Origin of the sequence: Desulforamulus aeronauticus DSM 10349 (genome assembly GCF_900142375.1) — a bacterium.
Classification (GTDB): domain Bacteria; phylum Bacillota; class Desulfotomaculia; order Desulfotomaculales; family Desulfotomaculaceae; genus Desulfotomaculum; species Desulfotomaculum aeronauticum.
Genome location: NZ_FRAR01000005.1, coordinates 1 through 57,671, shown reverse-complemented (window position 1 = coordinate 57,671; position 57,671 = coordinate 1). Strand labels below are relative to the sequence as shown.

Sequence of the window (57,671 nt, the reverse complement as noted above, 5' to 3'; positions counted from 1 at the left end):
ATTTGAATTTTTCGTAAGCCTCCTCGGTGTAACCCTCGAACCCGTCGGCCAGCCCTAGGAAATCGTCGTAATTTGCCGGATTAACGGAAAAACCATAGACATAGTGAGCTTCATCCGTGATAATCTTGCTTCCCATTGAAGAAGCCAGCTTGTTTTCGCTCTTTGGGTTAGAATTACGAAAAGGGGAGAGGATGTCCTGGGTCAGCACACGGGTCTGGGCAAAGCGGTTGTGCCCCTGATTGATCTGCACCACCCCGGTAATGCTGATATTCTGCTTTTTCTCGGCAAAGGTGGCACCAAAATTCATCACATCAATGGCTGAAAACAGCTTGCACAGCACTTCGTTAGAGGAAGTTTTCTCATTCAAATCTCCAAAGAGGTGGGTATACCGCTGATTCAGATCCCTGGGCTGGATTTTCTCGCCCTCTTCTTTATCTTTCATGCTTTGAAAACTTTTAATGTAAAGCACCTTTTCTCCCTCAGCCTGCCACATACGCTTCATGGGATATTTCAAAGCCTTGTCGCTGCCAAATATTTTGTTGCCAGCGGTGGTTTTAGGGTAACCAGACAGATCCGCATTGAAATTGGCCATATAGGCACCCACTGCTAGAACGCCATAGACACGATTGGTTTTTTTCATAGCAAGCAGCCTCCTTCGCTTTATTCTTTAGCTGGGGTTTCCTTTTCTTCCTTGTAATAAATAATGTTGCTGACGGCAAAGCCGTAGAACAGTGCATCTAAATTGATTGGTTCCTCTTCTACCGGTTCATAGGAGGTAACCACGCAGAGGAGATGATTAAAGCGTGGATTGCTGAGGTCAATTTCGTGACCGTATTTTTTGAAGTGTTTGAAATTCTCTCGCTTGACTTCCTCCACATTGCTAGCAGCAACAACAGCTCGCCACAACACATCGTAGTGCAGCTTTTGTGCCGCGCTTTTGCTAAAATAGTAATAAAACAGTTGCCCCACCGCCAGATAAAACTCTACCGAGCTTTGGCAGACAATATGCTCCTTCCTATTTTCAGTATGAAGTACCCGCTCTTTTAACTGTTCGTAGGTGCTTACGATGGTTTCCGCCATGTCGTTATCCCCCTCATTAAAATATTGCAAAAGTGCCAAACGGACATTCAGGGCTTGGGCCAATGCAGGAATATACTTCAGATTTTGCAGACGGGCCAGGAGTACGCCCATGGTAATGCGATCCACAGCACCTTTGCTTTTCAGGGGAAACTCATTCCCCTTCCGCAGCCAAGCGTGCATAGCAGTTCGTGACATCATCACCTGAGTGGCTAGGGCATGGGAAAGGTAATCGCTCACCTTGAGTCTGTCCTCATCATAATTGCGCACCAACTGCCCCCCATAGAGGTAAGTATTGATATGGGCTTCCACAACACTCCGTTTGTTCAGCCGATTCCCCGGATAATCGGACACATCCAGATAGTTTCTAAAGTCAATCGGTTTATCCATTTGATCCCGGAAATTGGGCAAAAAATCATAGTCATCAATGGTGAGTCCCATACCTCGGACAAAGTGAACATAGGCCGCTGGTTTGCGGGCCTGCATCTCGGTGGCGGTGTTGAGTAGTCCCGGAAGATGTTTTCCCACCGGGATATAACCGGCATACAGGGACTTCCCTTCCCGTTCCTGCCCATCCAGCCACAAAAAAAGTTTGCGCAGCAAAACCCCTTCTTCCGCGGTAATCCGATATGACACCTTGAAGGCCGTTGTCTTGTGCTCTAGGTAAGGCTTCTTAGCATTCAGACCCATATTGGCATTGGACAATCCCAAAACCTGATCGCCGCTTTCCAAATTATAACTGTTGCTGTTAAATATTTTAGGCAATAGATAGCGTCCGCTCTCGTAGGAATAAGCGTCCAGCGGTGCTGCCAAATAAAGCTTGATATAGCAGTTATCGTTTTCCTTGAGCTCCTTCTTCTCCTCTTTCTGTCGCAGCCGTTCCCTTATTTCGGGCAGAGCAGCCAAAAAGCACTCTTTACTTTGCATCACTGCTTCTGCCGACAGCGGTTCGTACTGGCTAGCCCGCAGAATATCAGCACTCTTTTGATCTGGGCTGCTTAACAGTGCCTCAAAGTAGCGGTTAATGTGCCCTACTAGTTGAGGATGAAGTTCACCTTGCTGAAAAAAAGTTTCCCGTTTGAGGAACAGGGTAAAATAATTATTGCTATGAATCTGCTTCTTTGGATCGACCGGCTTGTTCATCTCAATTAGGCTGCTGGCGAAATCGGCTTGTTTAAACCAATCCAGCAGGGGATCATTTTCCGGCAAGATGGTTTTTTTGGTAAGGTGGAGTTCATCCATAGTACCGTCCTCATGCAAGCGGAAATAAATCCCTGGTTTAAGACGGTAGTTATGCACCACCAGTGTATCGGGATCAAACTCTGGATACTGTAGCTGATGACTAATAAACTCGTTCAACATATCTTTCAGCATGTTCTCACCTCCCTATACTCCCAGCAATGCAGTAGCCAAATCCTAATGTGTTTTTTTCCAGAAGACCTTCTCCCAGCACAGTAAAGGCTAGCTGCTGTGCCCAGGGATGGGGCTTTATGCTTAAATGAAGCTTGTGTCCCAGTAGGGTTGTCCCCTTGCGCTTGTAATCAATTTTGATTGGTTTGTGATTCTTCATTTGAATATGCTCAAAAAAGAAGTCCTCTCCCTTCGGCATGGCAAAGGCAAGATCAAGTTTTTTGCACTTTTTCAAGGCATTACCCTGCAAACGCTCTGCTAACAGGGGCAACCCGTTTTCCGGTAGCCAACAGCGATTGTCCACTGTACATACCACTGGCGTTAGGGTGGTTAGTTCACTTATCAATCTTTTTTCATAATTTTTTAATTCTACGCTCACTACCTTAGCCAAACCCTTGGCCTGCGGTAAACACTGCCGGAAGGCCAGTGCCAGTTTCAAGTTGGTGGTACGCAGATGGAAGCAGTACAATCTGCCCCTACGGTAAAGCCGATCTGGCTCCAAAGGATACGGCAAGCAAAAGGTATATTGCTTAAATTCGTTCCGATGGTGTAGTTCTTTGAGTTCAGCATTAAAAAGCATACTGCTGTTAACTAGTTCTGATAGAGCCGATTGCACTTCGACTACAGGGATATCCTCGTGCAATTGTAGAGTGACTAGAATTTCGTAGTAGCAATTCATGTAGATTCACCCCCTTTTTATTCATCATTGTTTATATATGTATCATATTTTTGTTTTTAATCCTACTACCCCTCAAATCCATTGTCAACTCCAAATATACTATCAAAAATAAAAAAGCCAGAAATATTTGTAACCAAATCAAGTATTGCCTTTTGACTGTTTTGGAGATATTATCAGTGAGTACCCTACATTACCAAGTCGTTTAAATAAACTAATGTATTGAAATTTGTTTATATATGGTTATATTCCAAATTTTTGCAACCGTCACATGTCATGTTGTTCTTCCTAATTCTAAAAACCGATAACATAGCTTTGTTTAAACGACAAAACAGCACTTGTCCTTAACTTGGATAAGTGCTGTCCCATATGTAAGCATTTTTCCTAAAAAAATCCTTGACTTTGCAACAATGGACAAGTATCCTTAATTAAATTACATACGACAAGCTGATAAATATGATCGTAATTTGGGCCTGCCTCCCTCTGTTTTGCTTAGTCTTTTTTTAGGACATTTATTAATTTCTCGTTGTTATATATGGTTAAATAAATAATTGCCCTTTGGTGGCGAGGAGACGTAACTCTCACACAAGGGATGTTTAGATAGATCTGTCGGTTATTTTTAATCAATTGACTCAGGTATATTGTAACCGCTAGACCTCAAAATACTCAGAAAAGGGGGGTGTTATTATCGGCATTTTTAAAAAACTGACTGGCTGGCAAATAATTATAGTCTGCGTTGCAATTGTCGGGTTAGCTTGTTTTGCGATCCGAGAGGGAGCGAAAATAACTGTCCACGGCGGTTTTTCAATCGAAAGTCACGATGGAAAAATTAGTAATAATTAAGTTGCTACTGCCGCCCTTTGAGCATTCCAGGTTTTAGAGCCACTTCAATAGTGCCCCTAAAACCTGGAATATTTATCCCTTATTTTTTACTTTTCTGCAGATGAGCAAAACTCGTTCCCTAAAGAACCTCTGCCATTTTGTCATTCGGACGAATTCGTAGCGTGTAGCCGGAATTGGGCTGGGACTCGGCAAGCATTTCAATACATCATATGTTTTGGTTTCACGACGTTAGGGTTATTAAAAGCAATCAGGACATTCGAATTTCAATACATCATATGTTTTGGTTTCACCGTGCTGGCAGGGTTGGTCACCAAGACGGAGGCGAGATTTCAATACATCATATGTTTTGGTTTCACAGCGGGAGTCTGCTGGGTAAAAGAATCCATGAGCAGATTTCAATACATCATATGTTTTGGTTTCACCCACCAAAAATAGTGACCTGAACCCTTGGAATTGTATTTCAATACATCATATGTTTTGGTTTCACACAATCAACAATCTTGTGTTGATTATAGTCTAACGTTATTTCAATACATCATATGTTTTGGTTTCACCTGCTACCGCGTTGGCTAACCAGTAATCAGTACTGCATTTCAATACATCATATGTTTTGGTTTCACATATTTACTGGTACATCACCATACACATATTTACTCATTTCAATACATCATATGTTTTGGTTTCACAGGTATTGATATTTTCCTGCCAATCTTCAAAGGCAGATTTCAATACATCATATGTTTTGGTTTCACTAGTGGAAGTAGAACTGAATATATCAAATTTAAAATATTTCAATACATCATATGTTTTGGTTTCACCTTGCTCCAGATGGACGTAAACAGGCGTTTACTAAATTTCAATACATCATATGTTTTGGTTTCACATCAATATTTATTGCACATTAATACCAATCATAGAGATTTCAATACATCATATGTTTTGGTTTCACCCTTATAAATATTATATTTTTAATCTAATTATTTCTATTTCAATACATCATATGTTTTGGTTTCACGATGTATTTGCCATAGATAACACCATCCTTAGATTTATTTCAATACATCATATGTTTTGGTTTCACATGTTTTTTGAATTAGAAATGGCTAGACTACACTCTATTTCAATACATCATATGTTTTGGTTTCACATTTGCTAATGATGCGGTTGCCCCCGCAAGAGATAAATTTCAATACATCATATGTTTTGGTTTCACAGTAGTTATGGTGGAGTTTATGAGTTTATTGGATATTATTTCAATACATCATATGTTTTGGTTTCACCTAGAAAAATAGCGGCTTTTTTTCTTGCAAAAGTTTCCCAATGGTAGGCTAATTCAAGGTTCTAAGGTTATTTTTCCAGGCGAACGCCTTTTTTAAAACTGCGCTTTCAAAACCTCCTTCTTCTCTTTATTTTCAAGCGTTCGACGCCCTAATTTGAAAAACCTGCTTGGAAAAATCAAATAGTCATTGATATTATCAAAGCCCTAATTTGATCCCTCCTTTCAATGATTTGTTCAAACAACAAAACAGCACCTATCAGTGATAAGTGCTGTGCTGTTTTGTTTAGTGTAAGCATAATGATCAATCTGTTCATCTCTAAAAAACTTCTGCCCATTTTATCAATGGCAGTTCAAAGCAATTGGCAAAATCCTGGGCATTGGGGCGAATGCGCAGGGTATAGCCGGAAGTGCCTTGCATTAAATATATTTTGGTACCATACTGATACCTATTATCACCGCTCTCCTGGACAAGCTCCAGCGGCATCAACATCTTTCGAGCCAGACCGTGGTCACTCACTTTACCGTACACAATTTCGAGAATAATATCCTGTGGTTTAACAGCGCCCAAGAATACTTCTGCCCGAACTAACAGTTCTGAACCAACCTTGAGTGATTGGGGTTGTTCCACCTGAATGGAACAAAACTGAATCTGATGCCAATGTTCCGTCAGGAATTTTTTGTATTGTTCAACCTCGGTGGCCAATTGGCATTGCTGGGTGGTGAATTTATCGCCCCGCAAGGCAGCGTTTATGTAAAATCTTTGGGTATACTCTTTGACCATTCGCTCGGTACTGAACTGCCAGGGTATGGTAGCAAGGCAATCCTTCATGTAGCGAACCCATTCCCGCGGACTCCCATCCACTCTACGGTAGTAATAAGGAATGATAATTTGCTCTAGTAAATCAAATAACGAACTAGCATCTTCCTGATCCTGCAGTTCATCATTTTGATAATCCTTTTCCGTACCAATGGCAAAACCATTCTCCCCATCATAGGCTTCGGGCCACCAACCATCCAAAACACTACAGTTAATCACACCATTGACGGCTGCTTTCTGACCACTGGTGCCACTGGCCTCCAACGGTCGGCGAGGGGTATTTAACCATACATCTACACCCTGCAGCAAGTGGCGAGATACATTAATATCATAGTCCTCCACAAAGACGATTTTGCTGCGAAATTCTTCTTCCTTGCTTAGATCATTAATCATTTTGATAAGCTCTTGTCCAGGGTGGTCCGCCGGGTGCGCCTTACCGGCAAAAATAATTTGTACCGGTCTTTCCGGGTCATTAATAAGTCGAGACAACCTCTCTTTATCCTGTAAAAGCAGGTTGGCTCTTTTATACGTGGCAAAGCGCCGGGCAAAACCAATGGTTAGTACATTTTTACTGAGATAACCGGCACATTCCCGAATTAATTCTAACGGTTGGAAATTACGTTCCATGCGTCGGTAAATGTTATTCTGCACAAAGGTAATCATACGTTCCTTTAGTATTTGGTGCGTTTTCCACAGTTCTTCATCTGGAATTTGATAAACTCGCCGCCACTTTTTTTGATCAGAAATATTTTCTGTCCAATCGAGCCCGATATATTTTTCAAAGAGGTTTCTCATCTCCGGAGCCACCCAGGTTTCGGTATGAACTCCATTGGTCACATAATCAATGGGCATTTCCTCCAGGGGAATGCCTGGATACAAGTGCTGAAACATTTTTTTACTGACCTCACCGTGCAGCTTACTCACCCCGTTGGTAAAAGCTGCATGATTAAGGGCCAGCCGAGTCATATTAAAGCCCTGCCGCTCCTGATCCCAGCCCAGTGCCATCAGGGGCTCACGGCCTGTTTGCATTTCCTCATATAAATAGCCCAGGTAATGGTCAATCATTTCACCACTAAAAACATCATGCCCGGCGGGCACCGGTGTATGGGTGGTGAAAATCGTGTTAGCTCGCACTGCTTCCCTGGCGGTGTTAAAGGGTACGCCCTGGTGGATCAATTCTCTGACACGCTCCAGAATAATAAAGGCGGCATGCCCTTCATTAATGTGCCAGGCAGTGGGGGAAATTCCCAGCTCCCGCAAAGCCTTGGTCCCGCCAATGCCTAAAATAATCTCCTGACTGATACGATTGTTTTGAGCCCCACCATACAGTTTAGAGGTAAGGAGGCGATCTTCCCTGCTGTTCCGATTTAAATCCGTATCTAAAAAGTAGATAATAATCCGACCCACCTGCAGTTCCCAAACCTTAACAAAAACATCCCGACCAGGTAAGCGAACGGTAACTATCACTTCTCCCCCGTCTGACCGGTGGGCCGGAGTTACCGTCATTTCGTTAAAGTCCATAAAGTTATAATGGGCTTCCTGCCAACCATCCTTATTAATTCGCTGACAAAAATATCCCTGTTTATACAGAATACCAACACCCACAAAGGGTACCCCTAAGTCGCTGGCTGATTTGCAATGATCTCCGGCCAGTAAGCCCAGACCACCGCTATAGACCGGATTAGATTCATGGACACCGAATTCAGCTGAAAAATAAGCAACTAATTGATTAGCACTATTCGGATAGGTTCTCTGAAACCAGGTCTCCCCGCCCAGATAGTGATCCAGATCAGCCATTACTTGGTGGTACATTTCAAGATACTGGGGGTCTGCCGCAGCCTGATTCAATTTGTCGTTATCCACATAAAGTAATTGTTTAATCGGATTATGGTTAACCTCTTCCCACAGCAAGGAATCTAGCTTGCTATATAGCAGTTGGGCCTGGGGATGCCAGCTAAACCAGAGGTTTCTGGCCAGCTCACTTAACCGATTGATGGACTCCGGCAATTCAGGAATAACGGATATGGTACGGTACGGATACATCTTGCCCCTCCTTTAAATCTAAAAATCAACGCTGCGGAATATTGTTTGAATTTGCCTACGATTCTAACACTTTTCGACAAATAATGGAAGATAAGCCTCATAAGAATAAAAACTTCTGACTCCCCTTTACCTCCCGGCAGCTTTTGTAAGTGCTGCCAGCCTATTCTCTATTTCCGGTGTCAAGGCACCTGAACGAAAACGCCACTGCCAGTTGTTGTCCCCAACAGTACCAGGGTAATTCATGCGGGCCTCGCTTCCTAGTTCGAGCACATCCTGCAGCGGAATAATGGCTGTGTTGGAGTTGCTATGACTGGCCACCTTAATCAGCTGCCAACAGATGTCCTTTTCCACTCTTGCTGGTTCCAACTGCAAATAGGTCGCTAAAAACTCCTTATCTGCCGACATAAGTTTCTGATACCAGCCCAAGGTGGTATCGTTATCGTGAGTGCCGGTATAGACTACCGAATTAGGCTCATAATGTTCCGGCAAGAATTTCTCTTTTTCTCCCTGATGCAAGTTAAAGTGGAGAATTTTCATCCCGGGGAATTGAAACTGTTCTTTTAAAGCCACTACTTCAGGTGTAATAACGCCTAAATCCTCTGCTATCACCGGGATATTGCCCAGGTATTGAATGATCGTGGAAAAAAACTTTTCTCCCGGGCCCTTAACCCAGCGACCGTTAATGGCTGTTGTTTCTCCGGCAGGGATCTCCCAGTAGGCTGCAAAGCCTCGGAAATGGTCAATCCGAACGATATCTACTGTTTGCAGCAAAAGCTGGAATCGTTCTCTCCACCAACGATAGTGATCCTTTTCCATCTCCCGCCACTTGTAATGGGGGTTGCCCCAAAGCTGCCCTGTTGGGCTAAAGTAATCTGGTGGCACACCCGCCACTTTAATTGGCTTACCTCTTTCGTCTAATTCAAATAACTGCGGGTTGACCCAGGCATCACTGCTGTCGTAAGAAACAAAAATTGGCAGATCACCAATGATGCGGATGCCACGGTTATTCGCATAACCTTTCAGTGCCATCCACTGGTTAAAGAAGGTGAACTGCAAAAAACTTTGGTATTGAATTTCTTCCTCAAACAGCCTGCGGCTCTCCGCCATGGACTTACTCTGGCGAAGAGCCAAGGGGGCATCCCACTCATTCCAGGGGAGGCCATGAAAATGCTGCTTGAGAGCCATAAACAAAGCATAATCCGCCAGCCAATGACTAGCTTTTAGAAAGGCTTGGTACGCTGCACTGGGTTGACACTTCTTAAACCTACGATAGGCCTGCCGAAAAAGTCTTTCTTTATACTGCCTAACCTTTGCAAACTCCACCCTATCTTGGTTAAAGGAAGGTATTGCCGCCAGTTCTTCCTGGGTTAAGAGTCCTTGTTCCTGGAGCTGGTCCAGGCTTATAAGTAAGGGATTACCTGCAAAGGCGGAATAACACTGAAAGGGAGATTCTCCGTAACCGGGTAGGTTCAGAGGCAGTATTTGCCAAAGTTTTTGCCCACTTCTGGTAAGGAAATCCACAAACTTATAGGCTTCCTGTCCCAAATCTCCGCTACCGAAACGGGAAGGTAATGAGGTAGGGTGAAGAAGTATGCCACTTTTCCTGTTGAAAATCATTTTATCCCTCTTCTAGTAACAATTTTCCGGTCAGCGGCCCGAGGGAGAGTTGCAGCAAACCATCCTCAACCCGCCAGCGCTCACCTTCCTCTAATAGGTTTACCAAAGTACCACTACACCACTGCCCAACATTGATGGACAAGGTGACTTCCTTCCTTACATCAGCATTAATGACGATAAGCAAAGTACCACTTTTTTTGTTCCTGCCAAAGACATCTTTTCCTTTTTCTATCTTTCTACCGTATCCATATACTTGCCCTCGCACAAGCAAAGGGCGCCATTGTCCTGTCTTGAGGGCATCATGTCGGTGTCTTAGCGCAATAATCTTTTTATACCAGGCTAGCAGATCTTGATTTTCCTCTCCCCAGGGGTAGGCTCTACGATTTAAAGGGTCTTTATAGCCTTGCAGCCCCACCTCGTCACCATAGTAAATACAAGGAACCCCTGGGAAGGTCATCTGGATTAGGGACAGTAGTTTAAGTCTGGCAATGCCGAGTTTTGTTTGTTCCGGCGTTAGCTGATAACCTTCTTGTTCTTCTCGACTTAGGGTTTCTGTCGACGGCGCACCACTAAGCAGGGTAAGTGCCCGCTCCACATCGTGGGTGCCAATGATATTCATAGTGGAGTAGAAATGCTCCAACGGATAATTTTCATAGAGTTTCATTAACTGGCGGTGGATCTCCTGGGCACCTTGGCGACCAGTCAAAAAGTCCAGCCAAAGACTGCGGAAGGGGTAATTCATCACCGAATCTAGTTCTTCTCCCAGCAGGTATTCCCGCTGTTCACTATAGCTTACCTTATTGGAGGCATCCTCCCACACCTCCCCAATAAGCACCGACTCTGGGTCTGCTTGTTTCATAGCAGTACGAATCTTCTTAATAAATGTTCCTGGTAACTCATCTGCCACATCCAAACGCCAACCTTTGGCCCCCAGCTTCATCCAATAGTTGATGACACTATCTTCTCCGGTGATAATAAATTCCTGATAGGAAGGATCTTCCTCATTAACATTGGGCAGTGTTTCAACATCCCACCAACAATCATATTGTTGTGGCCAATCTGCAAAACGGTACCACGGGTAATAAGGAGAATCCTTGGCTTGATAGGCCCCTATAGAGGGATAATGATTCTCCCGATTAAAATACACACTATCACTGCCGGTATGGCTGAACACACCATCCAAAATAATGGAGATACCCGCTGCCTTAGCTTGGCTACAAAGCTCCTTGAACAATTCGTTATCGCCAAACATCGGGTCTATCTTTTTATAGTCACCCGTATCATACTTGTGATTACTGGCGGCCTCAAAAATCGGGTTAAAATAAATAACCGTTACACCCAGTTCTTTTAAGTAGGGCAGCTTTTTTAACACACCGTATAAATTACCGCCAAAAACATCGTAGCAAACTGTCTTGCCGGTTACCGGATCATGACCGTAACGGGGCGTGGCTTGCCAATTCGGATACACCACACAGTGTGGTTTGAGATTGAGAATTTTTCCCTCTTCATAACCATTACAAAAGCGATCTACGAAGATCTGATACATTACCGCATCCTTAAACCAGTGAGGAGTAGCCGCCGTGGGCTGATATACCGTCACTTGGTAGGATGGCGGTTCCTGCTTGTAAACCTGGCCAATACCAGCCCATTGCTCGGAATTATTGCCATAGTAAAGGGTTTCCCCCCCTTGGATCACCAGGAAATAATACCACAGCAACCCCGGCCTCTCCGGTGCCTCAAATCTGACACGATACAGCCGCCGATTCCCACTGCTTTCTGCTGCCACCATCGGTATTTTTTCTTCCTGGCTACCATATTTCCAAAGACGCAGAAAAACACGCTCCGGCTGAATTAGGCTGTTTATGGCCAAAACCAACTCGATCCTTTTGCCGCAGGGGATCGCCCCGAAGGGGTTACGAAAAAACTGATCCTGTGAATCATGAAAAAGCACTGTCTGGTTCAAACTAATCATCCTTTTTTAATCCCAGTTCCCTATATAAGTCTTGATATTTTTGAGCAGATTTATACCAACTGAAATCAGCTTTCATAGCATTCTTTACCAGCTTTGACCAGGTAGTCCTCTGCTGATAAAGGGAAACCGCTTCTTTTAGAACATGTAAAAGATCATGGGCATTGTAGTTGGTGAAGGTAAAGCCATTGCCTTCACCGGTATGTTCATTATAGGGCTGAACCGTATCCCTTAAGCCACCGGTTTCTCTGACCACAGGTAAAGAACCATAGCGCAAGGCGATCAGTTGCCCCAAACCGCAGGGTTCGTAAAGGGAGGGCATTAAAAAGAGATCGGACCCGGCATAAATATGGTGCGCCAGCCGGTTATCAAAGAACAGGTTGGCCGATACTTTATCCGGATATTTGTCGGCAACATAACGGAAAAGCTCTTCATAACGAGGTTCACCGGTACCCAACACCACCAACTGCACATCCAAGCTCAGGAGTTCTTCCCAAATATGGGCAATTAAATCCAATCCCTTTTGGCTAGCCAGCCTGGAGACCAAGCCGATTAACGGCACATCCTTTCTTACTGGCAAGGACAATTTTCTTTGCAATTCCTCTTTATTCAACCGCTTACGAGCCGGTTTTTTCCAATTATAAGGCTCACAAATATGGGGATCCTCAGCAGGATTATAAATTTTCATATCAATGCCGTTTAAAATTCCCTGTAGTACATCTTTACGCTGCCGTAACAGTCCGTCTAACCTGGCGCCGAAGAAAGGATACTGAATTTCCTGGGCATAACTCTCACTAACCGTGGTCAACAGATCGGCAAAATTGATGCCACCCTTGATAAAGCTAACCTGCCCATTAAATTCTACCCCATCCCAGGTAAAGTAACGTTCTGGTAAGCCTAGCACATCCTCTAAGAATTCAGGGGGAAATAATCCCTGGTACTCCAAATTATGAATGGTAAAGACCGTGTGTATCCCTTGATAGGTAGGGTGTGCGCCATAGAAGGCTTTGAGAAACACACTAATCATACCGGTATGCCAATCGTGGCAATGAATAATCCGTGGGCTAAAATCCAAGTGAGGCAGGGCTTCTAATACTGCCCGACAAAAAAAGGCAAAACGTTCCCCTTCATCTGGAAAGCCATAAATACCCGGTCTTTTAAAATAGTATTCGTTATCGATAAAATAAAAGGGTACCCCTTCATACTCTAAACACTGCACACCCCCGTACAGCTGACGCCAACTCAGGGGAACAGTAAAATCACAGCAGTGGGTCATCTCTATTTTAAAATGTTCGGGTATGTCACCATATTTAGGCAGCATGACCCGGACGTCCAAACCCAATTTTTTCAATTCCTGGGGCAACGAACCAATCACATCTGCTAAACCACCGGTTTTTACAAAGGGCACCCCTTCGGCAGCCACCAACAAAATGGTCATACCTTTCCACCTCGCTCTTTGCTAAATTATTGATCTTCTCTGAATCACTAAAGGGTATTGGCCATCTCCTTTGAGTTGCTTCCCCTTGGTGATAAGTATCCGTTTGTCTGCAATAACGTGTTCTAAAAGCGTATCTTCCTCAATGGTACCCCGCTGCATAATAACACTGTTTTTAACCACCGCTCCCTTGCCCACCTTAACACTGCGAAAGATGATGCTGTTCTCCACCTGTCCCTCAATAACGCAACCATTAGCAATGAGAGAGTTTTGTACCTTAGAGGATTCTGTGTATTTGGTGGGTGGACCGTCCTTCACCTTGGTATAGATCAAACCCTTAGCAAAAAACAGCTCCTGTGAGATACTAGGCTTGAGCAAATCCATGCTATGTCGGTAGTAGCTCCGGACACAATCAATCTTGGCCAGATAACCCTGATGGTGGTATCCGTAAATGCGCAGTCGATTTAAGTTCCTGATAAAACCGTCCCTCACTAAATTACATTCCCCACGAGAATGACAACGGCCAATCAAATCCATCAGCAACGCTTTCTCCATGATACACATTTCCATGGAAATTTTAGCACCCTTGGTATAGCCTTGGGTAATTTCTATATCCGTGATACGCCCATCCTGGGAAGTTTCTAGAACATGACACTGGGTCAGACCTTCCTGCAGCTGCTCGGCTTCTTTATAGATGATGGTAATATCTGCATTCATTTTTTTATGAAAAAGAAAAGCCTCTTTAAAATCAATATTACAAAGCATGTTATATCCAGCAAGCAGTACGTATCTTTGTCGACTATAATCTATAAAATCCAGATGAGAATGAAAATGCCGAAAGTCCCACTTGCTGGTGGCGGATGAAGATAAATGAACCGGCGGTAAAAAGAACAAGCCGTCTCTTTTGCGGTCCAGATCCCAGTCCTTGCCTCTGCCTAAATGGTCCATTAAAGCCCGATACTTTTGTTGAACAACCAGACTCACGTTTCTAATGCCAGAGTTCACCATATTGGAGAGTATGAAATCAACCATCCGGTAGCGACCCCCAAAGGGGATCGCTGCCGCAGGACGATGAAAACTAATTTCCTTCAGAAAATCATTATGCTCCATCAAATTGACAATTCCCATGACATCCTTCATACACTCACCCCATTACAGTTCTTTTTAATGATCGTGCCTTTTTCTAGTATTGTTTGTCCCTCAATCACGGTGATCCCTGAACAAGAATTCTGACATGTCAGACATTCTTCAGTTGGGCTACCGATTTGGCAATGGTCTTCGATAATTGCCTCTACGCCAATAATGGCTTTCTCAATTTTTACTTGTCTGCCTATTTTGACATTGGGCATGATCACCGAGTCTTTAACCTCAGCATCCTTGGCAATGGTGACCCCGGAAAAGATGATGGAATGATCCACCTTGCCATAAACAAAACAACCTTCATTAATCAGAGCCTTATGGATATTGGCAGTGGGGGCAATATAGTGGGGCGGGTGGTTAGGATTCACGGAATAGATGCGCCAATTGGGATCATTTAGATGTAAATCGGGGTTTTCCACCAACAGATCCATGTTAGCCTGCCAGAGGCTTTCTATGGTTCCCACATCCCGCCAGTAACCCTTAAAGGGGTAAGCATACAACCGCTGTTCCGCCCCTAGCATCATGGGAATAATATTTTTACCAAAGTCATTGCTGGAACGAGGGTTTTGCTCATCCTCTTCTAGATAGTTTTTTAATAACTCCCAGTTAAAAATATATACCCCCATGGAGGCAAGATTGCTTTTCGGCATGGCAGGTTTTTCTTCAAACTCTATGATTTTAGCGTCTGGTGCTGTATTCATAATGCCAAAACCATGGGCCTCCTCCCAGGGAACCTGGATCACCGCAATGGTGGCATCAGCCTGCTTTTCCTTATGGAAATCCAGCATTAGAGAGTAATCCATCTTATAAATGTGATCCCCGGAAAGCACCAACAGATACTTCGGATTGTACTGGTCAACAAATTCGATATTTTGATAAATCGCATTGGCAGTTCCTTTATACCACTCTCCACCCAATTCCTTAACAAAGGGAGGTAAAACAGTCACTCCGCCAGCTTTTCGATCTAAGTCCCAGTGACTGCCAATGCCAATATATGAGTTGAGAGCCAGGGGTTGGTATTGGGTCAGTACCCCTACCGTATCAAAGCCTGAGTTATTGCAATTACTTAACGTAAAATCAATAATCCGATACTTCCCCCCAAAGGGAACAGCCGGTTTGGCCAGCTTTTTGGTTAGTACCCCAAGTCTGGTACCCTGTCCACCGGCCAGCAACATAGCCACACATTCTTTATTCATGGTCTCCCTCCCCTGTAAAAGAATTCGTTAGATAGGTTGTATTGACTGCCTTTAAAAAGACTACTGCCAAGGGTGGCAGCCGCAGCTCAAGCAAATAAGGCTGATTATGCCAAGACCTTGCTTGAGTTACCAGATGGCCATTGGTTTGGCCAGAACCACCATAGATCTGGTTGTCACTGTTAAAAACCTCATAATATTCGCCCGGGCAAGGTACACCAAGGCAATAATTTTCCCTCACCACCGGAGTAAAATTAGCAATACAAATAATAAAATCCTGATTATTGGCTTGGCGCATAAAGCTAACAACGCTTTGGCTGTAATCATGGGGATCAATCCACTGAAAGCCAATCTCCTGGTGATCCAGTTCCCAGAGACAATTCTCAGCCTGATAAAAATGGTTCAAATCCTTCACATATCCCTGCAACCTCTGATGCATTTCATAATCCAACAGGTGCCAATCCAAGCCTTGTTGCTCGTTCCACTCAATAAACTGACCAAATTCTCCACCCATAAAGAGCAGTTTCTTACCCGGGTGAGCCATCATATAACCGTAAAGAGCACGCAGATTAGCAAACTTTTGCCAGTAATCTCCAGGCATCTTATTTAATAGAGATTTTTTCCCATGTACCACCTCATCGTGGGATAAGGGCAAAACATAGTTCTCTGAGAAAGCATACATAAAAGAAAAGGTCAACAAATGATGATGCCATTTACGGTGTATCGGGTCCATGGCTAAGTAGCGTAGCAAATCATTCATCCAACCCATATTCCATTTAAAGTTATAACCCAACCCTCCCAAATAAGTGGGTTTCGTGACCAAGGGCCAGGCAGTGGATTCTTCAGCCATCATTAAAGCGGCAGGAAAATATTGAAAGACAGTTTCATTTAACTTCTTCATAAAAGCCACCGCTGCCAAATTTTCTCTGCCCCCGTATTGATTGGGCTGCCACTGCCCCGGTTGTTTACCATAATCCAAATAAAGCATGAAGGCAACAGCATCTATTCTCAAACCGTCCACATGAAAGTAATCAAACCAAAATAGAGCGTTGGAAATGAGAAAGCTTTGCACCTCGGGCTTACTGTAATCAAAATTGACGGTACCCCATTGCCAGTTCTCGGACAAGAGTGGGTTAGCCGCTTCATAAAGGGGGCTGCCATCAAACTGCCTTAACCCGTGACTGTCGCGACAAAAATGAGCCGGTACCCAATCTAAAATTACCCCAACATTCCTTTGGTGAAAACGATCCACCAGATACATCAAGTCCTGGGGTGTTCCATAGCGGCTGGTTACCGAATAATAGCCGGTTATTTGATAACCCCAGGAGCCATCCAAGGGATGTTCCATAACTGGCAGGAACTCCACATGGGTATAGCCCATCTCTGCTACATAATCCACCAGTTGATCAGCTAACTCCCGGTAGGTTAGAAAACCACCCCCTTTGGTACGCCAGGAACCTAGATGCACCTCATAGATTACCATCGGACAACCATAGGCAGACTGTCTCTGCCTGGCTTCCTGATATGCCTGATCCTGCCACTGATAACCTGACAAGTCATACACCCGAGAGGCTGTGCGGGGTCTTTTTTCAGAATAAAAGGCATAGGGATCTGATTTATGGAATACCTCACCATGTTGGGTGTGGATCTCGTATTTGTATAAAGCCAGTTCCTTTAGTTCTGGAATAAAAAGTACCCAGAGACCGGACTGGTTAATTTTTTCCATGACATGCCCTTCACCCTGCCAGTGGTTAAAATCCCCTACCACCCGAACCTCTTTCGCCTTTGGCGCCCAGACACAAAACCGTACCCCCGCTGCTACTAGATGTGCTCCCAGCATTCGGTAGCTTTGAAAATGGGTGCCTTCGTGAAATAAATAAGCTTCCTCTTGCTTAATGAAATTTGTCATAGAAAACTCACTTTCACTTTTGAAATAAAATGTTAAATTTTTCCTTTTATGCATTCGCCACTTAAGGTTAATTGTCCTCTATTTACCATTGTATTTCTTATACAATTACTTAACATATATTTTATATCTATACAATAAAAAACCCACAGTTTGTGGTAAACTGTAGGTTTTTTATTGTTTAAGTCAGAGTTAAAAGGGTTTAAAAATAAAGATAAAGACAAGCAGAAGTCCTATCCCCAGGATTAATGAATAACGAATTAGCTTTTTTTCAATAGGCTGTAATTCAAACCACTCCTCTTCAGGACTGGCTAGTTGAGCTTGCCTTGCCAGCTGATCGGCTTCTCTAATCTTTACTTCCGCCATAATTTCAACCTCCCTTACTGCTCTTTAACAACGTAGTACTTAACCCCCAACAATGGGTGGCATGATGCCATGGTAGAAGAGCCAGGATATAAAGAGACCTACCCAGATAATAAAAGCAAACAGACAGACGGTATATACCGCTACAATGCGGCCCATACCTGCATTCCATAACTTACGAACATTGGTAATCAGACCAATGGAGAAAAAGCACAGAGCAAATAAAATAGTTCTTAAACCATTGGCTTCATCGGTACCCACTTTAGCACCTTTAATAATTTCCGGGTCGGCAATACCCCAAAGCAATAACAATAGAAAGGTAAAAGCAAAGCCAATCACAAATTTAGGAAATCTATCCCATATTTCCCGGGCAGATACTTCCCCTTTCGTAGAGGAACCACCGCCTCCCTTTTGATTTAGGTTAAACATGGACCAAAGGATGGCTAAAATAAAGGCCCATACACCAATGAATACATCAATAAATACCTTCGTTGTCGTGGCAGCCATTAGCATCCAACCCTCTTCATATTGAATGCCAGCTTCTTTCAGCGCTTTCGCCCGAATCATGGAGTCAGTAATAGCACCACTAGCTACGGCTCCACCGTCACTTTTTACCGCCAATCCCATCCAAGCACCGGCTACCATCGGTTCTTGGTACAGAAAAGTCTGAGCAAACCAAGGTAATATCAGCATTTCAACGGCCACAAAAACAATAATCACAGCGGAAAGAATCACCGGTACAATGGGACGAGAACGAATAGCACCTCCGGTGGCTATGGCAGCAGAGACACCACAAATAGAAATACCGGATGCCAGGGGAGCAGCCCATTCAGGAGTAAATTTAAAGTATTTTCGAGAGATAAAGTAAACCACAGGCCAATAAATTAAATAGGCTTCCACTACAGCACAAAGTCCCCGGATAATCACTGTGGTGGCTAAACCCATAGCCCCCAGAGTTTTAATTCCTACCGCAGCACCCAAAATAACAATACCGGTCTTGATAAACCATTCCGGTTTGGCCGCTTCTTCTAAGTATTTAGCTACCCCGGGCATGAAATTACCAATGACTAACCCAACAATCATCGCTAAAATAAAGCCCATTTCACCAAGTCCTAAGGACCAGACAATACCCAGATTGGCCTGTTTGTCTGGGGTTGCAGCTATATAAGCATTGTCACCCAGGACAACACAAAGATAGGTAATAGCAAAAATAATACTAAAGCCCACAGCAAATCTCTTGGCATTGGCTCCCATAACTCTGGCACCAATGGTGGTTATCAGTAATAAAAATAAATAAGTCAAAAATAAGGATGTAAATCCTGACATTCCCTGGTAACCCTTAGAAATTGGGGCTATTGCTTTGGAAATATCGGTCCAGGTGGCAGATTTAACCACCCAACCAAGTAGGTCGACACCAAAAATAGGACCGAGGCCCAATACGAAGATAAATAAACCTAACCAGACGGCCCACCAATCTTCGTTTTTCAACATGGGTACCTTACCGGCTACAGAGGCATTGGTATCCGAATGAATCATACTATCCCTCCTGAGAACTTGTTTGTGACCCTACTTAATTAAAGAATCCCAACTTCACCACCCCCTCAATTATATTAATTGAATATTCAGCCTTATAATACTAGGAATTTCTTAGGTAATTGTAACGATGTGTTTACTTTAGGTATATTGCTCCACCTGCCAAAATATTTCTCAAACCTCAAAAAGCTATTAACATTACTTTTATATTACTTTAATATTACCTTTTGGACACAACCATCATTGTTTAGCCAAATTAGAAAGGATTTTTTAGATGATCATGGAAATTTGAACGTAGTAATTCTGGCTTATTGGAGGTTTTGCTGTTGCGCGAGATCAAAGTATCGTTATTACAACCTGGGATGGTCGTGGGCGATACCGTTTATAGTAGCATGGGAGAAGTCTTCCTGAAAAAAGGTGTGGTTCTTACCAATAGATATATCCAGAGGCTATTAAAGACGGGGATTCCTATGATCTCTGTTGAGGATGATACCTTAACCGAAATCGATGTAGATGAGACCATTAGTGCTGAGACCAGAACGGCTGCCATTCAGCAGGTAAAAAATATTTTATTGCAAACGAAGGAATCCGGAAAACTGGTAATTGATCCCTCTGCTTTATATGGTACCGTGGGTGGCTTTACAGATAGTCTTTTAGGCAACAAATCCCTCATGGTAAATCTAGTGGATCTTCGAACGCAAGATGATTATACCTTTGCCCATTCCGTTAATGTTTGCGTATTATCCCTAATGACAGGCATTACCCTGGGCTATTCTAGAGAACACCTACAATTACTCGGCGTCGGGGCTTTACTACACGATTTAGGCAAGGTAAAAATACCAGAAACCATTTTAAATAAGCCCGCCGGCCTTACCCCAGATGAATATGTCATCATGCAAAAACATACCATTTACGGCTTTGAGCTAATTATCCAGTCCAAAGATTTAGCTAATGAACATGCTTTAATTGCTCTGCAACATCACGAAAGTTATGATGGCACAGGTTATCCCTTGGGCGTCAGTGGCAAAAATTTTCATGAACTGGCACAGATTGTCGCCATAGCTGATAAGTTTGATGCGTTAACAGCAAACCGCATTTACCGTAAAGCATACCCGCCCCATGAAGCTTATGAAATGTGTGCAGCCACTGGTAACTATCTATTCAAAGACCCTATCGTAAAAGCTTTTTTACATAATATTGCCGCCTATCCCACCGGTACACTGGTGGAACTTAATAACAATCAAGTTGGCGTGGTAGTGAACACACCGAAGGGCTTTTCACGTTTTCCCAAGATTCGAGTATTATTTGATCATCACCATAGACCCTTGCCTTTACAAAAGGAAATATCTTTAAAGGACGAAATAGGTCTATCTGTGGTGCGTGTACTGGGGGAATCAGATATTCAAAAACTTCTTCAAAGCTACTAAGGAATAAAGCCCCAAAGCTCCCGTTGACTAAGTTCTTCGCACAGTTAGTCTGCCGGAAGTATATTTTTTACTGTTACTGCAAATATTACCTTATGTGTACTTATTTGACTCTTGAGGTGAGCCATGTCAGTAAAATATAAACGTCTTCCCAAACATATAGGCATTATTCCAGATGGCAATCGCAGATGGGCGCAACAACAAGGGCTTGCTAAGGAAGCAGGCTACAACCACGGCATAGATCCCGGCTTTGCTCTGTACGAGCTGTGTTTAGAATTAGGGATACCAGAAGTAACATTTTATGGGTTTACACAGGATAATACCAAGAGACCCGCACCCCAAAAGGCAGCCTTTCAAATGGCCTGTGTGAATGCAGTCAACAAGCTGGCTAACCGTGATGCTTCACTCTTGGTTGTTGGCAACGATAAGTCACCTCAATTCCCGGAGGAATTGAAACCTTTTACCACCAGACAGGTCTTTGGCAAAGATCTTATCAAAATAAACTTTCTGGTTAATTACGGGTGGAAATGGGATATTCAACACGGTCTCCATTCGATTGCCTCTCAGGATATCTCGCGAATTGATTTAATCATTCGTTGGGGGGGCCGCAGAAGACTAAGCGGGTTTTTACCTGTGCAATCCATTTATGCTGATTTTTATATAGTGGATGAATTATGGCCTGATTTTCATGCACAGCACTTTTACGATGCCCTTACATGGTATGAAGAACAGGATATTACCTTAGGTGGTTAGATTTATGCAACAAAATTATGCCAACTAAAATATTAGCCGAATATTTGTAATATTTTTATTGAAATTTAGGCTGGCACATGTTACCATTACTTTAAATTATAGCGAAATTAATAAATAGTCGGTTCCAGTTTATGGTCATCAATTAATTTTTTACAAGAATTTTCAAAATGTATTTAATTGACATAATAATGTGTCAACATTTGGTAATGAGTTAATTAATTGATCTATAAAGCGACCCGTTTTGAGGTGGCTAGTAGCTTTGATTGAGGAGGTAGTAACCCATGATCGATTCTGTGAGCTCTTTCGCGAAAAAGACGAATCGTATTTCCTCCAACCATATCGCTCACAAAAAGCTAGAAGAATTAATTCTTAATCACTTCTGTCAGTCCTATCAGAATCTAAACAAAAGAATCAATACGCTTCTTAATTCTCCCGAGGAAATGGAACATAGCCTAAAACTCGAAGCCACCAGAACCTATCGTAAAGAATCCCAGTTATCACCGTCTCAGTCACGTTGCTCATCGAATGCCACTTCTTCTTGCACCTCTTGTCAAAGCACAGACCCCTTTGATGAACTAACACAGCAGGCCAATCAACATATCCAAGCTAGCATAGAATACGCTCAATCCCTAAAAATATTAGATACAAAGGAAAATAGAATTGCCTATTATAAGATAGCCCAAGCCCTAAATCAATATGGATCCCGTGCTTATGCAGGTGTTCGTTATAATGCAACTGGTGAAATGATATTTTATGATTACCTACTCTATTTCTTACAAGCTTTTACGGTGATAGACAATAAAACTCTGGCTATGAACCCTACTGAGGATCACCAACGCTATTTAAAAGCTGTCGACGAATTAACCGAAACCATTATAATTGCTTTGGACGACGGTGAATTAATTGCTAGCAGCATGTTAATGATCCGCTTAGCAGATACTTTTCTCTTTGCTACCCCTTACATCATGCGATCCTTTGGACAGGAAGCAGCAGCACCATTGATGGATTTCGCCCAATCTCTGTTGATTCTTTCACACGACATGGCTTCCTTGGTTGAAACTCCTGGACAGGTACTTCAATAAAGAAAAAATCCCGGCCATTTAGACCGGGATGTAGTATAACTAATTAATTTATTTGTTAACGTGTTCAGCGATCCACTCTTCTTCGTCAAGGAATTCCAAGAAGGGTTTGTCGAACTGCACCATAGCATTAACCACTAGTTCAACTAAGCCACCATAATGAACATTGAATTTAGCAGTGGCTTGATAGTACTCCAGAATATCCCGAATGGCACCCTTGCAGTTGGAGCAAGGCGCACATACATATTTCGGAGCATCATCTTCCATAACACCCTGGAAGGCCTCTAGGATTTGCTTGAATTTCATCCGGCTGGATACTTTATTTCTAAAATCAGGGAAATTAAAGGAGTTCATGATGGCAAATCCACTACCACCACCACAGCAGAAGTTTTTAGCACCGTGGGGGTACATTTCCCTAAATTGTGGAGCAACCATTTTAATAATCTCACGTTGGGGTTGAATAACACCCATCATTCTAACGATGTTACAGGGATCGTGCAAGGTAACCGGGAAGTTGTTTCTCTTAGGATCTAGTTTATAGACACCCTTCTTCATAACATCTAACAGCAAGGGCAAGAAGCTTTCCCGAGGAATGTTATCTTCCCCTACCAGGGCCCGGTCGATGGAAACCATAGCTGCCTTGTGGGCGTGTCCACACTCAGCAACAACGATTCTTCTTACGCCTAGGTCCTTAGCAGCCTTTACTTGCTGCAGTCCAATTTTTCTGGTTTGAGCGTCATCATAAAATAAGCCGTAGTTTACGTTGTCATAACCAATCATCTCGCTGCTTAAGGTCCAATTTAAGCCAGCTTCTTCAAAAAGAATGGTAAAGGCTGCAGGGTTTTCAGGCCAAGCCATAAATTCACCAGCGTTGTGAGTTAACAGAATATCTGCGCCCTTTTTATCGATGGGAACCTTATATTTTTTGCCGGTTCTTTCATAGAGATCTTCTTCCATGAATTCCATCATATCCAAGAAAGCTTCTCTTGTAATACCGGTACTGGAACCAGTTTTTAATTGCAGCATTGATCCCTTTTCATGCAGCGGTTTGGGAGCAATGCCTAGCTCCATACTGAATATCTTTCTGATTTCCCTTGCCAACAGGCCATTGTCTAAGCCTAGAGGACAGGTTTGGGCACAGCGACGGCAAAGATTACAGCGGTAGGCTAATTCACCCAGACGCAGAATGGTTTCAACATTGATATCAATATCGCCACCGTTAAATCTGGTCCAGAAGCCATCTCCTTTCATGTGCTTCTTAGCAATTTTCCGCAGTACTTCAGAGCGGAAAATGGGTCTGTAAATCTCTTGCTCACCGCTAGCCTTATAAACGTGACAGGCCTCGGAACAGGTGTTGCATTTTGCACAGTATTCAAAACTAAGAAGGAAAGGTTGTAAATAGTTTCTGTTGGTTTCATTGGAGAATAATTTCTCTAGACCCCGCAAAAAGCCTTGTACAAAAGCTTCTTCCTCTTCTTTGGTTTTCGGTCTTTGTAAGGCTTCATTACCCACAAAGCCATCCAGGGTTGTGCAATAATCATCTTTCCAGGAATCTTTAAGGGGTTTAAAACCCGGTTCCATACCCGGCTTGTCATAGGGAGCCGGTAATGACATTAAGTTTTCTATCTTAGATAATTGTTCAGACGGTTTGCCTATATCTTGAGGTCTGATATCAGCCATTTGTAGTTACCTCCTATCCTTATCATCTTTTTACTTCTTGTCCTGTTGCCCTGCAGCAGGATTAATGTGCGGTGCAGACCAGGAGGCTTTGGGTTTATAGCTAATGGCCTGTTTAATAACACCTTCCATTTGGGAATTTCTAATGTTGGGGTCGTTATCCCACAAAACCTTGTGGAATGCAAAGTATTTACCTACATAGTGACTCATCTTCGTTTGGGGGATATAAATCATAACAGCTCCCAACAATAAGATGTGAATCGTTAAAGCAGCATCTGCAGCAACAGGTGAAAAAGTAAATAATGCTTTAAAGATTTCTCTGCCATAGTTAAAGCCGGGATCACCGCTCCAAACGACCAAACCAGATGCTACAACCGCAAACAAAAAGAATAAGTTGAAATACTCTTGCGGAGTGGTATATTTAGCAAAAGAATTGTTCAAAGATCTTTTAAAGAACAGGGCGATAGAACCGAAACCCAGTAAAATAGCACCAACTCCACCAGAAATAAGGGTAACATAGTAAATCAAAGAAGCCAAACCATTACTGCTAACACCCTCAGCAGTGGTTATAGGCAGCCCTGATAGTTCCATAATGGCTCCAACAGCCAATAAAACGGTCCATAAGCCTAGGAAATAAATACCCAAATGCAGTGCATAGGATAGCCACCACTGGCGTTTCTGATTGACAAAAAGATTCTTAATAAAGAGCATTTCCTTTAACATGTCAATAATCTCTCCGGAATGAGAGACTTCTCTGGGCTTGTTCCAGTACTCTAAATCTTCATAATAGGAACCGCCGTAATGTCCTCTTTCACCTGGTTCCTTAGGAACCGGATAGAGCTCCCAGCGACCATGCATTGGCATGTTGGCAAACTGGTAAGCCTTGTACAATGAGAGACCAATGAATGCCACGATGGATAAATAAATAAAGACCGTCAGTAACAAGTAGCATACCTCCTTGATAATATAATTTTTAGTATCTCTTCCCAGAGCATTCCAGCAAGGGCTACTATGTTTGCTTATTTTTTTTGCATATCCCCATTTGAACTCGCAGAAAAGATACAAAAATCCTTTCTAACTGCTTGCAATTCTGCTAACCATAGTGCTTGCTATAAAAAAGTGAAATTACTTGATAATGCTTATCCCAAAACAAGAATTTTGCAGACTTAACCATTGTACAAGGGTAATTATAGTCAATTATTGTCAACTAATCAATATATAATAGTCGGCCAATAATAACATATTTTACCATGACATTTGTTTGAATTGGCGCATTAATAGCTTAATTGACAAAATTATACCATGTTTTGCTTTGGAGTTTCTACACGAACTTATTCGCCGGTAAATAAAATATTATATTTTTAGAGTAATCCTCTTTAGAGTAACCCTCAAGGACTGGTATGTCAAATCGGCAATATTTTACTTAACGTCTTATTTCTTTGTACTAATAGCAATTCCATCCCCCAGGGGAAGAACCACTGTCTCCAATTTGGGGTGTTCCATCACCATTTGCAAATAGGTCCTCAATCGGGCCACTGCGGTTTTATTTCTTCTTTTGTCTATTTCTCCGGAAATAACCATCCCCTTCATAAAAACATCTTCTGCCACTAAAATCCCACCTGGCTCTAACATTTCAATACACTTATCCAAAAACTCTACATATTTTCCCTTTGCTGCATCCAAAAAAATAAAATCGTATGGTCCTGTTAAATCGTAAAGCAGTTCTCTGGCATCACCAAAAATTAACTCTATTTGATCGATTATGCCAGCTTTCTTAAAATATTTTCTGGCAGCCTCTGCCCGGGGAGCATTTATTTCCATAGTGGTAATGTTGCCCTCTCTTGGAAGCACTGCCTTGGCCAGCCACAAGGTAGAATAACCAATGGCGGTACCAACTTCTAAAATGCGAGAGCTGTTTTTAGTGAGTGCTAACCAATAAAGAAGATGTCCCACTTCCGGCTCAACAATGGGAATAATTTTTTCACGGGCCTCCCGTTCCATCTCCAAAAAAACAGCATCTCGGGGTGGTAGCAACTCCCGAATGTATGCACGGACATCTTCATTAATCATATCTAGTTTTCACGCTTCCTTCCTCTGCAGGCTAGAAAAAACCCCTTTGACTCAAGATATACTTTCATTATATACTGAATTCTCCTGCCTGACGTAGCTTTTTGGCATAACGGAAGTATAAAAATTTTGCTAGGCATTAGGACAAACTGGAGCAGACATCAAGATTCTCCTGCCCTTTTAGGGTATAGCGTCAACCAAGTTTTCTTAAGGATCATGTCAGCAACCAGGCAGAAAAATATATATTTTCTGACTATAATAGGACATATTAATATCTAAATAATAAAATGGGGATTATATATGAACTTAATGCACCTAAAAGTTTTTAAAACTCTGGCAGAGACCGAAAATCTCTCTAAAACTTCAAAACTATTGGATCTCTCACAACCCTCTATTAACCATAATATTTACATTTTAGAAGAGCATTACAAGGCAAAACTTTTTGACCGCTCTAACAAAAAACTCAAACTTACTCGTTTTGGGGAAGTGCTCCTGCACTATGTAACGGATATTCTGCAGTTAATCGAAAAGTCGGAACAACATATTCAAACCATGATTAGTGAAGTCAAGGGGCATCTTTCCCTCGGGGCCAGCCACACTATCGCCGAGAACGTGATACCCAAAATTATGGGCATGTTTAACCACGATTATCCTGAGGTAGAGATTCAATTAGAGGTCACCAATACCCAACACATTGTAGACCACATTATGGAAAAAAAATTAGATATTGGACTTATTGAAGGTCCTGTCCAAGAGGAAAACATTATTTCCCAATCCTTTATGCAAGACGAACTGCTAGTGGTATTGCCCTTTAACCATCCCTTAGCTGTTAAAAAGAACCTTACCCTAAAGGAATTAGCCTCTCTTCCTTTTGTCTTAAGGGAAAAGGGCTCCGGTACTCGGGAAGTCATGGAATCGGCATTAACAAGGGCGGGCTTGGATTTAAGGACATTGAAAACCGTCATGGAATTGGGAAACACCCAAGCCGTAATTGGTGCCGTAGAAGCAGGTCTTGGTGCAACCATCTTATCGGGATTAGCTGTCAGCAAAGAAATTCAATTAAAGACAGTTAAAACCTGTAAAATCAGTAATGTTAGCATTGTTCGTAATTTCTCTTTGATATATCATAAGCTTCACCCCCTGTCTTCTATTTGTGAAACTTTTCTTTCCTTTATATCTTCAAAAGATACCCTGAAAATTTTTAAAGACAATTAACTTTTAGGCTGCTAAATAGTGGCCTATTTTTATTTTGTCGGAAAATCACAGATCCGAAAAAATTTTCTTACTATTTTATTAATTGCAGGAATTTATAATATTTCGAAGAATAATAGTTAGGCATAGGATTGTTCTTCTTTTCTCAATATATCAAAAAATATACGCGGGTTTTCATCAAGGGTCAGGCAGCTTTTCTATAAAGCCTGACCTATTTTTATTGTCGCCCTAATATGATTTAGATAAGAACTTTTTGCTAGTCCCAAATACAAACCAAAGGGAGGAGAGTAAATGGAAAACCGCTCAGCAAAACCACAATCAGTATCAAGGCGGGGCTTCCTCAAGATGCTTGGGGGAGCAGGTCTGGCAGGCGTAGCTGCAAATATTACCGGCTGCAGCACTGACCAGGCTGGAGGCAAGGGCTGGATGCCCCAGCAGTACCAGGTTGCCAGTTCCTGGCCAGTACAAGTAAGAGGACGTGTACCCATCGATCCTACTAACCCCTCGATCACTAGGGATGACAAGAAATGTATCCTTTGTGGTCAATGCATTGAGGCCTGCGAAAAGGTGCAAACCGTCATGGGGTACTATGAACTGCCCATTAAAGATGACATCACCTGCGTCAATTGCGGTCAGTGTACGCTTTGGTGCCCCACTGCAGCCATCACTGAAGTGGATCACACAGAAAAAGTATTTAAGGCTCTGGAAAACAAGGATCTCCACGTAGTTGTGCAAACTGCTCCAGCCACCCGGGTAGCCCTGGGCGAAGAGTTTGGCTTGCCAGCTGGTAGCGTAGTCGAGGGCAAACAAGTGGCCGCCCTCAAGAAGCTTGGCTTTGCTGGAGTCTTTGACACTAATTTTACCGCCGACCTTACCATCATGGAGGAAGGCTCTGAGCTGGTTGCACGGGTCACCGGTGATTTGAAAAAGCCTCTACCGCAGTTCACCTCCTGTAGCCCTGGCTGGGTGAAGTTCTGCGAATATTATTACCCCGACCTACTGGAGCACATGTCCTCAGCCAAATCTCCCCAGCAGATGATGGGTGCCGTTGTGAAATCCTATTATGCCAAGCAAAAGGGGATTGATCCTCAGAAAATTTACTCGGTTTCCATCATGCCTTGTACCGCCAAAAAATATGAGTGCCAGCGCCCCGAAATGAACAGTGCTGGTGAAAAAATTGGCAAGCCAGACATGATGGATGTTGACGCAGTATTAACCACCCGTGAACTAGCCCGTATGATTAAGAAAAAAGGTATCGACTTTACTCAACTAGCCGATGAAAAGTACGACTCCATGTTGGGCGAAGGCACCGGTGCTGCTGTTATCTTTGGAACCACCGGTGGTGTTATGGAAGCGGCGGTCCGTTCGGCTTACTTCTTAATTACGAAGCAAAATCCACCGGATGCTCTACTCACCCTAACACCGGTACGGGGACTTACCGGCGTAAAAGAAGCTGCCCTGGAAATTCCCGGTGTCGGTCCTGTGAGGGTTGCCGTATGTTCTGGTTTGAGCAATGCCCGTAAGATCCTGGATGAAGTCAGAGAGGATTTAAAAGCAGGTAACCCACTACGTTACCATTTCATTGAGTTTATGAGTTGCCCCGGCGGCTGCATTGGTGGTGGCGGCCAACCAAGAACTTCCTTACCTCCATCCGATGCTGTTCGTCAGGCCCGTCTAGACAGCCTTTACACCATGGATGCCAAAATGTATAAAAAGCGTCTAAGCCATGAAAACCAGGAGGTCCTGGATATTTATAAAAACTTCTTTGAACATCCCATGAGCCATTTGGCGGAAGAACTTCTTCATACAGAATATACCGATCGTGGCAAACAACTGACCGCCAAGAAAAAGGCGTAATTTTAAAACTTACGGGAGGTGAAAAATATGGCAAAGGGCGTATTAGTTGATCTTACCAAGTGTATAGGCTGCGGTAGTTGCACAGTAGCCTGCAAGTTATGGAATGATAAAAAATTCAGTGTAGAAGAACCCACTGTGGGACCTGCTGCAATAGCAAAGCTAACGGCCAATAACTGGACGGTAGTTCAACATAATGAAATCAAAAAAGATAACGAAACAGTTTGGAGATTTGCTAAAAAACAATGTCTCCATTGTCAAGATCCCGCCTGTGCATCGGCATGTTTTGCCAAGGCTCTGCAAAAAACCAAAGAGGGCCCGGTAATCTATTACCCCCACCTTTGTGTTGGCTGCCGTTATTGTATGATTGCTTGCCCCTTTAACGTTCCAAAATACGAATGGGATAAGGCGTTCCCGCTGGTTTCCAAATGTCAGATGTGTTCCACCAAGGTTGATAAAGGTGAAGCTCCTGCCTGTGTTAGTGTGTGCCCTGCTGGCGTCTTTCAGTTCGGTGAACGGGAGAAACTCCTGCAAGAGGCTAAATCCATCATTGCTAAAGACATTAACTATGTGAAGGATATCTATGGCGAACAGCAAGCTGGCGGTACTTCCTGGCTGTATATTTCAGATGTTCCTTTCGAACAGTTAGGCTTTAGAACCGACCTTGGTACTGTTCCGCTGTCTACCTATTCCCATAATTTCTTGAAATACACCCCTGTTGTAGCTGTAAGCTGGGGTATTATCTTAACCGGTTTGTACCACTACACCAAGCGGCGTAACACCATTTCTGAGGAGAATAAAAACGTTAAATTATAATTAAAAAGAACTTATTTATTTATAAAAATTTTTTATAACAAATCTATATTAGGGGGGAAATCAATGGCAGCTCAAGGTTGGAGTTTTCGCATGACTCCCATTCGCAAGTTGTTAATTCTCCTGGCCACCATTTGTGTAGGCGTATGCATTTTCCGTCTGGCAACTGGCTTGGGCCTGGTCACCAATTTGAATGATGAGTGGCCCTGGGGTCTCTGGATTGGTTTTGATGTACTGACTGGGGTGGCCTTAGCCGGTGGCGGATACTTTACGGCCATTGTTGTACACGTACTGCACAGGCATCAATACCACATTATTGCCCGTAGCGCTATGCTAACCTCTTTGTTAGGCTATCTTCTGGTCATGGCCGGTTTGTTCTTGGACATCGGTCAATGGTTCAACTTCTGGCGCCCCTTTGTTTCCTGGGGTCATACCTCCGTGTTATTTGAAGTTTTCTGGTGTGTTTCCTGTTACACCACCGTACAGGTTTTAGAATTCGGTGAAATATTCACTGAGCGTGTGGGTAAGAAATGGCATACTATATTTAAAAATGCTATGCCCGTTTTGATGATTGTTGGTATCATTTTCCCAACCCTACACCAGTCTTCCCTGGGCGGTCTGTATTTAATAGCTGTTGATAAGCTTTATCCTCTGTGGTGGTCCACCTTAATTCCCTACTTTTTCTTAATCTCTTCCTTCTTTGTTGGTCCTGCTATGATCTGCGTCGAATCCACTTTAGCAGGTAACGCCTACAAGCACAAAGTGCCGGTTGAAGTATTAAGGGGTTTGGCTAAAATAGGTGGTTGGTTTATGGTTCTTTACCTGGCTTTAAAACTTTTCGACCTGTCCAACCGAAACGTTTGGGATTTGGTCTTTGCCGGTAATCTGGAGTCCACCATGTTCCTCATTGAACTGCTCTTTGGGGTAATTATTCCTATCCTTATCGTATTCAGCGGTATGAGTAAATCCCGCTCTGGCCTATTCATCTATGGCTTGCTGGTAAGCGGTGGAGTTATTCTCAATCGTATGAACGTTGTATTCACTGGCATGTCTGGTAAGACTGGCGGCTCCTACTTCCCCTCCATCTGGGAATGGTCCGTAAGCATTGGTCTGGTGGCCATTGGTGTGCTGGTATACTGCTTTGTTGTGGAAAACTTCAGAATCTTAGAGCATGAAGAACATCATGCTTAAATAAGCGTAAAAAAGCAGCCCGCCTGGGCTGCTTTTTTACGCTTCCTCCGTTAGAAGAACTTGCTTCATTCTCTCCATCATACTACCGCCAAATACTTCTCCTGTTTTGGCCTGCCCAGCCAAGGGGCCGTGGCCAAAACCAGCAGCGATATCCGTTAGCACCACCTTAATGGCTTTCATGCGACGCCGATAGAATTCTTCGTGACTGACCTCCTGTTCAGAAATATTCAGTTTGTTTCTTACTACATCCGGACCATAGAGTAAAGGCAACAGCATTTGGGCAATATTCCGATTCATCCAAACCTGGCTGTTTAATTGAGTGGTAGCATAGTTAATTACCTCTAGGTATAAATCGGATAATTCATAAAACTTCTGGCTCTCTGCATCGTCCAGCCACTCTTGCACCGACCAGTTTCTTTCACTTTTATGTCCCAAACAAAAATCCATTTTTTCTACTAAAAAAATACGCTCCACTTTTTTACCATCAGGCTCAAAACGGACAGCACGACCAATGGGGTAGGTGCGGCAGTTCCGAGAGCGAACCGGATATATCTGGCACCGACCATCCTCTAACATAAAGATACAGGGACCATCTTCTGCGTGCTTTAGTCTGACATAAGCCCATTTTAGTTCATGGCCAAAATCATACTTACAGTATTCCGCTAAAAACTCTCGCCCAGAAATACCTAAATGTCTAGCCATTGTTTCGATATCCCAGGGGTCTAATAAAATTGTAATGCTGTTACAGCAGCGTCCCATACACTGCGTCTTACATTCAAAGGTGAATTGATATTCCATAGGAACACCAGCCAACGAGCCATCATCTAATCTTTTCAATAGCTCTTGTTTATAGTTATAGACCATCATCCTAACTCCCTTCAGCTTTTTATTTACTAAATTCGACACCGGATAAATTTTACCTTGTGAAATTAATAGTTAAGTTGCAATAAATCTAACAGTATCTTTTAAATATTCACAATTAACTTTCTAATTTTCCTAGTAAAACTTGATCTTTCCCAATCGTTTTAATATCTAATTTATGCTATATTGCAAGCAAAATAGTGAATTTTATCACATGAAAGGGAGTGAGTGGATATGCTGAAAAAATTAACTATCCAATTCTGTAAGCTAATAGCCTTCCCTGCCTGGATTTTAATCGCAGCTTCTTGCCTGACCATGGTTCTAGTTAGCTGCGTATCCTGGTTATTCTTCAACATTCCCAAAAAATGCTTTGCCAGTCTCTTTTAGTGACCTAATAATAAACTTCGTCCAGCGCCATAACCAGCTCATACGGGAGTTTAAATCCAATTTGCTGTGCGACTGCGGCGTTTAAAGTTATGCAGGGCGCACTTTGGAAGGACTGTTCCAACTCGCGGGGTTTCGCTCCCAGCAGGCATTTACTAATATTATCAGCTCCGAAGCGGCCTATATTTACCTCATCCATCACAGAAACTGTAAGGAGAGCTCCATTTTCAACTTCAATATTGCCCAATTGCGAAAAAATAGGGATTTTTTGCTGGTAGAAGGGTTGAAACAGTTCAGGCAGTTTCTCACTCTCCAGGGAGGCTATTGTAACATATACTGCATCAACTTCTGCCGCCAATTGCTCATAAGCCGCTTGAACTTCCCGGTAATATCCCGGGAACTCTCCGGAATTCCTCGGCTCTCTGACGTGGTAACGTACGATTTCAAATCCTTTTTCCTGCGCCAAGCTTTCCACTTCGCTTACCGCCGAGTATATCCTGGCATTATCCGAGTTTTCATAAACCATGCCCAGTTTCTTAAAATTCACAATATCATAAAAAGCCCTAATTTGACGTGCAAAGCGCTGTTCGTCCATGTGAGCCCATACATTGTCTTTCCCTGAATCCTCTGTCGAATCAATGATTCCCGACCGGACCGCATTGGAAGCGGCAAAAGCAAAAACGTTCGTATGATGTGAGGAATCGCTTAACAAAACTCCTGCCTGCGTGCCCATCGCCAGCATGAGATCAATATCTTTTTGATGCCGCAGGCGTTCAAGTATCCCTTCCCTGTTCGTGTCCGGCTCTTTGAGATTATAGAAGGCGCCATCGACAAATTGAATGTATGGGCTCACCTCCCGAGAAGACAGCCATTCCCAAATTACTTTACTGTTCCCGCTGTTTGCTATCCGGTCAAATCCTGTAAGATCATTGATCCAACCTGTTTCCTCCAACCCCTTGACAAGAGCCACTAATGTCCGGGTATAGGTAACAAAGGTTTCGCTTTCACAATAACCTATACGCCACTTGGTACCATCCGCTCGGGCGCAAGGCGCATCCGTGTCTAAATCACCGGCCTGCACAGGATGGATGGTAAGACTGGCTGCAGCCAAACAGCACAGCAGCATTCCCACAATCGTTATTTCTTTGAGCTTTTTCACCTTGCCACCGCCCCTGCTTGGCAATAATGATTGCCGCTGAAAAGGTTCTTCTCAACTTTATCTGCTACCGCTCTGCAGGAAAGGCAGTACTTCCCCAGGGTGCAACTTCGGCAGGGCTCTCCTTTGTTGTCTTCAAATCTGCGCAATTTATCCAGTACTTCGGAATGCTGCCAATAATCTGCAATTAGCTCATAGCTCTCCGGATATAATAAATGCCTGCAAGGGATCAAATTCCCATCCACATCCACAGCCATGGAACTGCGGCCTGCACCGCACCCTTTATCAAAACCGGTGTTGCCGTTCCAGAGGAAATGCTGCTGGATAAAGGCCCGTAAAGGGGAAAAACAGGGTTCTATTGCGACAGGAATATCCTGTTGATGATGTTTCTTCAGATAATCGGCCAACAGGATAAAATTTTCCCTGCTTAATGAAGCTGGCAGCTCATATGCCGCATCCGGTTTGGATTCCACGATGACAACACCCCTGACCCCCATACTTTGTGCCAGCTCCACCAGATTTGGGAAATCAGGAACATTATCATTTCGCGCCACCCAATTGATATAATAATCAGCCTGACCGTCTTGCTGCAAAAGCCGCAAGGCATTGATTGCCAGCGCATAGCCCTGGCGGGATTTGTCGTTTATTTCCGGGCTAGAGCCGTTTAGGGAAACATATATTTCGCCCACACCGGCACTTTTTAACGTCTGAAGTTTTACGGTATCAACCCCCCAGCCGCTGATGGCGATAGCCGATTTTATACCCTTGGCGTGGATAGCCTGCAAAAGTTCCTCCAAGTATGGATAAACAAGCGTCTCCCCTCCGCTTAAAGAGATAAGCGGTATTTTTAGTGCCGCAGCCTGATCTATATATTTTAGGGCCAGTTCCGGCTTAATGTCCTTGCCCTGGTGGAAATCGCAATAACACTGAGGACAGCGCAGGGGACAGCGGGTGGTCAGCTGGATGTTAATCATCTCCGGCGCGCGCATGGATCTGAGCGGTGCCTGCACTTCATCCGTCAAATCATTGACCTCCTTCCATTCATATCATTTTGGCATATAAAATTTTGATGCCGTCTTCATCCCTACATTGAGAAAATCCCCGGTAGCCGTCACGCAGTAACTTTTTCTGCCTGGTCAAAGATGTATTGGCGATGCTGATGGCATTGGCGGTGTCTAATTGTATCGGCTGAATTAAGTCCTTATATACGACATACCGGTCCCAGTCAAAGTACATCTTAGCTACCTTAGCAATCTGCAAACCCAAAGAAGTCACTGTTTGAACACTGGCATAGTTAAAGGGTGAGACTGTCGTAAACAGGTATCTGGATGTTCCTCTCTTTGCCAACCGGCGGTCCAGAATGCCGGCCAGCTTGCACTGTAATTTATGGCCGCGCAAATCGGGATCGACCAGAGATAATTCGAATTGGGCAACCTGTGCCAGCTCTGCATCGTTAAAGTCAAGTTCCCGGGCCATATTTTGTTTGTAGTCCACCTCAAACAGTAGAGAACATGCTGCATACATCCGGTCCTGGATAAATAAACCCAGGGATTCCCCGCCGCCTGCCAAGATAAACCGCAGTTCTGTTTCTGGAATGGGTACATAGTATTCTTTACACGTTAGATCCCCAATTACATGGTCCTGCAACTGTAGGACCCGCTCTATGTCACCGGGATCCAATACCCTGATGATATACGGACACAGCCTCTCTTCAGGGCCGACGGTTATCTGGCCCTGTTCGACCACTTCGCTAAACACTTTTTTCAATGGAAGCCTCCCCAAATGGTTCCAATTCATTGATATGAGTAATGTTCAGGTTGTATAAAGTTCCTAACCCGGCAAGCAGATTATCTTCGATATATTTCCATTGGTCTGCGGGCGTGTAACCGGAAAAACGCGAACGGCAAATATTGATTAACCCCGGTTTTAGGTTATTATTTTTCAGGAAATCAATAAAACGGTTGATTCTTTTGTCAATCGTATCCGCTGTTACCTTTTTCAAGTCCTTTTCTTCCTGCCGCTCCGTATAGTAAAGGTAATAACGCTCCGCCTCTTTTCCCGTCGAAAAAGCTGCCGCAGGCATAAGCCGCAAAGGGTGATATTTATTGTTGATAAAGTCCAGGTAAGCCTCTTCGGTGATCTCGATTTTTGTTTTCGCCGAGGACAGGGAATTGTCGCAGGAGAAATAATCCAGGTCAATATCCAGAATCAAGGGCTGGCCGGTGATAAATTGACCGGTTATCCCGATTGCCTGATAACTGAAAAACTGATATTGACCCCATTGCGTATTATCAGACTCTAACCGGCGCCGTAGTAACGGCTTAACCTCTCCGGTCTCAAAATATTTTCCCTGGGACTGCCAGGAAGCGACATATTGGTGAATCTTTTTTCCACAATAAGCATCGTACCTGCACAAGTAGGTATAGTTATTGATGATTCCTCTGTAAATTGCCGGTATGATAAAACTGGCAATACCCAGTTCCCGATAGCCATAGTTATAAATTGCCGGCAAATCATCGGCCAGTTCATCCACTGAAGCATTGAGCCGGGTACTTCCCATATCTTCATGGGAGTCCACATGCAGTAAGGTGTTCCCAAAGGGACGGATGAAGCCGTTAAAATACCCGTAGCTCCAGATAAAAAAGGCCTCGTGATGTTCTTCAATTATAAACAGCGGGACAGTGAAGGTACGCGTCATGTTTTACTCCTTCTCCTGGCCCAGGAGCCAAGACTTTTTGATATACGGGGGTAGGACAAAAAAGGGGCCCTCCTGTGGGCAAGCCCCCTCTTCTTCGAGAAAAACGATATGCTCAAGAATCTCCGCATCCTGTCCGGCGAGCAGGCGGATGGCAGCGCGGCTGTCCTTCAGGCATAATTCACGATAGTCTTTGTCCAGTGCCGCCTTTTGGGCTATTTCCTTAAACAGATTTTGTAGTTCTTTATATCCCAACTGCCATCACCCTTAATTAATTAATTGACGGGATAAACGTTCACTGTCTATGATAAACTGTTCCGACTTCCTGCAGCCTTCCTTAATAACCGCCAAGGCTTCTTCCTTACGGCCCACTTCGGACAGGACAACAGCCAAGTCATAATACGGGTCCATACAGCTTGCGTCGGTCAAAACCGCCGCTTTTTGCAACAGTTTGATTCCTTCTTCCTGGTTACCCAGGCGGAATAAACACAGGCCTTTTCCTTTGAGGGCATAAACCGAATGGGGCTCCTTCTGAAGCACCTTTTCGTTTGCTTCCAGAGAAAGACGGTAGTTGCCCAGCCTGAAACTTACATAGCCATACAGGTTCAACAGCTCAAGGTCGTTGTTCGAATCCTTTCTTTGCAGGGCCACACTCAGGGCAGTTTCGGCCAATTGCCAATAACCCTGCTGAATATAATTCCGACCCATGGCTATCAGTTCTTCGATGTCCTTAATCCCTTCAAACACCTTAATCCTTTTCTGAGCGGCCTGATGATAAGAGCAATACCGGTTTTCCGCGTGGACACTCCCTCCCATGGTCAGCCTTGAATTGGAACACCCGCCCAAACAGTTGTCCCCGAATCGGCACTTTTTGCAGAAGCCCTGCAGGTCTTCCTTCCGCATACTGCGGTTCCAGTTGAAGCTGTCCGGGTTCTCCCAGATTTCTTGCAAAGGAGTATTCCTAATATTGCCTTCAATAAATTTAGGATCTCTGATGGAAGTACAGCCTAGAATATCACCGTTATGCAGAATACCGAAAGAGTATTTTCCGGCGGTACATTGCCGGCAGTAGGCACCCGCGCTGCCCATCAGCTCTATTTCTTTCAGATTGTAATATCCGACACAATCACTCAACAAAGCCTTTATTGAAGATTCCTGCCTGCATCGGTAAGCCAGATCAATAATGGTATCCACATCAGCTGGTTCAATGACCAGATTGCGATGTTCACCCAGATTGCCCATGGGAAAGCCTATTTGAACCTGCCATTCCCTGACACCTCTGCTCACCAGTTCTTTTTTTAGGTCTTCCAGCTCACCCAGGTTCATCTTGGTCACCGTAGTTATGGCTGTGGCGTTCATGTTCCTGCTAAGGCATAACTCTATGGCCCGCATGGTCCTCTGATAAGATCCACTCTTGCGGATGAAATCGTGGCTTACCTGCCGACCGTCCAAGCTGAAGCCAATGGTGTCAACTCCCGCTTGAATGGCCTGCTCCAAGATTTCCTCGTTAAAAAGCCAGCCGTTGGTGATGAGATTGGGAACCACACCAACTCTGCTTAGTCTTCCGGCAATCACATGCCAGTCTTTCCTAGTGGTTGGCTCACCACCGGACAAGGTAACCCAGTTGAGCCCAAGTTCTCCGATGGCATCACACAACTGGAGGGCCTCTTCGGTGGTCAACTCGCCCGGAAGAGCATCATGGCAGGAAGATCCACAGTGCCTGCAGCGCATGTTGCAGCCCACGGTAATTTCCCAGACCGCTGTTATTGGCCGGTTAATTATCATTTGGGTATCTTCCACCCTAGGCGTCCATGAATCGGTACACCATACGCTAGATACCCTGCTATTAATGGTTTAGCGGAGACACCGCCAGCTACCCCTTCCAGTTGGTCATCTGTCAATTCATCTGCATTGCCTGCCGGTATGATCAGGTGCAAAACCTTTATGTTTTCCACATGAACCTCTACTTTGGTATCCTCCGGGAATGCCACGCCCAATTCCTTTTCCAGAGCCGCCTTGGGGTCGCTGAGTAAGGCCAGCCGGAACTCTTCATCTTCACCGGCTTTTTTGGCAATTACTTCATTGAGTTCAAGAGTCGATAAAACCTTCGTTTCCATATCCTACCTCCATCAAATTATTTTTCTTCTTTTTAGGTAGAGTTGAAGCCACAAATGCCTAAAGGTTTATGGCTTCAACTCTGATTATTTAATAATTACCAACCGCGAAAAACTCGTCTGGCCACACTCCTGACCCCGCTCGAAATAGCTCTCCTTACATGCCCGCCGGTCATATCATCAGTGACTGAAGCCAATGTCGCCACTGCCGCTGCTGTAGCAGTAGCAGAACCACCGGCTACACCTTCCAGGGCTTCGTCGGAAAGCTCACCGGTTTCACTGAGTTTATTTACCTCGTTAGCAAAGGTCGCCAATTCTTCCAGGGTAAACTCCAGTCCCTCCCCTTTTAAAAAGCTTTGCGCCTCTTCAGGGGATTCCAGTTCAAAAAGCTTTTCTGCCAAACTCGGGTCAGCATCAATTTTCGCCTTTAATTGCTCAAAATTTGTTGCCATTTTTTATCCATCCTCTCTTTTTAACAAAATTTTGGGGGACGTATTTTTCTCAACCCTCCTTCTACGTAATTATTTATGTAACTCATTTTTAGCCAAAGCTGTCAGATTGGTTTTAGACAAACGTAAGAGCATATCATATCTGCCTTGGGCAGAATAAATATCTGGGTTTTTGCCGGCAAATTTTTCAACGTTTTCGACTGCATTTTTGACACAGGTTTTTAATGCACCAAAAGCTTCTTCGGATAGCCATTTTTTAAGTAATGGCTGAGCCTTCCTCCCGGCCTGAATGCGGGATAGTTCTCCAGGCCCATAAAGCAGAGAAACCAGTCGGCCCTATAGCGCCCGACAGCGGCCGTAATGCCCATATAATCAGCGATAAACTCATCCAGCAGGTGATTCCTGGCAGAACCAAAGAAGCGCTGGGTAAAATAATGGGTGGCTTCGTGTTCCCGGCGGATAACCAGAGACAGTTTACGCCATTCATCCTCCGCCAAGCCCAGCATATCTGCCGGTACACCACTGTATTCAGCGTTAGTCAGGATTAAAAATACATCCTGGTATAGCTCTCGATGAGCTTTCAGATAGTTAAAATCAAATTCCCGGCCGCTGCTTCGTTTATATCGGGCCACCCGGTCCCAATTGTTATATCCCTTAATCATATAGGCACCCAGGGAAGACGGGATGGCAGCCGGTTCATTCCGGTGATAAAAAACCTGCACCAAGGTCTCAAAATCCCGGCGTTCTGAGGCTTCGATTACGGGAACCCGGCCCGCCAAAGTCTGATAAAGGTAAACCTTGAGCCCGGAGGGGTTCTCCAGCCTGATGCCGTCATCCGCTTTAAATTCTGTGGGCTTAACCCCTCTGCGGACTGCCTGCAGGTAATCCGAGTCGGAACTCATTCCCTCCCGAACCGGGAAACAGAGTTGGACCAGCCTTTGGCGCAAGGTTTCCAGGACACCCTGGCTGGGTATCTCCCTGAGATACTCCTCCCACGCCTGTACGAAAGGTTCATCCGGAGGCGGTATTTCGTTCCAGGTTAACAGCTGGGTATGGTTAAAAGTATTTTCCTGTAGAAACTTTAACTCCGGTGTAACTTTCGACACCTCTTTCTTCCGGATATCTATTTCAGCATCTGCTTTGCAGTTTTCTATTTACTTATACAAGCGGGCGCCAGATGTATCACATTTTTTAAGACGATTTTCTGAAGTTTACGTTTTTTTGTCTTTTCTCTCGAATATTCCGTTCGGATTGACGCCGCCGGCCACCATATCCAGGTCATCGTCTGCCAACTCGTCATTAATGTTTGGGGGGCTTTCCGCCAGTGTTTTTGCTAAAAACAGCAATTCTTTGGATTCCTCATCCCAATCCTTGTATTCGGAGGAGTTAACCGGCTCACCGGATACAATTTTATCTACAGCCGCAAGAAACGATTCCAAATGTTTTTCCTTCATTGCTTACACCTCGAATTATATTTCCGGTTCGTAAACCGCGCCTTGTTCCTTTAAGATATCCCGTAACTGCTGCAAGGCCCGGTACAGAATAGTCCCCACATTGCTTTCCGTCAAATCCAGCAACCGGGCAATTTCCCGGTTGCTTTCACCGGCGCCGAATTTCAGGGCGATGATGTTTCTTTGTCGCTCATCCAGCTTCAGGGTCGCCTGAATCAGCATTTCTTTTAATTCTTTTTTTAAAATCGCGTCCTCCATCCGGTAGTTGAGATCTACCCGTTCCAGGTCGATGGAGGTATGTCGATGATTTTTCTGACGGTAATTACGAATGGTGTTGTTGGCTATGGTATAGAGCCATGTGCTGAGTTTCGCCTTGGCCGGGTTATAGGTGTGATATTTCTCCAGTACCTTGGCAAACACTTCACTGACCAGATCTTCCGTTACGGCAGGATCACCCACCCGATAAAAGGTGTATTTATAAAGCTTTACGTGGTATTCACGATAGACTTGGGAAATGATATCCGATTGGTCTGCCGGCATCTGGGTACTGCTGAGGTCGTTCACGCCCTGCTCACCTCTTTCCTTTGACACAAAATCTTTGGCTAAGCCAGCTGTCTTTTTACCAGCTGGGTAAACAAACCGCCTTGATCAAACAATTCCTGATAGCTGCCCTGTTCCACGATTCGTCCTTTGTCCATCACAAAGATTTTATTGCAGTTGGCAATCGTGCTTAAGCGGTGGGCAATCACGACCCGGGTTGCGCCTAGCCCGGCCAGGCTCTCACTGACAATCTTTTGGGTTTTATTGTCCAGCGCGCTGGTAGCTTCGTCGAAATAAATGATTTTCGGTCTGGAGATAATCGCGCGGGTAATGAGCAGCCTTTGCCTCTGCCCGCCCGACAGGGTTCCCCCGTCTTCACTGACCATGGTATGCATCCCCATCGGCATGCTTTTGATATCTTCTTCCATCCCTGCCATACGCGCTGCCTGCCAGGCGTTATCAATAGTCAGTCCGGGGTTGGCGGCCACAATATTGTCGAAGATACTGCCGTACATCAACTGCCCGCTTTGCAGAACAACCCCCAATTGGCGGCGAATCGAACGAATATCTACATTTCCCAAATCATGCTGGTCATAGAAGATCTGGCCGGATTCGGCTTTTTCAAAGCCAAGCAACAATCGGAACAAGGTTGATTTTCCACTGCCGGAAGATCCGACGATGCCGACATAGTCGCCCTGCTTTATCTCCAGGACCACATCATCCAGAATCAGGGGCCCTGCCGGGTGGTAGCGGAAATTCACATGACTGATCTCAATATTGCCTGCAAGTTCACCCGGGTCGGTCTTTTCCTGGTCAAATTCGGGTAGCGTCTCTAAAATCGGTTTGGTTCTTTCGTATAAAGGTTTAATGATATTGAGTTGAAGGATCACGCCGGAGACTTCCAGCATCGCACCCAAGTAGCTGGAAAAAGCCGCATGAAAGGCGATAAATTTGCCAGCCCCCAGGTTGATGCCATTCAGCTTGATCAAGGCGAAAAAGATGAACCCGGTGGCTATGATATTCATCATGGCATTAAAAACCGCCATTTTATTGCCCAGCGTCTCTTTGCGGTAAGTAACCTTCCTGACCTGGCTGAAATCCCCGGCCCACTGATGGAAAGCTCGTTTTTCGGCTCCAGAAGTTTTTATTTTGCTGATGCCGGTTAACAAACCGAAAACCTTGCCGGAAAGGGTGTTGTTTAAATCAATCAACTGGCGCTCATAGCGGATTTGCAACCAGCCGAACAAAAGGGATACCGCCATGATCAGCGCCACAATCGCCGTAGCGATAAGTGCCAATTTCCCGCTGTAATAAAACAGCAAAATAAAGTAGAATACTGCAAAAATTCCTGATACCAGGGAATTCACCGCTGCTCCCGACAGGATGCTCCTGATTGCGCTGATTCCCATGGCGCGGCCGGCCAATTCTCCCGCCGTATATTCTTTAAAGAAGGGTACCGGCAGACTCAGCAGACGATCCCAAACAGCGGCCTGCAGGTCGGCCTCTGTCCGTCCTTCGATACGGTGCAGAGCAAAAGACCGGGTTAAATTAAAAGCAAACGTTGTCAGAGCGATGGCGATGAGTAAAAAGCCGATTTGGCTTAGCAGTACTTTTTCACCGTCGGGAATCACGCTGTCAAAAATAATTCCGGTCACTACCGGCGTCAAAGCGCCCAACAAACCGCCCAACAACCCCATCGCCAGTACAGTAACTGCGTCCGATTTCCAGATTCCGTCAGCCAGATACCGTAACAGGTCTTTATACCCGACAACTTTAGGCGGCAGAGGACGATAAAAGGTATCGGCCTGCGCCTGAAGAGTTTCTGCCACCACCTGATCTACCATAACTTGGCTGTCGTCAGCCGGATCGTATAACTTGTATTTCACAGGGGATACGGGCAGTAAGGCTACCGGTTGTCCGTCAGCCTCCCGGTAAGCCAAGAGCGCCCCGTTGTCTTCTTGCCACCAGTTCTCTTTTAAAATGATTTTCCGGGTCCGCATTTGGGAGGCCCGGGCGATATCACCCAACAAATCCTTTGATGCAGCATTGCCTTTTCTTAATCCAGGTGATGGCAGAATGATTATTTTTTTTGCCTTGCCCACAGCCGCGCAGGCCTTAAAGAGAAGGTTATCGATTAGTACTTCTTCTGTAGCCATATCGCGCGGCACCTTAAAATTCAGGGTATTGGCCAATTTGGTCAAACCGCTGTTCATCAGGGTATCATCGTTAGCTTTTTTTACTTTATTTCTCAGTACTTCTTCTGTCTTTTTCAAAAGCAACTACTCCCTTGCGGGCTGTTAAGCGCTAATCAATTGAGCGTAAAGCCCCCCGGCATTTTTCAATTCATCGTGGGTGCCGCGTTCGGCAATCTTTCCCCGATCCAAGACGATGATTTCGTCACAATCCCTGATGGTGCTCAGGCGATGGGCCACAATCACACAGGTACAGCCCCGCCGGCGTATATTCTCGTCAACCAGTTTTTCCGTATGAACATCGAGAGCGCTGGTTGCCTCATCCAGAATCAAGATGGCCGGATTCCCGGCTAACGCCCGGGCAATTTCCAATCGTTGCCGCTGGCCGCCGCTGAAATTGGCCCCTCCCTCGCTTACTTTATGGTCATACCCCTTATCCCGCAAGGTAATATCATCATGAATGCAGGCGTCTTTGGTAGCCCGGAGCAGGCTGAATTCCGAGATGGTGGAATCCCACATGGTCAGATTTTCCCTGATGGTACCGTCAAACATAGTGATATCCTGATCGACAACTGCCAGGGAGTTGACGATGACACTGCGCGGTAGGCTCTCCCGCTGCTTTCCGTCAAAGAGGATTGCTCCCGACCAGGGACGGTAAATTCCGGCGATTAGTTTGGCAATGGTACTTTTCCCACTGCCCGAACCTCCCACCAGGGCCACCCGCGAACCTGGGTTGAGACTGAGGCTAAAGTGCTCAATCAATGGTGGATCCCAGGGATTGTAGCCAAAGGACAAATCTTTTATTTCTATAAAACCCGCCAGCCTTTGGTAAGCATCATCTTCTTTTTCTGTCTCGGCCTCGCGAATGACGTTTTCATCCAGATTATATTTGAAAACGTCCTCCAAGCGGTTGATATCACCCTGTACCTCTTTGAGCCGCATGCCCATTTGGGTCAGTCCGTTGACCGGCTGCATGAAGCTGGCTAACAGTCCCTGGAAAGCAATTAAGGAACCGATGGTTAAGTGCCCGCTAATGATGGTCAGACCTCCGACAAACAGGATGATTACATTGGCAAACTCCGATAGAAACTCCGGGAGCTGCAGCAATATCTGGGTGGTTTTCCCCAGACTTTGCTGGGAATTGATCTCTTTGGCGTGATAGCCCGACCATTTGGCAAAAAAGTCCGACTCCGACGCGGAAGCTTTCAAGGTTTCGATGATGTACAAGCCGGAGATGGAAAAGCCCATGACCTTGCCTCGATCTTGTAGCAGCTTAGCGTTTAACGTCTCGATTTTATTGGATGAATAAAGCAGATAGCCGATATTTACAGCAGCCAGCAGCAGGGAGATTAGCGCCAGCGGTACGCTGAACTGCAGCATAACCAGAAAATAAAAAACAATGGTCAAAAGGCCGATGGCTGTTTCAGCCAGTTCCCGAGATAAAAAGCCAGCTACCTCATCATTGCTTTGCATGCGGTTGGCAACATCTCCGGCTGAGCGTTGTTGGAAAAATTCCACCGGCAGACGGAAGATATGCCAGAAGAACTTAGCGGCATTGCTGACGGCCGTTTTGGTTTCCATTTTCAGCAGGTAATACTGCTGCAAGGCAATCAACACGCCTTGCACAACAGCCGCCACGCCCATCGCCCACAGCAAAGGTTTCAGCCAGTCGCCCTTACCCTCCAGTAAAATATCGTCAATAAAAATTTTGCTGAAAGCCGGCACCAGCAACCCCGGGATGACCATGAGCAGTCCGATGATAACCAGATAAAGGATGGCGCTTCGGGAACCGGACAGCCACTTGCGCAAAGAAACAATGAAGCTATTTTTCTCGCCGCCGGGTTGAAATGCGGCACCCGGTACAAAGGTTAAGATTACGCCGGTAAACGCCAAATCAAACTCCTCTTCGGAAATGATTTTAGGACCGCTGCCGGGATCATTAATATAAACCTGATCTTTAACAAACCCTTCCAGCACCACGAAATGGTTAAAATTCCAGTGAATGATGGCCGGTAGGGGCATGGTTCTCAAGTCTTGAGGTTCTTTGCGGAAGCCTTTGGCTTCAAAACCGTATCTCCGGGCAGCTTTTAAAATGTTGCTCGCCTTTACCCCATCCCGGGTAACCCCGCAGTCAACCCGCATTTGCTCCAAAGGCAGATATTTTTTGTAATAAGCAAAAATCATAGCCAGAGAAGCCGCGCCGCACTCTACCGCTTCCATCTGCAAAACGGCCGGAACTCTTTTTACTTTTGGTCTCGCCAGCAAAGTCATCACCTCACACTAGATGGGCAAAATCTTTTTGATAAAAGGTATAATCATGCTGATTGGCCTTTTTTGCTCAACCTTTACTTCCCCGTTGCAGAAAGTCCCATCATCTATGACAATGGCCGGCCCTTGCGGGGTGGACCATTTATAGCCGCTAATGGTACCGCTGTCCATAATCAGCTTTACCCGCACCTCAATCGTTGCATTATTGCCCGACAACTGCTGCACCAAGTCAGGGTTGCCTAGGGTCAGCGCCATTCTTTGGGAACTCGCTGGATACTCCGAGACCGACACCACATTGCCCAGCATAAAACCTTCCTCTTCCTTCTTCACGGTACTCGGGCTGATATTCACTGCCATGCCGGGTATGATTCTTTTTCCCTTCTCCACCGGAACATAAAGAATGGCCTCCAGGGAATCGGTTTGTTCATTTTCTTCTGCGATGGTGCAGATAACACCGCCCGCCTGCAGCATATCACCTTTCTTGAGCTTCATTTCCAGCACCCTGCCGGAAACACCGGCGATCACATCATTGTTGTTTAACAAGTCTCGCTGCATCTTTTGAATATTGTTTTCCAGATCAGCAATATAAACGGTAATGGTATATTTCAGCCTTTGTTTTTGGGCTGCAAAAGCGGCTTCAGCCTCTTTCAACTGGGCTAAAGGAAGTTCATTCAACTTGTATTTTTTGGTATTGTAGACCCGGTTCATGTACTCTTGTTCCACTTCGATCAGTTCATCTTGGGAAACAGCCCCTTGGTCATATAAAGTTTTGTAATTGTTGTATTTTCTCAGACCGGCCTCGTATTGTGCTTTGGCCAATTCCAGCTCATTTTCGTTATTGGCCTTCTCCGATTCATAATGTTTTTTTTGCGTATTTACGTTGGCCTGGGCTGTCAGGTAGTCTCGATAAATTTCGCTAAACTGACTATATAGATTGATCGTAAGCTGGTTGCCGCTCAGTTCCAGCTTATCCAGGTCAATTTTTTTCGCTGCGGCGAGATTTTCTTTGCTCTTATTGATTTCCGCAGCCAAGCCGGTTTGCTCTATCCGGGCGATCACCTGCCCTTTGAAAACCCGATCGCCGTCACGAACACTGACATCGGTAACCTGACCGGCCGCATGATGCGCCACGCCGGTAATCCCACCACCAGAAATAATAATCCCACTGCCGACCGCCTTATCGGAAATTCTGCCAAAAATTCCCCACAGCAAGCCTGCCAAAATCAACAATCCCACCGCGACCAGCGCCATCCAGCCGATGGGGGAAACAACCGTTAATCGTTGATCCAGTTCTTCGGGAGAGGATAAACGATCCAAAGCTACTTTTCGGAAAATCTTGTTTTCTGACATATTGAATCCTTCCTTATATCCACCGATTCAATCCGTATACTGGAAGTGGCCGTCAACAACGACTTTGGTATAAATATTCCGACCTTCAATTTCCCCGTTCTCATTAAAACTGACTGTCCCTGAAACAGTTGGCCAGGGCTCCATTTGCCGCAAATAGTTAGCCAATACTGCTGGTGAATAGCTTTTGGTTTCAGCCATCGCACGTGCAATCAGCTGCAGCGATTCATAGCCCTGAATGGCCCAGACATCCGGCTGTTCATGATATTTGGCCTGATATTTTTGCGTGAACCCTGCCATTTGGCTTCTGCTGTCATCCGGGCTGTACGTCGTGACAATCACTACGCCTTCAGCTTTCTGCCCAAGTTCGTCAATAAAATCGGCTACATCCAGTCCATCAGCAGCTATAACGGCGGCATCCCGGTTTATTTGCCTCAAACGGCTGATAAAGCTTGCTCCCTCAGGCATATTGAGCGCCACCAGCACCGCATCAAAATCCAAAGCCTGCCATTTATCATGGGCGCTTTGCAACTGTTCGCTGGTTACCAAGCCACATCTTCTGTCGATCACGATCAGGCCGTTTTCCTGGGCTTCTTCATCAATAGCCTGCGCCAGGTTTTCCCCGTACGAACTTTCTTCATAGCAAATCACTACCCGGTTATATCCTTGGCTTTTGGCATAAGCGCACATTTTTTCGGCAATCTTTTTATCACTGGTGATGCTCTGGAAAATATACTGATACCCCTTTTGGGTTAACTCCGGATTGGATACGGTGGGTACAATGGTTAACAGTTCGGCTTCTTCGTATATTTTGGCTACCGGCAGGCAGATATCGGAATACCAATGTCCTATCACCGCAAGGACACCGGTTTCCCTGCTGAACCGCTGGGCTAGATCAACAGCCGTTTTAAAGTTCGCTTGGTCATCCACGATTGCCAACTTGATTTTTTTACCGTTGACACCCGCCGTATTAATCTCGTCTAGGGCGAGGTTGATGCCCTGCAGAAATTTCGTATTTTGTTTGGCAAATGCCAACGGCACAGGCACCGCGACAACGATCTCGTTCGCTTTTTTCGCCTGCTTCTCCCTTTGCACGGCTAATTCGCTGGAAGAACAGCCTGTCAGGACAAGTAGTGACACAATCCATAGGATAATGACTTTTTTTATTTGCTTCATATGAAAGACCTCAATTCTCCTCCTTGCCGTGCGTCGGCTCAAACCTGGTAGAAAGGATAAATACCAATAATAATAGCAAGATACCCAGTGAGATAAGACTAATTCCCATTCTCGTACCCAGGGATAAAGCCAATCCATAGATCATCGGTCCCGCCATTCTGCTTAGATTAACCATCCCGCTGAAATAAGCGATTCCCTGATGGATTGACAAATCCCTAACTCCTTTTAAAGTAAGAAAATAGGTGGTCTTTAGTGAAACACTGAAGCTCTCGGCAATACCCAATAAAATGATCGTCGCCAAGGCTGCGGCAATCGTGCCATAAACAATAAATACAGTCAGGGCACAGATCACAATGCTCATGGATACAACCATTCCCTTGATACTACCTAGCTTTTTCGCAGCATAGCCGGCTAAAACCGGTCCCAAATAGATAATAAAAAGACCATTTAACAAAAATCCCCTGCTGATGTCGCTCTGAGAAAGGCCGTTAGCAGACGCAAACAAGGGGAAATAGTAATCCAGAAACGCACCGCTGATAAAGTAAGGGATAAATATACACAGGAGGAATAAGAGAGTCTTCTTAGCTGTGATAAAATCAGTGAATTTTTCCCAAGCGGAGGCACTGCCGGCTGCTCTTTCTTTAATCTCCAACGCAGTCATAAAACGTCGGACAAAAATAAACGGGACAATAACCAGGACAGCTGATACATAAAATACTGCCCCGTAACCGATCCGATCCGCCAGCAGTCCACCGATGACAAGCCCGCAATTCAACCCTGCTATCGCACCCGCACTGTATTCCGCAATGGCTATGTTGGGTTCCGGCAGGGAAACCACCAAACCGCGTAAGGCCATCAAAATATGCCCTAACCCCCAACCGGCTATCCCCCGGGAAATTACAAACAGCAGTTCATTCACACTAAATCCTGCCAGCAAATTCCCCAGTGCCAGAAGCAGCGTTCCAGTATAAAGGACTCTCCGCCATCCCCGCTTAGTAATCGACCAACTTGTCAGAAAGATGGCCAGAATTCCCCCCAGCATCTCCGCTGAGAGTGGCAGGCCCAGGATCACGTCCGTAGACAATCCAGGGACAGGTTGATAAAGATCTTTCATGACAATTGGCACAAAGGTGATCGACATACAGGCACATAGGTTCACGAAAAAAACTAACGATCTTATCAGCCCACGGCCGATTTTAGGATTGGCATCAATGCCTTGATCTGTGGCTTGGGTGGGACCCCTGATCATCATCACGACGACCGCCAGCAAAGTAATCTCTACCATGAAAAATATCGAGATAACCAGTACTGTCAACATATCCAAAAGGACCTTAAAGATTTGCTGATTCACATAATCATCAGAAACGGTAACCTGAACTTCCTTCGATGGTGGAGACCCCTGAGTGCCTGATTCGACAATACGAATATCATCAATCTGCGGTAAGCCAGTTTTTATCGAATCGAGGTATTGATCAAACCCCGTAATATTTTCCAGGCTGAGCCCTTTGGCATAGATATCGTCAATATTTTTTTGCACGATGTTTTGGACAAAATCCCTGCTGGTATACGCCATGTCCCTATAGGCGCTGGTAAAAAGAAAATAGTTTACACCGGTACAGGTAAGCTGAGCTCCGCCGATTACCATAACGAAGACGATTAAGATTTTCTTGTTTGTCAAGTACTCCTTCTGAAACAATTTGGCTCTAAAAAAGATGACGGCCAATAACAGCAGCGCGATAAGTGTGACACCTGCCGACCAGGCAGCCAAGTGTCTTATGAAATGACTGTTGAACTGTAAAAAAGTGCTCTTGGGGAACACCATAACTAAGTCGGCAGAATGCGTTGGGGAGTTATGATCAGATGGAGTCTGATTAATTCCGATAAATAGGTAAACCTTCTCTTGATAAAAACGATAGCTTAGATTTTCTTTGACAAAGCCTTGCTGAAAGACAGCTGCCTTCAGAAGTTCACCAGGCAAGTGCCGATCCCGGACAAAGCCCCTTAAATCGTATAAAATATCGCCTTGGGGAGAAACAATGTTAACCTGTTCCAACTCGGGAATAAAGTCTTTTAATTGATTCAGGGTATCCTGCATTCCGTAATAATTATCAATCGGTTTGCCGTACCCAAGTGCGTATTCAATTTTTCGGACAAACTCACTGCCTGCCACCGAATAGGCATTGACGAGAGAGTGATTATAATTGGAGGCAAAAGTCATATAGTTGACGAAGCCGGTAAAAGACATGATCGTCATTAACAGCCCAACAGCTATGATGAGCACTTTTTTAACCAATGGCTCAATCCCCATTCAGCGGCATCATTTTTTCCTGCCTAATTATAAAGAAACAGCTGCCACCAAAACTGCCACCAACCGAATAAATCCTGAAGCTCTTGTTTGATCCTGCTTTTCGGGCAGAAAAATAGCTATCTTCATTGATATTGTTCGAAGTTTGGCTCATAATAAAAAAATGGCAATTAATAAGCGGGGTGATGCGGATTGAAATATATGACGCCTAAAGAGGTTGCTGAAAAATGGGGCATTTCTCAGCGCCGGGTACATACCCTCTGCCTGGAAGGTCGCATCAAGGGAGCGGAACGCCATGGCTGGACCTGGATGATCCCGGAAACATCCCAAAAACCGGCGGATGCCAGGACCAAGTCCGAACGCATTCGCCAGCCAAAACAAAACATCCCCACCGTACAAAGTTATCCTGACCGCTCCGGGGCGGACGCTGCAATTATTCCCCGTTCCCGCCTGATGAATAAGCTTTGTCCTCCCGGCAGTAAGCTCACTTACATCCATGCGGACGCCGGGCATGGGAAAACTACCCTTTTGGCACAATACGCTCAAAGCCACAGGGATGTAGTTTGGATCACTTTGGACGAAAGAGCTAACGATCCCCTGTTTTTCCTGCCCCATCTGGAGACTTCCCTGCGGAAAAGGCTGGAACGTTTTGATTTTTATACAACAGACTATATCCCCTTTGCCGGAAGAGATACTTTTGTTGCTACCGTTTTGTCCTCCCTGCTGAAAGCTATCGGTAAAAGAAAATTATCCCTTTTAATGGATGACATCCATGTGATTCATAACGATACGGTAATCAAACTGCTCACCGCCCTGGCTGTGGCCTGTCCCTCCAATATCTCTTTGCTTATGGCCAGCCGCTATGAGCTGTGGAGCAGTCTGCTACCGTTAAAGATGGCCGGTGGAATCGCCGAATTTACTCGGCATGACCTATGCTTCAGCCGCGAGGAGGCTGAGCAGTTGTGGGGTTTCTTCGATGAGGATATCTACGCCGCTACCGAGGGCTGGATTTTGGCCATCCAATCCTACCGCCTGGCGACAAAAGACGGTAGGATGCTTGCTGCATCGCGCCAGCAGGCAGATCAGGATCTTTACCGTTACCTGTTGAACGAAATTTTACAGCAACTGCCAGCGCAAACGCAGTATTTCCTGAAAGCAACATCCGGTCTGCCCATACTGGAAGCTGGGCTCTGCGACACGCTGCTCAATACCGATAATGCCCAGGAACTATTGGAGAGCCTGGTTCGCCGTAATATTTTCACGGTACGGGTTGCCGCCAGTTCTTATCGCTGCCATGCCCTCTTCCGCGCATTTTTACAGCAAAATGACGAAGGCCTGGGCGATAAAGTCTTGCGCCAGGCCATGGAATATTTTTATACCACTAAGGATTACACGCAGGCCGCCGATTATGCCCTGCTACTACGAGATACAAACGCTGTCCAGGACTGTATCGGCGCCATTCTTGCCAAACCCTTTACCTGGAACCGGACCCGAAATTTGAAAAATTACCTCGACTTTCTGGAAAAGCAATCTGTGGATTTATTCCCCCGAACAATGCTGGCCAAGGGCATGATTTTATCCGATCAAGGAAATTTTTATCAGGCAGAAAAATATTTGCGTTCAGCTATTCCTCAGTTGAGCGGCGACGATCAAAACCTTTACCTGCACGCCATGACCCATATGGCCAGGGTACTGCGCAACAGGGTTTCCATCGAGGAAAGCACCCGCTGTCTCGATAGCCTGCTCCCGTTGCTAAAGGGAGCCCCCATGCAGGATTGGTACGGCGTGATGATTGAGAAAATCTACAACCTTACGCTGACCTCCCACCTCTCCGAAGCCTTGGAACTAATCGAAAAAATGATGGAACAATGCCTGGCGTCCGGCGAACTTGGTGTCAAAGCCTGGTTCGAGCGGTATTTGACGGTGGTTTATTTTTACATGGGCGATTATGGCAGCTGTGCCAAGGCGTACGAAAAGTCCCTGTCTATCCCCCGGGAAGAACAGGACTGGCTGATGCGCCACAGCGTCGGTGCTTATGCAGCCAAGGCTTATCAGGTGACCGGCCAGGAAGAGAAAGTACTGCCTATTCTGAAAGCCGAACTTATGCGCTTAAAGGAATTAGGACTCTATGAAGAATACAGCATCATTTACCTACTTCAGGCAGAGATTCTCCATTCTACGGAACTCTTAAAACACTACCAGGGAAAACCTGCCTGTTTTTCACTCATTGATCATTATCTGAATCTTGCAGAGGAATATTCCCTTTTAAACCGCAGTACCCGCGATCACCTTTTGTTTGTGCGCACCTGGCGGCTCAGTTCACTCTTGGTAGCCCGGTCGGAGAAAGCGGGTCAGTACATTGAGGAAACTCTTTCCCTTCTGGAAAATACCACGCCTTTTTTCCAATCCCTAGCCTGCGGTCGCATGGCCAACGCTCTAGATATCTTGGGGCAGGACATTGAACAATGCAAGCGTCTTTTTAAACAATCCATCCAAGTCGGGGAAGAGATCGGAAGCTATGCCTATACCACCATCGCTTATGGAAGACTGGCGGCCATTTATCTGCGGGAAGGGGATCGGGATACGGCAAAGGAATATACCCGGCGCTTTTTGGAGCTTTCCCGTAAGTACAGCCACCATTATTACTTCCGCTTTCAAACGATCTTTCATTCTGTGATGAAGCTGGCCGAGGAGTCCGGCATCTGTCCGGATTTCACCCGCGAAATGCTTGCCTATGGCGGCTATGTGGCCAAACGGGTCTATATCCATACCTTGGGAAGCTTTTATATCGCCCCCACTCACGACAAAGAAGCCCATGTCAAAATCCGAACGCAGAAGGCGCGTGAACTCCTGGCCTATCTGCTGGAACACCCCAAGGGCGTCACCCGCTCGCAAATCACTGCCGATTTGTGGGCAGACAGTGAAGCCGATGTGACCAACCTGTTTCACACCCGCAGGGGAGAAATCCGGAGTGCTTTCGAAACCTTAGGGGCGAAAAATCCTATCTTGTATGAAAACAAGAGATACCGCCTGAACAGGGAGGAAATATGCTGCGACCACGATCTGTTCCGGCAGGCGGTGAAAGAATTCCGCCAACTGGCCACACCCGAAAATGCGCAAAAGGTAGTGGACCTCTATACCGGACGCTACCTGGATAATCTGGAAGCACTGTGGGCAGAAAATTCCCGGTTACATTGCGAGGACAGCTTTCTCGAGGCAGCCGAGGCTCTGTTGGCAATCTATCGGACTTCAGGCGAGAGAAGCAAAGCCGTAGAACTGCTCCGTCATTGCACATCTTTAAGTTACCACGGACACCGCTATGATACATCAACCGTTAACGGCAACCCGCTAAAATAAGGGTTACAGTTGTTATTTTTAAAAAATATTTGAATTTTTTGGGATTACTTTCGTGTTTGCTTTTTCATGCAACGCTAGTGATTTTTCGGTAACTTTTTAAATTTTTGCAGGGCACTTAAGATTAGAAGAGAATACTACAGTAAAGTGAACGTGAAAGGATGAACATACTATGGAAGAAAATCAAGCATTTGAATTAAATTTATCTGAGGCTACCATGCAGAAATTGGAAGACTATGCAGAGCAAAAGGGTTCCACTCCCGAGGACGTAGCCGAATACATTATCTACGAATTTCTCCGTAACCAACTGCATGTCATTGAAAAAAGATCTGAGGAAACCGGTGTACCTGTGCAAGAATTAATCAATATGCAGTTTGAGCGACTGCTGGACTATCTTATAAGCCAAGGTAATAACTAAAGATCAAAGAGTGCCAAGGAACCTTCTCCTTGGCACTATAATTTTACAACAATCTAGAAAGGACCCTGGGGCTAATCATGAATGATAAGAAATGTGAACTGATTGAAAATATAGATAAGCTACATACTACAGAAATGGGAATTGACCGTATTAAGAAAAATCTTTCTTTAGATGTGAACAATGTGGTTACATGGTGCAGTGATAAAATACAAAAACCAAATGCGACTATCATCAGAAGGGGCAAAAACTGGTATATAAATATTGATGACTGTGAAATAACGGTAAATGCTTATAGCTATACCATTATTACTGCCCACAAGCTAAAACAGAATTGAATGGTGTCAAAAGAACCGTCCCTCTGACACTCTGGAATGATTGAGAATGGAGATATCGAAAGTACATTGAGCTTGAAAAGGTAGGTAATAAGCCAGAAAGTAACGGCAACTACTAACCGGGGAAGTTGCTATGAGTCACTGTTTTTCTCGATATTGGCTTTACGATTTCCAATATAATAGCCACAAAATAATAATATTAATTGAATTAAAAAGATAAGTCCGATTGTAGTGTTGTTAAAAAAGAAACCTTGCAAAGGAAGTGTTGATGCCCAACCTAAGAGATGGAGATAAGTTCCCTCGGGTATATTGATTCCTACAAAAAAAAGTATGGGTAAAAGAGAATATAATAGACATCCTACAAATAGATGAGTAATTCTTTTATACCCAGCCAAGTAAGAGACCGTGAACCAACAACATAAAAAAAAGGATGAAGTAAGCACATTAATACTCTCAATTACCCCAACTCTTCCTTGGGGAGTTTCATACGCATTAGAAATAAAAAATATACTAATTAACACCAATGCAAAAAACCATAACATTGACTTTACAAGAAATTTTAAGCGTTGATTTATCATGATTTGTCCTTTCCTATAATCTATATCCCTCGCACATTGTTAATATACGAGGGATATAGAAATTTAGTTCCTAGTAGCTATCGGGTTCTCCAACTTCCTCAAAAAATAGGCCAAGTAGACCAGTAGATGTTTTCTGAGCCCTTCTTAAACAGCTACCAGTGGCTAAGTCCCAGTTAGTCTGATCATTATTATCGTCAACGTCATTTAGCCAATCTTCAGCATATTCAGCAGCTTCATCACAAAAATCCCAGGGTGAATCAGCGAAGCCATAATACCCTGACGCAGTAGCTTCATAATACTCTTTTACTTCATTTACGTATCCTTCATAAGTAGTATGGTTAGAAGCTCCAGCAATTTGACCAGTTACATGGTGTGGTTCATTGCAATCTTGTAGGTAATGAAGGGCTTTCCCTAACTCGTACATAGACTTATGTGTATCAGTTCCCCAATAGTCAACAGCAGCATAAAAATGGTCCTCGCACAAATCTGCTGCAGATCTACTCCCCCCAAGATAGTTCTCGTTCGTGTCTGGGTCGTGGAAATGATAAAGCCAAGCATTGCTTTCCCCGTCTAAATCTGCATCATCGCTGCCTTTATATAAATCTGATCTATAGGTATTTGCCCAGTAATACCAGTTGCTATTTCCATCTTCGTTAAGTTTATCTTTTGCCTTCCATGTAATCCATCTGTGTGTGCTGTTAGCTGTAGCATAGTAATCATAGTCGGATGTAAATTGAGGACTAATATCACCTGATTGTGAACTTTCTTTGGCAATTTCATCTAATGTTTTTCCGAATTCCTTTATTTCTGCAGCTCTTATTGCTTCTTCATCAATTGATTTGATTACCGGTTCTTTTGCATTTTCCTTTATCTCTGATAAACGTTGTTGTCTTCCTTGCTCAGGAGTTTCTTCTTTTACTTTGTCCTCACGATGGTCTGAATGTTTCTTCTTATTATATACAGCTTCAGTTACTGATTCATCCTGTTGTTCCCTTATAGAATTTTCATCAATCAATTCAGTTTTTAGTTTCTCTTGGCTAACTTGTTGACTAGAGACATCTTCTTTAAGAGTATCATCTTGTGGGATTGAAGCAAAGGCTACTCCATTTAAAGAAAACATTAATAATAAAACTGTTACTAATCGAGTAATCTTAACTCTCATTGGTATAATATCTCCCTTCAAATTTTATATTATTACCCATAAAAAGCAATATATATTTCTTTTTATGGACTTATTCAAAAAATACCCCCCTTTCAAAAAAGAATTCCTCGAAAACCCTGGAGTCCATGCAATCAAAACGTTGGCGGAATCCACACTTTTGGTTTACCCCCCAGAGAACTCGTTGTAAGATTTACAATATAACACTTGACATATGCGGATCACCTTAATAATCGCGAAGAACGGATTTTATTCCGTAACTTTGAGGCTGAAAGCGACAATTATGCTACATATGAACTCCTTGACAAATGGGATATTAACGTGATCATTGCGCTGAATCCAATTAATTCTGGCAACCGGAAACTACTCTCACTGTGGATAAGAACGGCGTCCCCCTTTGCCCCGGAGGGCATGAGATGGTTTATTGGGGGGGTTGCGGCGAAGACTGCTAAGGAAAATGAAGAAGCGTACGGCGGCAGAGCGTGTCAACAACCGCATTTTGCATCACTATGGACTGGAAAACTCCAAAGCTCGCGGCAAAAATTCTTTGCCACTGTAGCGGCTTTCAACATCCATTTTGATGCACAGCTTGCTGAGCTGAAAACTACAGGATTGTTTGATTTCCAAGGCGTTTTTGGCGTGAGCGCCGTCGCCTAATACTGTGGATTCAATACGGTTTTTTAAAATCTGCCAATGGCAGGTTGTTGCCGTGCCTTTTTTGCCGATACGAACTGTTTCCTTGCCTTGTTTGTTGGATTTTTGAAAATCTCACCTTTTTCACCCGTTTTTCTTCACGAGTTTTCGAGGATACTCTCTAATAGTCTCTCGGCAAATACTTTCATTGCCTATTCTAAATTTCCTGGGATAGACGTCCATATGGTGACTCGTATCATCAAATAACAAAACCATATATAGAAATATAAGCATTACTACATATAGAAATAGCAATATTGCCATTATCCAGAAGTATCATTTCTTAAAATTTTAATAGAACTATTCTATCACTATTGATTAGATAATTTTTAAGAACTATGTCGATAAAATAATTAATATCATTATTTTATATTTATTTATAAATTAAATTGTCCTATTTTATCTAGTAGTGGCATGTTATAGCCAACAAAGACATGACTCTACATAATCGGGTAGGAGGCTACCCATTAATTGAGTAGCCGACCTCCCACACCACCGTACGTCAGACTGTCTAACAATTGATTGCTGAATACATCTTAAAACGTAGGTTTTATGCAATTTTGCTCAAATAAACATCCTGTATATTAGATTTCAAACGAGCTGGATCTCTGAAGAGACGCATGAGCTCCTTCACTCCTTTTATTTTGATCATTCTCTTAAGATTATAGGCAAGACAAATCAAATTGGTCTCAATGCCTACTGATGCCAACCCTCGCGTTAAAAAGTATGTATAGCCCAAGTGGCGTTTTATCGTCCCGAAAGGGTGCTCAACTATAGCCGCCCTTTGCTTATAAATATTACTTTGATTACGTATATTTTCGGCAATCT

The 57,671-nt window shown here is 44.4% G+C and carries 45 protein-coding genes and 1 CRISPR repeat array (1 of these 46 running past the window's edge); of the genes, 11 read left to right on the top strand and 34 right to left on the bottom strand.

From position 1 onward, the window contains the following. The 12 genes from BUA78_RS01520 to BUA78_RS01470 form a co-directional block, all read right to left on the bottom strand. Window positions 1–640 carry the 5' portion of a type I CRISPR-associated protein Cas7 gene (locus BUA78_RS01520; RefSeq protein ID WP_072910525.1) on the bottom strand. 293 nt of this gene lie to the left of the window's left edge, so 640 of the gene's 933 nt are visible here — the first part of the coding sequence; it begins with the start codon at window positions 638–640; the stop codon falls past the left edge of the window. 20 nt (window positions 641–660) lie between these two features. Continuing rightward, window positions 661–2,451 carry a hypothetical protein gene (locus BUA78_RS01515; protein WP_072910524.1) on the bottom strand — a complete coding sequence of 597 codons (1,791 nt, stop codon included), beginning with the start codon at window positions 2,449–2,451 and terminating at the stop codon, window positions 661–663. A 4-nt stretch (window positions 2,452–2,455) separates the two neighbouring features. Further along, entirely contained in the window at window positions 2,456–3,166 is a 711-nt protein-coding gene (locus BUA78_RS01510) for a CRISPR-associated endoribonuclease Cas6 (protein ID WP_072910523.1), read from the bottom strand. 1,034 nt (window positions 3,167–4,200) lie between these two features. Next, window positions 4,201–5,286: a CRISPR direct-repeat array (repeat unit 30 nt; unit sequence ATTTCAATACATCATATGTTTTGGTTTCAC). A gap of 315 nt (window positions 5,287–5,601) precedes the next feature. Next, on the bottom strand, window positions 5,602–8,145 hold the full coding sequence (gene glgP, locus BUA78_RS01505) for an alpha-glucan family phosphorylase (RefSeq protein WP_072910522.1): 2,544 nt from the start codon (window positions 8,143–8,145) through the stop codon (window positions 5,602–5,604). A 126-nt stretch (window positions 8,146–8,271) separates the two neighbouring features. Further along, a complete protein-coding gene (malQ, locus tag BUA78_RS01500) occupies window positions 8,272–9,762 on the bottom strand; it encodes a 4-alpha-glucanotransferase (RefSeq protein ID WP_072910521.1) in 1,491 nt (496 codons plus the stop codon). A gap of 1 nt (window position 9,763) precedes the next feature. After that, window positions 9,764–11,734 (bottom strand): glycoside hydrolase family 13 protein, encoded by a 1,971-nt coding sequence (locus BUA78_RS01495; protein ID WP_207650475.1) that lies wholly within the window; start codon window positions 11,732–11,734, stop codon window positions 9,764–9,766. Continuing rightward, window positions 11,727–13,169 (bottom strand): glycogen synthase GlgA, encoded by a 1,443-nt coding sequence (gene glgA, locus BUA78_RS01490; RefSeq protein ID WP_072910519.1) that lies wholly within the window; start codon window positions 13,167–13,169, stop codon window positions 11,727–11,729. Before glgA ends, BUA78_RS01495 begins: the two co-directional genes overlap by 8 nt. 21 nt (window positions 13,170–13,190) lie before the next feature. Further along, window positions 13,191–14,306 (bottom strand): glucose-1-phosphate adenylyltransferase subunit GlgD, encoded by a 1,116-nt coding sequence (glgD, locus tag BUA78_RS01485; protein ID WP_072910518.1) that lies wholly within the window; start codon window positions 14,304–14,306, stop codon window positions 13,191–13,193. Then, a complete protein-coding gene (locus tag BUA78_RS01480; RefSeq protein WP_072910517.1) occupies window positions 14,303–15,502 on the bottom strand; it encodes a glucose-1-phosphate adenylyltransferase in 1,200 nt (399 codons plus the stop codon). Before BUA78_RS01480 ends, glgD begins: the two co-directional genes overlap by 4 nt. Beyond that, window positions 15,495–17,408: a 1,4-alpha-glucan branching protein GlgB gene (gene glgB / locus BUA78_RS01475; RefSeq protein ID WP_072910516.1), complete on the bottom strand. Its 1,914-nt coding sequence runs from the start codon at window positions 17,406–17,408 to the stop codon at window positions 15,495–15,497. The genes BUA78_RS01480 and glgB overlap by 8 nt, the downstream gene beginning before the upstream one ends. Before the next feature lie 189 nt (window positions 17,409–17,597). Continuing rightward, window positions 17,598–17,771, bottom strand: coding sequence for a hypothetical protein (locus tag BUA78_RS20055; RefSeq protein ID WP_175548950.1), 174 nt, complete (start codon window positions 17,769–17,771; stop codon window positions 17,598–17,600). A 39-nt stretch (window positions 17,772–17,810) separates the two neighbouring features. Next, window positions 17,811–19,304, bottom strand: a complete 1,494-nt coding sequence (locus BUA78_RS01470) for a putative sulfate exporter family transporter (RefSeq protein ID WP_072910515.1) — start codon at window positions 19,302–19,304, stop codon at window positions 17,811–17,813. Window positions 19,305–19,627: 323 nt separating this feature from the next. Between BUA78_RS01470 and BUA78_RS01465 the strand changes: the two genes are divergently transcribed. The 3 genes from BUA78_RS01465 (at window position 19,628) to BUA78_RS01455 (ending at window position 22,560) form a co-directional block, all read left to right on the top strand. Beyond that, entirely contained in the window at window positions 19,628–20,728 is a 1,101-nt protein-coding gene (locus BUA78_RS01465; protein WP_072910514.1) for an HD-GYP domain-containing protein, read from the top strand. A gap of 123 nt (window positions 20,729–20,851) precedes the next feature. Then, a complete protein-coding gene (locus BUA78_RS01460; RefSeq protein ID WP_072910513.1) occupies window positions 20,852–21,478 on the top strand; it encodes an undecaprenyl diphosphate synthase family protein in 627 nt (208 codons plus the stop codon). 281 nt (window positions 21,479–21,759) lie between these two features. After that, entirely contained in the window at window positions 21,760–22,560 is an 801-nt protein-coding gene (locus BUA78_RS01455) for a hypothetical protein (RefSeq protein ID WP_072910512.1), read from the top strand. A 48-nt stretch (window positions 22,561–22,608) separates the two neighbouring features. Here BUA78_RS01455 and BUA78_RS01450 read toward each other — a convergent pair whose 3' ends face one another. The 3 genes from BUA78_RS01450 to BUA78_RS01440 form a co-directional block, all read right to left on the bottom strand. Further along, complete coding sequence (locus tag BUA78_RS01450; RefSeq protein WP_072910511.1) at window positions 22,609–24,237, bottom strand: (Fe-S)-binding protein; 1,629 nt, start codon at window positions 24,235–24,237, stop codon at window positions 22,609–22,611. Window positions 24,238–24,267: 30 nt separating this feature from the next. Next, window positions 24,268–25,179, bottom strand: coding sequence for a respiratory nitrate reductase subunit gamma (locus tag BUA78_RS01445; RefSeq protein ID WP_072910510.1), 912 nt, complete (start codon window positions 25,177–25,179; stop codon window positions 24,268–24,270). Between the two features lie 486 nt (window positions 25,180–25,665). Further along, window positions 25,666–26,304 carry an O-methyltransferase gene (locus tag BUA78_RS01440; protein WP_072910509.1) on the bottom strand — a complete coding sequence of 213 codons (639 nt, stop codon included), beginning with the start codon at window positions 26,302–26,304 and terminating at the stop codon, window positions 25,666–25,668. 297 nt (window positions 26,305–26,601) lie between these two features. On the opposite strand from BUA78_RS01440, the gene BUA78_RS01435 reads away from it, so the two are divergent. The 4 genes from BUA78_RS01435 to nrfD all read left to right on the top strand — a co-directional run bounded on the left by BUA78_RS01435 (window position 26,602) and on the right by nrfD (window position 31,371). Beyond that, window positions 26,602–27,516, top strand: a complete 915-nt coding sequence (locus BUA78_RS01435) for a LysR family transcriptional regulator (protein ID WP_072910508.1) — start codon at window positions 26,602–26,604, stop codon at window positions 27,514–27,516. A 288-nt stretch (window positions 27,517–27,804) separates the two neighbouring features. After that, window positions 27,805–29,370, top strand: coding sequence for a [FeFe] hydrogenase, group A (locus BUA78_RS01430; protein ID WP_072910507.1), 1,566 nt, complete (start codon window positions 27,805–27,807; stop codon window positions 29,368–29,370). A gap of 27 nt (window positions 29,371–29,397) precedes the next feature. Then, the gene (locus BUA78_RS01425) at window positions 29,398–30,183 is read left to right on the top strand and encodes a 4Fe-4S dicluster domain-containing protein (protein ID WP_072910506.1); all 786 of its coding nucleotides are present in this window, start codon (window positions 29,398–29,400) and stop codon (window positions 30,181–30,183) included. A 63-nt stretch (window positions 30,184–30,246) separates the two neighbouring features. Then, a complete protein-coding gene (nrfD, locus tag BUA78_RS01420; RefSeq protein ID WP_072910505.1) occupies window positions 30,247–31,371 on the top strand; it encodes an NrfD/PsrC family molybdoenzyme membrane anchor subunit in 1,125 nt (374 codons plus the stop codon). A gap of 36 nt (window positions 31,372–31,407) precedes the next feature. Here nrfD and BUA78_RS01415 read toward each other — a convergent pair whose 3' ends face one another. From BUA78_RS01415 to BUA78_RS01335, 17 genes are all read right to left on the bottom strand, one after another. Further along, the gene (locus tag BUA78_RS01415; protein ID WP_238456677.1) at window positions 31,408–32,238 is read right to left on the bottom strand and encodes a YkgJ family cysteine cluster protein; all 831 of its coding nucleotides are present in this window, start codon (window positions 32,236–32,238) and stop codon (window positions 31,408–31,410) included. A gap of 385 nt (window positions 32,239–32,623) precedes the next feature. Next, window positions 32,624–33,775, bottom strand: a complete 1,152-nt coding sequence (locus BUA78_RS01410) for an ABC transporter substrate-binding protein (RefSeq protein ID WP_072910503.1) — start codon at window positions 33,773–33,775, stop codon at window positions 32,624–32,626. Continuing rightward, on the bottom strand, window positions 33,772–34,794 hold the full coding sequence (locus tag BUA78_RS01405) for a radical SAM/SPASM domain-containing protein (RefSeq protein WP_072910502.1): 1,023 nt from the start codon (window positions 34,792–34,794) through the stop codon (window positions 33,772–33,774). Before BUA78_RS01405 ends, BUA78_RS01410 begins: the two co-directional genes overlap by 4 nt. Window positions 34,795–34,813: 19 nt before the next feature. Next, entirely contained in the window at window positions 34,814–35,539 is a 726-nt protein-coding gene (locus tag BUA78_RS01400; protein WP_072910501.1) for a hypothetical protein, read from the bottom strand. Next, window positions 35,523–36,470 carry a peptide arginase family protein gene (locus BUA78_RS01395; protein ID WP_072910500.1) on the bottom strand — a complete coding sequence of 316 codons (948 nt, stop codon included), beginning with the start codon at window positions 36,468–36,470 and terminating at the stop codon, window positions 35,523–35,525. Before BUA78_RS01395 ends, BUA78_RS01400 begins: the two co-directional genes overlap by 17 nt. A 3-nt stretch (window positions 36,471–36,473) precedes the next feature. Beyond that, the gene (locus BUA78_RS01390) at window positions 36,474–36,722 is read right to left on the bottom strand and encodes a hypothetical protein (RefSeq protein ID WP_072910499.1); all 249 of its coding nucleotides are present in this window, start codon (window positions 36,720–36,722) and stop codon (window positions 36,474–36,476) included. A 12-nt stretch (window positions 36,723–36,734) separates the two neighbouring features. Then, window positions 36,735–38,252 carry a radical SAM/SPASM domain-containing protein gene (locus BUA78_RS01385; protein ID WP_238456676.1) on the bottom strand — a complete coding sequence of 506 codons (1,518 nt, stop codon included), beginning with the start codon at window positions 38,250–38,252 and terminating at the stop codon, window positions 36,735–36,737. Then, window positions 38,249–38,584, bottom strand: a complete 336-nt coding sequence (locus BUA78_RS01380) for an NHLP leader peptide family RiPP precursor (protein ID WP_072910498.1) — start codon at window positions 38,582–38,584, stop codon at window positions 38,249–38,251. The genes BUA78_RS01385 and BUA78_RS01380 overlap by 4 nt, the downstream gene beginning before the upstream one ends. Window positions 38,585–38,679: 95 nt before the next feature. Then, window positions 38,680–39,033, bottom strand: coding sequence for a Nif11-like leader peptide family RiPP precursor (locus BUA78_RS01375; RefSeq protein WP_072910497.1), 354 nt, complete (start codon window positions 39,031–39,033; stop codon window positions 38,680–38,682). Window positions 39,034–39,251: 218 nt separating this feature from the next. Beyond that, the gene (locus tag BUA78_RS01370) at window positions 39,252–40,136 is read right to left on the bottom strand and encodes a DUF7005 family protein (protein ID WP_072910496.1); all 885 of its coding nucleotides are present in this window, start codon (window positions 40,134–40,136) and stop codon (window positions 39,252–39,254) included. 105 nt (window positions 40,137–40,241) lie between these two features. After that, window positions 40,242–40,469, bottom strand: coding sequence for a hypothetical protein (locus BUA78_RS01365; RefSeq protein ID WP_139257214.1), 228 nt, complete (start codon window positions 40,467–40,469; stop codon window positions 40,242–40,244). 30 nt (window positions 40,470–40,499) lie between these two features. Next, window positions 40,500–41,045: an RNA polymerase sigma factor gene (locus tag BUA78_RS01360; RefSeq protein ID WP_084082264.1), complete on the bottom strand. Its 546-nt coding sequence runs from the start codon at window positions 41,043–41,045 to the stop codon at window positions 40,500–40,502. Between the two features lie 38 nt (window positions 41,046–41,083). Then, a complete protein-coding gene (locus BUA78_RS01355) occupies window positions 41,084–43,294 on the bottom strand; it encodes an NHLP bacteriocin export ABC transporter permease/ATPase subunit (protein WP_072910494.1) in 2,211 nt (736 codons plus the stop codon). Window positions 43,295–43,318: 24 nt separating this feature from the next. Then, complete coding sequence (locus tag BUA78_RS01350; RefSeq protein WP_338011587.1) at window positions 43,319–45,478, bottom strand: NHLP family bacteriocin export ABC transporter peptidase/permease/ATPase subunit; 2,160 nt, start codon at window positions 45,476–45,478, stop codon at window positions 43,319–43,321. Window positions 45,479–45,493: 15 nt separating this feature from the next. Then, the gene (locus BUA78_RS01345; protein WP_072910493.1) at window positions 45,494–46,831 is read right to left on the bottom strand and encodes an NHLP bacteriocin system secretion protein; all 1,338 of its coding nucleotides are present in this window, start codon (window positions 46,829–46,831) and stop codon (window positions 45,494–45,496) included. Window positions 46,832–46,858: 27 nt separating this feature from the next. Then, the gene (locus tag BUA78_RS01340; RefSeq protein ID WP_175548949.1) at window positions 46,859–47,968 is read right to left on the bottom strand and encodes an ABC transporter substrate-binding protein; all 1,110 of its coding nucleotides are present in this window, start codon (window positions 47,966–47,968) and stop codon (window positions 46,859–46,861) included. Window positions 47,969–48,014: 46 nt separating this feature from the next. Continuing rightward, complete coding sequence (locus BUA78_RS01335; protein ID WP_072910491.1) at window positions 48,015–50,297, bottom strand: MFS transporter; 2,283 nt, start codon at window positions 50,295–50,297, stop codon at window positions 48,015–48,017. Between the two features lie 213 nt (window positions 50,298–50,510). Here BUA78_RS01335 and BUA78_RS20535 point away from each other — a divergent pair, with 213 nt between their 5' ends. The 3 genes from BUA78_RS20535 (at window position 50,511) to BUA78_RS01320 (ending at window position 54,416) form a co-directional block, all read left to right on the top strand. Next, the gene (locus BUA78_RS20535) at window positions 50,511–53,666 is read left to right on the top strand and encodes a winged helix-turn-helix domain-containing protein (protein WP_238456685.1); all 3,156 of its coding nucleotides are present in this window, start codon (window positions 50,511–50,513) and stop codon (window positions 53,664–53,666) included. Window positions 53,667–53,835: 169 nt separating this feature from the next. Then, window positions 53,836–54,081, top strand: a complete 246-nt coding sequence (locus BUA78_RS01325) for a hypothetical protein (RefSeq protein WP_072910490.1) — start codon at window positions 53,836–53,838, stop codon at window positions 54,079–54,081. 77 nt (window positions 54,082–54,158) lie between these two features. Continuing rightward, on the top strand, window positions 54,159–54,416 hold the full coding sequence (locus BUA78_RS01320) for a DUF3781 domain-containing protein (RefSeq protein ID WP_072910489.1): 258 nt from the start codon (window positions 54,159–54,161) through the stop codon (window positions 54,414–54,416). Between the two features lie 645 nt (window positions 54,417–55,061). On the opposite strand, the gene BUA78_RS01310 is transcribed toward BUA78_RS01320, so the two are convergent. Then, window positions 55,062–56,153, bottom strand: coding sequence for a phospholipase C/P1 nuclease family protein (locus tag BUA78_RS01310; RefSeq protein WP_072910487.1), 1,092 nt, complete (start codon window positions 56,151–56,153; stop codon window positions 55,062–55,064). A 204-nt stretch (window positions 56,154–56,357) separates the two neighbouring features. Here BUA78_RS01310 and BUA78_RS20450 point away from each other — a divergent pair, with 204 nt between their 5' ends. Further along, window positions 56,358–56,807, top strand: coding sequence for a hypothetical protein (locus tag BUA78_RS20450; protein ID WP_072910486.1), 450 nt, complete (start codon window positions 56,358–56,360; stop codon window positions 56,805–56,807). Window positions 56,808–57,393: 586 nt separating this feature from the next. On the opposite strand, the gene BUA78_RS01300 is transcribed toward BUA78_RS20450, so the two are convergent. After that, window positions 57,394–57,671 (bottom strand): transposase (locus tag BUA78_RS01300; protein ID WP_175548947.1); only part of this gene is annotated, 278 nt, incomplete at its 5' end.

Bases quoted from the DNA above. Each gene is read 5' to 3' on its own strand.
- BUA78_RS01515 (WP_072910524.1), bottom strand. From the start codon at position 2,451: ATGCTGAAAGATATGTTGAACGAGTTTATTAGTCATCAGCTACAGTAT.
- BUA78_RS01510 (WP_072910523.1), bottom strand. From the start codon at position 3,166: ATGAATTGCTACTACGAAATTCTAGTCACTCTACAATTGCACGAGGAT.
- glgP (WP_072910522.1), bottom strand. From the start codon at position 8,145: ATGTATCCGTACCGTACCATATCCGTTATTCCTGAATTGCCGGAGTCC.
- malQ (WP_072910521.1), bottom strand. From the start codon at position 9,762: ATGATTTTCAACAGGAAAAGTGGCATACTTCTTCACCCTACCTCATTA.
- BUA78_RS01495 (WP_207650475.1), bottom strand. From the start codon at position 11,734: ATGATTAGTTTGAACCAGACAGTGCTTTTTCATGATTCACAGGATCAG.
- glgA (WP_072910519.1), bottom strand. From the start codon at position 13,169: ATGACCATTTTGTTGGTGGCTGCCGAAGGGGTGCCCTTTGTAAAAACC.
- glgD (WP_072910518.1), bottom strand. From the start codon at position 14,306: ATGAAGGATGTCATGGGAATTGTCAATTTGATGGAGCATAATGATTTT.
- BUA78_RS01480 (WP_072910517.1), bottom strand. From the start codon at position 15,502: ATGAATAAAGAATGTGTGGCTATGTTGCTGGCCGGTGGACAGGGTACC.
- glgB (WP_072910516.1), bottom strand. From the start codon at position 17,408: ATGACAAATTTCATTAAGCAAGAGGAAGCTTATTTATTTCACGAAGGC.
- BUA78_RS20055 (WP_175548950.1), bottom strand. From the start codon at position 17,771: ATGGCGGAAGTAAAGATTAGAGAAGCCGATCAGCTGGCAAGGCAAGCT.
- BUA78_RS01470 (WP_072910515.1), bottom strand. From the start codon at position 19,304: ATGATTCATTCGGATACCAATGCCTCTGTAGCCGGTAAGGTACCCATG.
- BUA78_RS01460 (WP_072910513.1), top strand. From the start codon at position 20,852: ATGTCAGTAAAATATAAACGTCTTCCCAAACATATAGGCATTATTCCA.
- BUA78_RS01455 (WP_072910512.1), top strand. From the start codon at position 21,760: ATGATCGATTCTGTGAGCTCTTTCGCGAAAAAGACGAATCGTATTTCC.
- BUA78_RS01450 (WP_072910511.1), bottom strand. From the start codon at position 24,237: ATGGCTGATATCAGACCTCAAGATATAGGCAAACCGTCTGAACAATTA.
- BUA78_RS01440 (WP_072910509.1), bottom strand. From the start codon at position 26,304: ATGATTAATGAAGATGTCCGTGCATACATTCGGGAGTTGCTACCACCC.
- BUA78_RS01435 (WP_072910508.1), top strand. From the start codon at position 26,602: ATGAACTTAATGCACCTAAAAGTTTTTAAAACTCTGGCAGAGACCGAA.
- BUA78_RS01430 (WP_072910507.1), top strand. From the start codon at position 27,805: ATGGAAAACCGCTCAGCAAAACCACAATCAGTATCAAGGCGGGGCTTC.
- BUA78_RS01425 (WP_072910506.1), top strand. From the start codon at position 29,398: ATGGCAAAGGGCGTATTAGTTGATCTTACCAAGTGTATAGGCTGCGGT.
- nrfD (WP_072910505.1), top strand. From the start codon at position 30,247: ATGGCAGCTCAAGGTTGGAGTTTTCGCATGACTCCCATTCGCAAGTTG.
- BUA78_RS01415 (WP_238456677.1), bottom strand. From the start codon at position 32,238: ATGATGGTCTATAACTATAAACAAGAGCTATTGAAAAGATTAGATGAT.
- BUA78_RS01395 (WP_072910500.1), bottom strand. From the start codon at position 36,470: ATGACGCGTACCTTCACTGTCCCGCTGTTTATAATTGAAGAACATCAC.
- BUA78_RS01385 (WP_238456676.1), bottom strand. From the start codon at position 38,252: ATGATAATTAACCGGCCAATAACAGCGGTCTGGGAAATTACCGTGGGC.
- BUA78_RS01380 (WP_072910498.1), bottom strand. From the start codon at position 38,584: ATGGAAACGAAGGTTTTATCGACTCTTGAACTCAATGAAGTAATTGCC.
- BUA78_RS01375 (WP_072910497.1), bottom strand. From the start codon at position 39,033: ATGGCAACAAATTTTGAGCAATTAAAGGCGAAAATTGATGCTGACCCG.
- BUA78_RS01345 (WP_072910493.1), bottom strand. From the start codon at position 46,831: ATGTCAGAAAACAAGATTTTCCGAAAAGTAGCTTTGGATCGTTTATCC.
- BUA78_RS20535 (WP_238456685.1), top strand. From the start codon at position 50,511: ATGACGCCTAAAGAGGTTGCTGAAAAATGGGGCATTTCTCAGCGCCGG.
- BUA78_RS01325 (WP_072910490.1), top strand. From the start codon at position 53,836: ATGGAAGAAAATCAAGCATTTGAATTAAATTTATCTGAGGCTACCATG.
- BUA78_RS01320 (WP_072910489.1), top strand. From the start codon at position 54,159: ATGAATGATAAGAAATGTGAACTGATTGAAAATATAGATAAGCTACAT.
- BUA78_RS01310 (WP_072910487.1), bottom strand. From the start codon at position 56,153: ATGAGAGTTAAGATTACTCGATTAGTAACAGTTTTATTATTAATGTTT.